This is a genomic window from Aliiroseovarius sediminis (genome assembly GCF_022678485.1).
GTDB classification, from domain to species: Bacteria; Pseudomonadota; Alphaproteobacteria; order Rhodobacterales; family Rhodobacteraceae; genus Aliiroseovarius; species Aliiroseovarius sediminis.
In genome coordinates this window covers 56,415-111,416 of record NZ_JALBYP010000021.1, presented here as the reverse complement: position 1 = coordinate 111,416, position 55,002 = coordinate 56,415, and the positions used below count along the sequence as shown (strand labels likewise).

Annotated in this window: 59 protein-coding genes and 1 tRNA gene (1 of these 60 cut by a window edge); 22 read left to right on the top strand and 38 right to left on the bottom strand. The window is 60.5% G+C overall.

Translation table 11 applies throughout. The annotated features are described in order from the left end of the window. From MN186_RS02970 to MN186_RS02865, 22 genes are all read right to left on the bottom strand, one after another. Positions 1 to 2,289, bottom strand: the 5' portion of a protein-coding gene (locus tag MN186_RS02970; RefSeq protein WP_242111405.1) for a baseplate multidomain protein megatron. 1,635 nt of this gene lie to the left of the window's left edge; 2,289 of the gene's 3,924 nt are visible here — the first part of the coding sequence; the start codon lies at positions 2,287 to 2,289; its stop codon lies beyond the left edge, outside the window. Beyond that, complete coding sequence (locus MN186_RS02965) at positions 2,289 to 2,735, bottom strand: NlpC/P60 family protein (RefSeq protein WP_242111404.1); 447 nt, start codon at positions 2,733 to 2,735, stop codon at positions 2,289 to 2,291. Before MN186_RS02965 ends, MN186_RS02970 begins: the two co-directional genes overlap by 1 nt. A 1-nt stretch (position 2,736) precedes the next feature. Then, positions 2,737 to 3,699 (bottom strand): DUF2163 domain-containing protein, encoded by a 963-nt coding sequence (locus MN186_RS02960; protein WP_242111402.1) that lies wholly within the window; start codon positions 3,697 to 3,699, stop codon positions 2,737 to 2,739. Beyond that, positions 3,699 to 4,331: a DUF2460 domain-containing protein gene (locus MN186_RS02955; protein ID WP_242111401.1), complete on the bottom strand. Its 633-nt coding sequence runs from the start codon at positions 4,329 to 4,331 to the stop codon at positions 3,699 to 3,701. The genes MN186_RS02960 and MN186_RS02955 overlap by 1 nt, the downstream gene beginning before the upstream one ends. A gap of 35 nt (positions 4,332 to 4,366) precedes the next feature. Further along, on the bottom strand, positions 4,367 to 5,029 hold the full coding sequence (locus tag MN186_RS02950) for a phage tail tape measure protein (protein WP_242111400.1): 663 nt from the start codon (positions 5,027 to 5,029) through the stop codon (positions 4,367 to 4,369). Then, a complete protein-coding gene (locus tag MN186_RS02945; RefSeq protein WP_242111399.1) occupies positions 5,029 to 5,247 on the bottom strand; it encodes a phage tail assembly chaperone in 219 nt (72 codons plus the stop codon). Before MN186_RS02945 ends, MN186_RS02950 begins: the two co-directional genes overlap by 1 nt. Further along, positions 5,244 to 5,576, bottom strand: a complete 333-nt coding sequence (locus tag MN186_RS02940; RefSeq protein ID WP_242111397.1) for a gene transfer agent family protein — start codon at positions 5,574 to 5,576, stop codon at positions 5,244 to 5,246. The genes MN186_RS02945 and MN186_RS02940 overlap by 4 nt, the downstream gene beginning before the upstream one ends. A gap of 2 nt (positions 5,577 to 5,578) precedes the next feature. Further along, the gene (locus tag MN186_RS02935) at positions 5,579 to 5,992 is read right to left on the bottom strand and encodes a phage major tail protein, TP901-1 family (RefSeq protein ID WP_242111396.1); all 414 of its coding nucleotides are present in this window, start codon (positions 5,990 to 5,992) and stop codon (positions 5,579 to 5,581) included. Positions 5,993 to 6,014: 22 nt separating this feature from the next. Next, a complete protein-coding gene (locus MN186_RS02930) occupies positions 6,015 to 6,425 on the bottom strand; it encodes a DUF3168 domain-containing protein (protein WP_242111395.1) in 411 nt (136 codons plus the stop codon). Continuing rightward, the gene (locus MN186_RS02925; protein ID WP_242111394.1) at positions 6,422 to 6,760 is read right to left on the bottom strand and encodes a phage head closure protein; all 339 of its coding nucleotides are present in this window, start codon (positions 6,758 to 6,760) and stop codon (positions 6,422 to 6,424) included. The genes MN186_RS02930 and MN186_RS02925 overlap by 4 nt, the downstream gene beginning before the upstream one ends. Next, complete coding sequence (locus MN186_RS02920; RefSeq protein WP_242111392.1) at positions 6,757 to 7,362, bottom strand: head-tail connector protein; 606 nt, start codon at positions 7,360 to 7,362, stop codon at positions 6,757 to 6,759. Before MN186_RS02920 ends, MN186_RS02925 begins: the two co-directional genes overlap by 4 nt. A 168-nt stretch (positions 7,363 to 7,530) precedes the next feature. Beyond that, positions 7,531 to 8,748: a phage major capsid protein gene (locus tag MN186_RS02915; protein WP_242111391.1), complete on the bottom strand. Its 1,218-nt coding sequence runs from the start codon at positions 8,746 to 8,748 to the stop codon at positions 7,531 to 7,533. 34 nt (positions 8,749 to 8,782) lie between these two features. After that, positions 8,783 to 9,355: an HK97 family phage prohead protease gene (locus tag MN186_RS02910; RefSeq protein WP_242111390.1), complete on the bottom strand. Its 573-nt coding sequence runs from the start codon at positions 9,353 to 9,355 to the stop codon at positions 8,783 to 8,785. Positions 9,356 to 9,371: 16 nt separating this feature from the next. Then, positions 9,372 to 10,565, bottom strand: a complete 1,194-nt coding sequence (locus tag MN186_RS02905; RefSeq protein WP_242111389.1) for a phage portal protein — start codon at positions 10,563 to 10,565, stop codon at positions 9,372 to 9,374. Between the two features lie 196 nt (positions 10,566 to 10,761). Then, positions 10,762 to 12,111 (bottom strand): DNA-packaging protein, encoded by a 1,350-nt coding sequence (locus MN186_RS02900; RefSeq protein ID WP_242111388.1) that lies wholly within the window; start codon positions 12,109 to 12,111, stop codon positions 10,762 to 10,764. Further along, the gene (locus MN186_RS02895) at positions 12,038 to 12,388 is read right to left on the bottom strand and encodes a permease (protein WP_242111385.1); all 351 of its coding nucleotides are present in this window, start codon (positions 12,386 to 12,388) and stop codon (positions 12,038 to 12,040) included. Before MN186_RS02895 ends, MN186_RS02900 begins: the two co-directional genes overlap by 74 nt. A 182-nt stretch (positions 12,389 to 12,570) precedes the next feature. Further along, positions 12,571 to 13,731: an endolytic transglycosylase MltG gene (gene mltG / locus MN186_RS02890; protein ID WP_242111384.1), complete on the bottom strand. Its 1,161-nt coding sequence runs from the start codon at positions 13,729 to 13,731 to the stop codon at positions 12,571 to 12,573. Then, positions 13,731 to 14,993 carry a beta-ketoacyl-ACP synthase II gene (fabF, locus tag MN186_RS02885; RefSeq protein WP_242112694.1) on the bottom strand — a complete coding sequence of 421 codons (1,263 nt, stop codon included), beginning with the start codon at positions 14,991 to 14,993 and terminating at the stop codon, positions 13,731 to 13,733. The genes mltG and fabF overlap by 1 nt, the downstream gene beginning before the upstream one ends. Before the next feature lie 219 nt (positions 14,994 to 15,212). Beyond that, complete coding sequence (locus MN186_RS02880; protein WP_242111383.1) at positions 15,213 to 15,446, bottom strand: acyl carrier protein; 234 nt, start codon at positions 15,444 to 15,446, stop codon at positions 15,213 to 15,215. 211 nt (positions 15,447 to 15,657) lie between these two features. Continuing rightward, on the bottom strand, positions 15,658 to 16,395 hold the full coding sequence (gene fabG / locus MN186_RS02875) for a 3-oxoacyl-[acyl-carrier-protein] reductase (RefSeq protein WP_242111381.1): 738 nt from the start codon (positions 16,393 to 16,395) through the stop codon (positions 15,658 to 15,660). 59 nt (positions 16,396 to 16,454) lie between these two features. Beyond that, positions 16,455 to 17,399, bottom strand: a complete 945-nt coding sequence (gene fabD, locus MN186_RS02870; protein WP_242111380.1) for an ACP S-malonyltransferase — start codon at positions 17,397 to 17,399, stop codon at positions 16,455 to 16,457. 137 nt (positions 17,400 to 17,536) lie between these two features. Further along, positions 17,537 to 18,181 (bottom strand): hypothetical protein, encoded by a 645-nt coding sequence (locus tag MN186_RS02865; protein WP_242111379.1) that lies wholly within the window; start codon positions 18,179 to 18,181, stop codon positions 17,537 to 17,539. A 308-nt stretch (positions 18,182 to 18,489) separates the two neighbouring features. Here MN186_RS02865 and rpsF point away from each other — a divergent pair, with 308 nt between their 5' ends. From rpsF to rplI, 3 genes are read left to right on the top strand one after another with little or no spacing between them, the layout of a single operon-like run. Next, positions 18,490 to 18,846, top strand: a complete 357-nt coding sequence (gene rpsF, locus MN186_RS02860) for a 30S ribosomal protein S6 (protein ID WP_242111377.1) — start codon at positions 18,490 to 18,492, stop codon at positions 18,844 to 18,846. A 19-nt stretch (positions 18,847 to 18,865) separates the two neighbouring features. Then, positions 18,866 to 19,093, top strand: a complete 228-nt coding sequence (rpsR, locus tag MN186_RS02855) for a 30S ribosomal protein S18 (protein WP_068246410.1) — start codon at positions 18,866 to 18,868, stop codon at positions 19,091 to 19,093. A 12-nt stretch (positions 19,094 to 19,105) separates the two neighbouring features. Then, a complete protein-coding gene (gene rplI, locus MN186_RS02850; protein WP_242111375.1) occupies positions 19,106 to 19,732 on the top strand; it encodes a 50S ribosomal protein L9 in 627 nt (208 codons plus the stop codon). An 84-nt stretch (positions 19,733 to 19,816) separates the two neighbouring features. Here rplI and MN186_RS02845 read toward each other — a convergent pair whose 3' ends face one another. Together MN186_RS02845 and MN186_RS02840 are read right to left on the bottom strand one after the other, a co-directional pair. Continuing rightward, a complete protein-coding gene (locus MN186_RS02845) occupies positions 19,817 to 20,632 on the bottom strand; it encodes a MauE/DoxX family redox-associated membrane protein (protein WP_338024980.1) in 816 nt (271 codons plus the stop codon). A 28-nt stretch (positions 20,633 to 20,660) separates the two neighbouring features. Further along, entirely contained in the window at positions 20,661 to 21,233 is a 573-nt protein-coding gene (locus MN186_RS02840) for a DUF305 domain-containing protein (RefSeq protein ID WP_242111374.1), read from the bottom strand. A gap of 145 nt (positions 21,234 to 21,378) precedes the next feature. Here MN186_RS02840 and MN186_RS02835 point away from each other — a divergent pair, with 145 nt between their 5' ends. Then, positions 21,379 to 21,864: a lytic transglycosylase domain-containing protein gene (locus MN186_RS02835; RefSeq protein ID WP_242111373.1), complete on the top strand. Its 486-nt coding sequence runs from the start codon at positions 21,379 to 21,381 to the stop codon at positions 21,862 to 21,864. A 68-nt stretch (positions 21,865 to 21,932) separates the two neighbouring features. On the opposite strand, the gene tig is transcribed toward MN186_RS02835, so the two are convergent. Beyond that, positions 21,933 to 23,267, bottom strand: a complete 1,335-nt coding sequence (gene tig / locus MN186_RS02830) for a trigger factor (RefSeq protein ID WP_242111372.1) — start codon at positions 23,265 to 23,267, stop codon at positions 21,933 to 21,935. 23 nt (positions 23,268 to 23,290) lie between these two features. Further along, positions 23,291 to 23,375, bottom strand: a tRNA-Leu gene (locus MN186_RS02825). 259 nt (positions 23,376 to 23,634) lie between these two features. Here MN186_RS02825 and MN186_RS02820 point away from each other — a divergent pair. Continuing rightward, a complete protein-coding gene (locus tag MN186_RS02820) occupies positions 23,635 to 24,156 on the top strand; it encodes a Hint domain-containing protein (RefSeq protein WP_242111370.1) in 522 nt (173 codons plus the stop codon). Here the strand turns inward: MN186_RS02820 and MN186_RS02815 are convergent. Beyond that, entirely contained in the window at positions 24,137 to 25,765 is a 1,629-nt protein-coding gene (locus tag MN186_RS02815) for an NAD(P)H-hydrate dehydratase (protein ID WP_242111369.1), read from the bottom strand. The genes MN186_RS02820 and MN186_RS02815 overlap by 20 nt on opposite strands. Before the next feature lie 167 nt (positions 25,766 to 25,932). Between MN186_RS02815 and MN186_RS02810 the strand changes: the two genes are divergently transcribed. Together MN186_RS02810 and glnA are read left to right on the top strand one after the other, a co-directional pair. Further along, entirely contained in the window at positions 25,933 to 26,271 is a 339-nt protein-coding gene (locus MN186_RS02810) for a P-II family nitrogen regulator (RefSeq protein WP_242111368.1), read from the top strand. A gap of 33 nt (positions 26,272 to 26,304) precedes the next feature. Continuing rightward, on the top strand, positions 26,305 to 27,711 hold the full coding sequence (gene glnA, locus MN186_RS02805) for a type I glutamate--ammonia ligase (protein WP_242111367.1): 1,407 nt from the start codon (positions 26,305 to 26,307) through the stop codon (positions 27,709 to 27,711). A gap of 99 nt (positions 27,712 to 27,810) precedes the next feature. Here glnA and MN186_RS02800 read toward each other — a convergent pair whose 3' ends face one another. The 3 genes from MN186_RS02800 to MN186_RS02790 form a co-directional block, all read right to left on the bottom strand. Then, positions 27,811 to 28,071, bottom strand: coding sequence for a hypothetical protein (locus MN186_RS02800; RefSeq protein ID WP_242111366.1), 261 nt, complete (start codon positions 28,069 to 28,071; stop codon positions 27,811 to 27,813). A 206-nt stretch (positions 28,072 to 28,277) separates the two neighbouring features. After that, on the bottom strand, positions 28,278 to 29,015 hold the full coding sequence (locus MN186_RS02795; RefSeq protein WP_242111365.1) for a heme-dependent oxidative N-demethylase family protein: 738 nt from the start codon (positions 29,013 to 29,015) through the stop codon (positions 28,278 to 28,280). 66 nt (positions 29,016 to 29,081) lie between these two features. Further along, complete coding sequence (locus tag MN186_RS02790) at positions 29,082 to 29,990, bottom strand: endonuclease/exonuclease/phosphatase family protein (protein ID WP_242111364.1); 909 nt, start codon at positions 29,988 to 29,990, stop codon at positions 29,082 to 29,084. A 127-nt stretch (positions 29,991 to 30,117) separates the two neighbouring features. Here MN186_RS02790 and MN186_RS02785 point away from each other — a divergent pair, with 127 nt between their 5' ends. The 12 genes from MN186_RS02785 to MN186_RS02730 all read left to right on the top strand — a co-directional run bounded on the left by MN186_RS02785 (position 30,118) and on the right by MN186_RS02730 (position 41,823). Beyond that, positions 30,118 to 31,332, top strand: a complete 1,215-nt coding sequence (locus tag MN186_RS02785; RefSeq protein WP_242111363.1) for a bifunctional alpha/beta hydrolase/OsmC family protein — start codon at positions 30,118 to 30,120, stop codon at positions 31,330 to 31,332. Positions 31,333 to 31,440: 108 nt separating this feature from the next. Next, positions 31,441 to 32,490 carry an alanine racemase gene (gene alr / locus MN186_RS02780; protein WP_242111362.1) on the top strand — a complete coding sequence of 350 codons (1,050 nt, stop codon included), beginning with the start codon at positions 31,441 to 31,443 and terminating at the stop codon, positions 32,488 to 32,490. After that, complete coding sequence (locus MN186_RS02775) at positions 32,487 to 33,272, top strand: MlaE family ABC transporter permease (RefSeq protein ID WP_242111360.1); 786 nt, start codon at positions 32,487 to 32,489, stop codon at positions 33,270 to 33,272. Before alr ends, MN186_RS02775 begins: the two co-directional genes overlap by 4 nt. Then, positions 33,269 to 34,015, top strand: a complete 747-nt coding sequence (locus MN186_RS02770; RefSeq protein WP_242111359.1) for an ABC transporter ATP-binding protein — start codon at positions 33,269 to 33,271, stop codon at positions 34,013 to 34,015. The genes MN186_RS02775 and MN186_RS02770 overlap by 4 nt, the downstream gene beginning before the upstream one ends. A 119-nt stretch (positions 34,016 to 34,134) precedes the next feature. Further along, positions 34,135 to 34,572, top strand: a complete 438-nt coding sequence (locus MN186_RS02765; RefSeq protein WP_242111357.1) for a paraquat-inducible protein A — start codon at positions 34,135 to 34,137, stop codon at positions 34,570 to 34,572. A gap of 53 nt (positions 34,573 to 34,625) precedes the next feature. Next, complete coding sequence (gene radA, locus MN186_RS02760; RefSeq protein WP_242111356.1) at positions 34,626 to 35,993, top strand: DNA repair protein RadA; 1,368 nt, start codon at positions 34,626 to 34,628, stop codon at positions 35,991 to 35,993. Positions 35,994 to 36,044: 51 nt separating this feature from the next. Continuing rightward, positions 36,045 to 36,623, top strand: a complete 579-nt coding sequence (locus MN186_RS02755) for a CvpA family protein (RefSeq protein ID WP_242111354.1) — start codon at positions 36,045 to 36,047, stop codon at positions 36,621 to 36,623. Positions 36,624 to 36,786: 163 nt separating this feature from the next. Next, the gene (purF, locus tag MN186_RS02750) at positions 36,787 to 38,241 is read left to right on the top strand and encodes an amidophosphoribosyltransferase (RefSeq protein WP_242112681.1); all 1,455 of its coding nucleotides are present in this window, start codon (positions 36,787 to 36,789) and stop codon (positions 38,239 to 38,241) included. A 64-nt stretch (positions 38,242 to 38,305) separates the two neighbouring features. After that, on the top strand, positions 38,306 to 38,959 hold the full coding sequence (locus tag MN186_RS02745) for an SDR family NAD(P)-dependent oxidoreductase (RefSeq protein WP_242111352.1): 654 nt from the start codon (positions 38,306 to 38,308) through the stop codon (positions 38,957 to 38,959). A 120-nt stretch (positions 38,960 to 39,079) separates the two neighbouring features. Further along, positions 39,080 to 39,877 (top strand): 5'/3'-nucleotidase SurE, encoded by a 798-nt coding sequence (gene surE / locus MN186_RS02740; protein ID WP_242111351.1) that lies wholly within the window; start codon positions 39,080 to 39,082, stop codon positions 39,875 to 39,877. Next, the gene (locus tag MN186_RS02735) at positions 39,874 to 40,527 is read left to right on the top strand and encodes a protein-L-isoaspartate(D-aspartate) O-methyltransferase (protein ID WP_242111350.1); all 654 of its coding nucleotides are present in this window, start codon (positions 39,874 to 39,876) and stop codon (positions 40,525 to 40,527) included. Before surE ends, MN186_RS02735 begins: the two co-directional genes overlap by 4 nt. A gap of 123 nt (positions 40,528 to 40,650) precedes the next feature. After that, positions 40,651 to 41,823, top strand: a complete 1,173-nt coding sequence (locus MN186_RS02730) for a M23 family metallopeptidase (protein WP_242111349.1) — start codon at positions 40,651 to 40,653, stop codon at positions 41,821 to 41,823. A gap of 56 nt (positions 41,824 to 41,879) precedes the next feature. On the opposite strand, the gene MN186_RS02725 is transcribed toward MN186_RS02730, so the two are convergent. From MN186_RS02725 to MN186_RS02705, 5 genes are all read right to left on the bottom strand, one after another. Further along, positions 41,880 to 43,838 carry a bifunctional 2',3'-cyclic-nucleotide 2'-phosphodiesterase/3'-nucleotidase gene (locus MN186_RS02725; RefSeq protein WP_242111348.1) on the bottom strand — a complete coding sequence of 653 codons (1,959 nt, stop codon included), beginning with the start codon at positions 43,836 to 43,838 and terminating at the stop codon, positions 41,880 to 41,882. A 163-nt stretch (positions 43,839 to 44,001) separates the two neighbouring features. Next, positions 44,002 to 45,459 carry a ribosome biogenesis GTPase Der gene (gene der / locus MN186_RS02720; RefSeq protein ID WP_242111347.1) on the bottom strand — a complete coding sequence of 486 codons (1,458 nt, stop codon included), beginning with the start codon at positions 45,457 to 45,459 and terminating at the stop codon, positions 44,002 to 44,004. Positions 45,460 to 45,506: 47 nt separating this feature from the next. Beyond that, positions 45,507 to 46,856 carry a PQQ-like beta-propeller repeat protein gene (locus MN186_RS02715; protein WP_476726580.1) on the bottom strand — a complete coding sequence of 450 codons (1,350 nt, stop codon included), beginning with the start codon at positions 46,854 to 46,856 and terminating at the stop codon, positions 45,507 to 45,509. Positions 46,857 to 46,933: 77 nt separating this feature from the next. Further along, positions 46,934 to 47,569, bottom strand: coding sequence for a hypothetical protein (locus MN186_RS02710; RefSeq protein WP_242111346.1), 636 nt, complete (start codon positions 47,567 to 47,569; stop codon positions 46,934 to 46,936). A gap of 230 nt (positions 47,570 to 47,799) precedes the next feature. After that, entirely contained in the window at positions 47,800 to 49,629 is a 1,830-nt protein-coding gene (locus MN186_RS02705) for an ABCB family ABC transporter ATP-binding protein/permease (protein WP_242111345.1), read from the bottom strand. Between the two features lie 86 nt (positions 49,630 to 49,715). Between MN186_RS02705 and MN186_RS02700 the strand changes: the two genes are divergently transcribed. Continuing rightward, a complete protein-coding gene (locus tag MN186_RS02700; RefSeq protein WP_242111343.1) occupies positions 49,716 to 50,084 on the top strand; it encodes an ArsR/SmtB family transcription factor in 369 nt (122 codons plus the stop codon). On the opposite strand, the gene MN186_RS02695 is transcribed toward MN186_RS02700, so the two are convergent. After that, positions 50,054 to 51,190 carry a LysM peptidoglycan-binding domain-containing protein gene (locus MN186_RS02695; protein WP_242111342.1) on the bottom strand — a complete coding sequence of 379 codons (1,137 nt, stop codon included), beginning with the start codon at positions 51,188 to 51,190 and terminating at the stop codon, positions 50,054 to 50,056. The genes MN186_RS02700 and MN186_RS02695 overlap by 31 nt on opposite strands. A 109-nt stretch (positions 51,191 to 51,299) precedes the next feature. On the opposite strand from MN186_RS02695, the gene MN186_RS02690 reads away from it, so the two are divergent. Further along, a complete protein-coding gene (locus MN186_RS02690) occupies positions 51,300 to 51,857 on the top strand; it encodes an LOG family protein (protein WP_242111341.1) in 558 nt (185 codons plus the stop codon). Here MN186_RS02690 and rarD read toward each other — a convergent pair. Next, complete coding sequence (gene rarD / locus MN186_RS02685; RefSeq protein WP_242111340.1) at positions 51,821 to 52,735, bottom strand: EamA family transporter RarD; 915 nt, start codon at positions 52,733 to 52,735, stop codon at positions 51,821 to 51,823. The genes MN186_RS02690 and rarD overlap by 37 nt on opposite strands. Positions 52,736 to 52,942: 207 nt before the next feature. On the opposite strand from rarD, the gene MN186_RS02680 reads away from it, so the two are divergent. Further along, a complete protein-coding gene (locus MN186_RS02680; RefSeq protein WP_242111339.1) occupies positions 52,943 to 54,310 on the top strand; it encodes a tryptophanase in 1,368 nt (455 codons plus the stop codon). 67 nt (positions 54,311 to 54,377) lie between these two features. On the opposite strand, the gene MN186_RS02675 is transcribed toward MN186_RS02680, so the two are convergent. Continuing rightward, a complete protein-coding gene (locus MN186_RS02675) occupies positions 54,378 to 54,977 on the bottom strand; it encodes a superoxide dismutase (protein ID WP_242111338.1) in 600 nt (199 codons plus the stop codon). Positions 54,978 to 55,002 lie beyond the last annotated feature (25 nt).

The window sequence follows — 55,002 nt, the reverse complement described above, 5'->3', positions numbered from 1 at the left end:
AACACGTCCGTTCAGCCAGTGCCCCTTGTCGTAATTGGCCCCGTCGCTCCACAACCCTTTACGGTTGGGAAACTGCGGGAAGGGTCGCGCGTCCCACGCCCAGACATGCGCGCGCGCCATATCCAGCATTTGCACGCCGGTTGCGCTGTGGATCGGGTTATTGTCGGGCTTTGCCCAATAATCATAGATCGCACGCAGGTATTGCGCCTGAATCAGATCATCCCGACGCCCGTTCGAATAGCGCGGCTTTGAACTTTCCGAGCTTTTCGGGTCCAGAAACTTGTTGGGCTGGTTGGTGCCCTTGTCAATCGCCGCACATCCGATTTCGGTGAACCAAAAGGGTTTCGAGCCGGGCAGCCAGCCGCTTGGGTCAGCGTCTCGCACGCCGCCAATGCGATTGTGGTGCGACCGCACCCACCAATTGCGCAGATCCTTGTAGCGATAGACCCACGGTTCGCCATGCGCGCCGTCGGTGATCGGGGTACGGATTTGCAGCTCGCGCGCGTCGGGGGTTTTGTAATACCAATCATACCCCTCGCCCCCTTCGATGTTGGACTGAAGATAGCCAAGGTCATAGATCGACCCGTGATGGGCGTCAGCATGGTCGAAACCGTCGCGCCAATCCGACAGCGGCATGTAGTTGTCAATGCCGATGAAGTCGATATCCGGGTGGCTCCAAAGTGGGTCGAGGTGGTAGAACACGTCGCCCGACCCGTCCTGCGGATGATAGCCGAAATATTCCGACCAGTCGGCAGCATAGGAAATCTTGGTCTCAGTTCCCAAGATCGTCCGCACGTCCTGCGCCAGCGCAATCAGGTGATCGACCACCGGAAAGCTGTTGCCGGGGCCGCGAATTTGGGTCAGTGCCCGCAACTCTGACCCGATCAGGAAGGCATCCACCCCACCCGCCGCCGCGCACAGATGGGCGTAGTGCAAGATGAACCGACGATATGAAAACCCGGCAGGGCCGGAATAGCTGACACCGTTTTCCGCGACCGTGAAATCGCCCGGTTGGGCGTCACCAAAGAACGCGTTTACCTGCGCCACGGCCCCCGGCGTGCCATCGGGCGAGGCCACATGGCCGGGCGCGTAAGAGGTCGTGATCCTTCCCCGCCACGGCAGCACCGCCTGCCCCAGATTGCCGGTCCAAGGGTCGGGCAGCGTGTTGCCTTTCATCTGCTCCATCAGGATAAACGGATAGAACGTCGCCTTGCGACCATTGGCGGACGCCAGCGCAAGCGCCTCCATCACCGCCTTGTCGGACGGTGTGCCGCCATAGACCGGACGGTCCTTGTCGTCCTTCGGCACAAGCCCCGCCTGCCCCCGGTTCAGGCCTGAAACGCTCCATGGCATGCTGTCGCCATCCACCTCGTGCTGCTCAACACGCGGGCGGATGCGACAGGTGCCGCAGCGCAGGTCGTCGCCAAACCATGACACCACCAATGCGGTGTTCCGGCAGTTGGGCATTTCCTGGCGCATCATGCGGTAGGACGTCTTGAAATCCGTACAGCCGGACGGCGTGTTCATGTTCGACCCTTCCACCGCGCCGGGCGCGCTTTTGTAAAAGACCGGACTTGTGGCCAGCGAATATTCACCCGTGCCGGGGATCAACGCGACGGCGCGCGTGCCGCGGGCGACCTCTTCGGGTTGGTTGCGCTGTTCGGGGCGCAGCACTTCGAAACTGAATTGCGGCACGCGGTTGCCGAATTGCGCGAGCGGCAGATCCTCGATCACCACATAGGCGACACCACGATAGGCGGGGGCCTTTCCAGAACCCTTGACCGCTTCGATCTTGGGATCGGGCAATTGGGTTTCCGACCCCGGATAGACGCGCATGGTCAGATCGTTGCGCGAAATCTCGTTGCCGTCGGCCCAGATGCGGCCGACGCGTGTGATCTCGCCCTCGCACAAGGCAATTGCAAGGCTGATCGAGTAACTGTAGCTCGTCACTTCCGGCTCGGGCGGCGAGGGCATCCCCTTGCCACCGCCACCGCCGCTCGTCGTGACGGATTCCTTGAAGCGGGTGGCCCAGATCACCTGCCCGCCGACCCGCGCACGGCCATAGATCATGGGGATCGTCGCGCCCTCGGACGCGCCGGTCAGACGCAGGCGGTCGACCTTTCCGGTTTCAACCGGCGCAGACCCTTCGCCCAGGATGCGATTGTCGATCACCTGGCCAATGGTCGCACCGATGGCCTTGCCGATCACGACGGATGACAGGCCCAGAACGCCGCCGCCAATGGAAGCACCGGCAGCCGCACCAACTGCGGATAATAGGATCGTTGCCATCAACTTGTCCTTTCAGGAAATGCAAAACACGCCACGATGCGCCGGGCCCACGGGGCCGACAGAGAGTTCTCGATAACGCCGTGGCCACAATAAGCGTGGATGAAGGCCGGGCTGTCGCCTTCACGGGTCAGAATGCCAAGATGTTTTGCGACCGCGCCGCCGCGCATCCGAAACAGCAGCACATCGCCCGGTCGGGCCTGGTCGATGGGGCGGGCCTGCATGTGGGCGCAGGCGGCCTGCCACAAGACCTCTTGTCCCCCGGCTTCTGACCAGTCGGCGGTATAGGGCGGCACCTGCACGGGTTCGGACCCGAGCACCGCGCGCCAACCCCCCCGGATCAGCCCAAGGCAGTCGCAGCCGCCATACTTGCACGACGCCTGATGCACATAAGGCGTGCCAAGCCAACCGCGCGCTTCGGCCACGATGTCTTGATGAAAACGATCCATGTCAGCCGCCCGACATCGGCGAGAAAGGGTTTTCATCGTCGCCCCCGAGAATGGACCAGTCGGGGATGTCGTTTGCCTCACGCGAATCCCCTCCGTCATGGGTGCCATGGCTCACGGGATAGGACATCAGCCAATCCTCGCCCGGCACATCGGGGAAACCGCGGAAGTTCAGAAAGTTGTTGAACTTCACCCGGCAGGTCGTCGGCAGCTTGTCGCAGCCGGCCTCAAGGCGCACCACGTCACCCGGCTCCATACGCTCACGTATGGCTTCCCACAGCTCGATCTCCCGCGCTCCATCAGCCAGCTTGCGATCATTCTTGATCAGCCCGGTCAGGTCTTTGGCTGCACCTGACAGCACGGTGAACCGACCCCGTTCGAACCAGCGGCTCGGATATTGCGCCATGCCCGTGAAGGCAAACTGCGTCTCGTCGCTGTTGTCATCAATGGGCAGGTCCAACCGATACCCCGTCTGGTCCAGCCTGAACTTGCAGGCGCCATCGCCCAGAACCGCCGAACATGGTGTCTGATAAGCCCGCCCCTGCGGCTTGTTCAGATCCTCGGCCAGCCCGTTCAACTCGGCACGAAACCCACCCGCCTCGCGCGCCAATTCGCCCACGGTGCCGCGAAAGCGCAGATAGCGCTGACCCGTGTCGGACCAGTTGACCAGCCAAGCTTCGACCTCGGCCCCGTCATAGCGGCCCGCACGGATATCCCGCTCGGTGATCGAGGCATCGTTCAGCACACCAAGCGCTTCGGTATTGTCCACGGACAAGCCGGTAGTCTGGCTCAGCGCACGGGCGGTCATGCCGGTATCGGCGCGATAGGTCACGCCGTCGATCACCAGATCAAGGTCATGGTCGGTAAACCCATGCACCACGCCATCGCGCCGCGTGACTTTCCAGCACCGCGCAATCGTGGTGACACCGCGGCCCAGATGGGCCTCAAGCTCTGTAGACAACCCCATCAGACCCGCACCTCTACCACTGGCACATTAGGGGCATCGCCCGCCTGAAACGATGCAACCGAAGTATGAATGCGGTCCGTGTCAAAGCGCACGGGCACATCAAACTCATAGCCCGCCGTGACCTCGGCCCCGGTTTCGGGGGCAGTCATGAAGGTGACACGCCCGGTGGTGTGATCAACGGTAAAATGCGTGCCTTCGCTCAGCGGATCACCCTTCAGGCCCAGTTTCACCGTGCCTTCGACCGGCTTCTGAATGGGGCGCGCATAGGTTTCCTCGCCCGACCGATAGGTCTTGATCAACGGAAATTCCACCGTTTCGCCATCCCCCCAAGCGATGATCTGATCCGTATATTCCGGGGGTTTCGACGGCAGGCTGCTTTTATAGTCCGACCAATCCTTCCAGCGAAACCCGACAAGCTGACCGCGCCGTGCCTCGAAGAACGAGATCAGCGTTTCCACATCATCAAGCGAGCGCATCCCGATCCCCGCGTCATAGCGGCGGCGCGAATGCTCCCACGGTGTGTTGCGTTCTTCAAACCCGTTGGCCAGCGTGACCACTTCGGTGCGCCGCTCTGGGCCACCGACGGACCCGAAACTCAGATTTGCCGGAAACCGGACCTCGTGAAATGACATGGGCGAAACCCTCCTAATGTCTTGAAATGCGCAGATCAGCGGTGACGTTGACCGCGCGACAGTGCGCGCGACATCTGCGCGGCGATCTGGCTTTGCGACCGCCGGAACCCCTCAACATCGGGGGTCGAGATGTTCATGGTGATGTTTACCGGGCGACCACCGCCGCCGGCCTGAACGCCCAGACGACCATCGGCCCCGCGCGCAAGCGGCATGATCGCCTCTGGCCCCGCCTCGCCCATCAGCCCGGTGGCGCCCCGCATCGGAAAAGTCGTCGGGCCGGACACCACACCACCCTTGGCAAAGGGCATCACGCGGCCCTGCGCAAATGCACCGCCATGTTCAAACGGCAGAAACGCGTTGGTCACAGCGCCCACCGCCTGCCCCAGAATGTCGCCAAAATGTCCGGTCACCGGTTTGATCGCCGCGTTATACGCCGCTTGCGACATCGACTGCGCCACATCTTTCAGGGCGTCGGACAGCTTCATACCGTCGAACACCAAGCCATCGAACGCCTTATGCAAGCCCGAGGAAATGCCCGAGGACAGCGTGTTCACATCCGCGCTCAGGTCAGACACGGTTGCGTGCATACCCTTGAGTTCGAACACGAACCCGGCCGTCATCGCCTGCGCGCCACCCAGCGCGGTTTCCAGCGCGTCGATCTGGTCGTCGAAACTGTCCAAGCCATCCAGTCCAGCCATCACATCTCTCCTTCACAGGGGCCCTTGTCCACATCGGGGAACGCGAGGGCCAATTCTTCCAGCCGCGACCGAAGGCACGGCGCGGGTTGGTGATCCAGTCCCGCCATCACGATCAGTTCGTACGGTGTCAGCGCCCAGAACTCTGCCGGGCGCAGACCAATCCGACCAATGCCCAGGCGCATCAGGCCCGGCCAGTCAAACGCCTGACCTTTGGTCATGCGCCCGGCCCGGCGCCGGCGGGTTGGGCGAAAGCGCGGCTCAGAAGCTGGCCCGCAGCCTGCGCGGCGCGCACCGGGCCACCTTCGATTTCGGCAGCCAACAGGTCCGCAGCACCGCCTTGCCATCCCGCACCGCGCAGACCTGCGACAATAAGCGCAAGAACGTCCCGACTTGAGAACGCACCACGTTCGAACCGCTCAACCAGACTGATGATCGTGTCCTCGCCCAGCTGCGCCTCCAACTCGGCCAATGCGCCCAGGGTCAGCTTCATGACCCGGGCAGTCCCGTCGATCACCAACACCACTTCGCCCGTCCATGGGTTTGCCATGATCAAAGCGCCGTAAAGCTAAGCGCACCGGCGGACGCCATCGACAGCTCATATGTCGCCTCGCCGTTATGCGACCCCGCATATTCGATCGAGGTGATCATGAACGCACCTTCGACCACCCCGAAATCCGGCACGATCACCTGAAAATTCGGCACTTCGTTGTCAAAGAATATCTGGCGCGCGCGCTCATCGGTCGTGGCATCCTTGAATACCCCCGACCCCGAGATCGAGGCCGACTTCACACCCGCGCCCCCCAGAAGTTCACGCCAGCCGCCCGTGCTTTCCAGACTGGTCACGTCGACGCTTTCTGCGTTGAAGCTCAGGCGCGTGGCCCGAAGGCCCGCAATGGTCTCGAACACGCCGGTATCGGTCATGTCGAGCTTGATCAAAAGGTCCTTGCCGTTTTGCGCAGCCATGGGATCACTCCGTTTGTTAGGGTTAGTCGTCTTGAACACGCGCGCGGAACTTCAGGTCGATCCTGCGCACATCGGCGTCCTCGACCCGTCGCGCCCGCGCACGATGGAAATTCAGGTAAACAAGGGTGCCGCGCTCCAAAGTCATAGGCGCATCGAGCAACGCATCGCTGACCGCCGCCGCAACACGCTTGGCGCCTTGAAAGCCAGCCGCATCGGTGATGACATTGATGGTGACTTCATGCACCGCACCGTGGCCGGTCATGTCGGACCGCTCGCGCACGTCCTCAGGGCCAAGGCTGACATATGTGCCGGTGATGATCCCGGCAGGCACCGCATCATAGATCGCCCCCGACACCAACGCGGACAGCTCCAAATCGGCCGTCAGCCGTTGATAGATCGCCTGCTGAAGCGCCGCAGATACGCCATAGCTCATGCCGATACCTCCTCTTGGGCAAAACAGGTCAGATAATGGGCGCTCGCGTCGGCCTCGGTCACCGCAAGGATGCGGAACAGGCGCGACCCTGCACGAAAGCGCTGATCGGGTTTGGGGCGCGAGGGTGCACCATCGGGGCTTGCGCGCACCGTGATGCGGAAGGTGATGGTGGACACCGTGGCAAACCCCGCGGCGCGCTCGCGCCCGGTGCGGGGGGCGATCTCGGCCCAAAGCTCTCCCAGCGCCTGCCAGCTTTGGGTGAAGCCCCCTGCGCCGTCAGGCGTGCGCACGGGCTCTTCCAGCGTCAGCTTGCGGTTCAGAACAGGTGAATTCATCGCGCACCCCCACCGCCAAACAGGCGAACGGTGCGATACCGCTGGATCAGCGCGGCGACTGCTGACGGCAGGTTCGCATGGCCCGATTGCACGTCCCCGACGCGGTCTTCGTAATAACTTGCCGCCAACATCATCACGGCCTGCGCAAGGTCTGCGGGCATGTCCGACCACGCGGCACCAAAGCCCGCTTCAAACTCGATCACGACCTGGCCGCCGACCGGGATCGCAGGCAGGCAAAGGCCGGTCGACACAAGGCGTGGACGGTGGGTGTCACGCTCCAGGACATAGCGGTTGGTCGCGATCACCTCTTCCCCGCCCAGACGATCAGTGATCGACAGGCGCGTGATCTGGTTGACTGGCGCCACAGGCAGCGCTTGCGTGGCCAGATCGCGCCACGCGGACAGGGTCCAGGTGAAGCTGCGGGACAGAAGGATCTTGCCGGTCTGCGCCTCGATGGCGGCCATGGCGGCCCTCAGACAGGTCTCCAGCACCGGATCCTGCACCCCGTCATCGGCAAACCCGGTGCCCAGCCGCAAGTGGTCCTTGAATTGGGCGACCGGAAGGACCGTGCCCGGCACTGTGGTCTGCTCGACTAACATCATGGATCATCTCCGAAATTCGGGCCCCTCACGTCAAAGGGATTGGGTGGGCGCGCACCATCCGCGTTGCTCGGACGGAGGGGGAGCAGCTAGACAACACGGGGGTGAGGTCGGCGCGCGCCCGGTCCCGCACGCGCCCGAAGGCATCGTGCGAGTCTCGGGGTCAGGCTCTTACGAGACCGCGAACTTCAGAAGCTTGATCGCCGCGAAGTCGCTGACATCGCCGCCGACGCGCTTGGTGGCATAGAACAGCACATGCGGCTTGGCCGAGAAGGGATCGCGCAGGATGCGAGTATCGGGACGTTCTGCGATGGTATAACCCGCCGCAAAATCCCCAAACGCGATCGAGAAGCTGTCGGGGGCCACGTCAGGCATATCCTCGACAACCAGCACGGGATAGCCGATCAGGCGGGCAGGTTCACCTGCCACGGTCGCATCCGACCACAGGAAACGGCCATCAGCATCCTTCAGCTTGCGCACGGCCCCCACGGTTTTCGAGTTCATCACGAACACCGCGTTCGCGCGGTAATCCGCACCCAGCGCATAGATCAGGTCAAAGATCGAATCCGCTGGCGTCGTGGCGTTGAAATCGCCCACTTCGCCCGTGGTCACGTATCCCAGATTGCCCCAGGTCCAGCTGTCGTTACTAACCGCAGTGTGGGTCAGGATGCCGACCGGCTTATCCAGCCCGTCGCCGGTGATGAACGCCCCGGATTCCGCGCGCGAGAACTTGTCGGCGATACGACCCGCCAGCCAGCCCTCGATATCGAACGCGCTGTCATCCAGCAGGCGCTGGGACACTTTCGGCAGGGCCGACAGCTCGTGCAGCGGGATCGAGATGCGGTCAATCTTGGGGGTGCCGGTTTCAACCGAATCCGCGGTTTCCGACGCCCAGCCTGTCACCAGGTCGCCCTGATCAATCAGAACGTCATAGGCTGTGCCTTCCACGTTGACCACATTGGCAACCGAGCGCAGCGACGCGGCGCTGTTCAGAACACCTTTGATGGTGTCGGCGGTCACCGGGTCAACCAGGTATCCACCATCGGCGGCCACGGCCGACGACATCGCCTTGCCTTCCAGCTCCAGCCCCCGCAGCGCATCGTCGTCGCCGCCGCGCACATAGGCTTCGAAAGCCTTCTGATGCGGTGCATCCAGATCGGCAGCTGCGGCCAAATGCGGGCGGCCCCCGGTGGACTTGGATGTGATTTGTGATTTGCGATCCAGCATGGTCAGTCGCTCTTCCTGTTGTTGAAGTTTGGTGGAAATATCGTCGTGAAACGCGTTGATGTCGCTCATGAAACCAGCCAGCGCGGTCTTCACCTCGGTGGTCGGGTTGAGGCCAGTGGGCGCGGCCGACTGGCCCTGAGCTTTCGTCTCGGTCTTGCTCATCAATGGGTCCTTCTCAGGGGGTCAGATCGCTGGCTCAGGATTTACGGGCCAGCATGAGGCGCGCGTCATTCAGCGACGCCGCCAGTTCACGCAGGATGGTGTCTGCGGCCATCGGCACATCGCCCTTGGCCCCCACCCGCGCCGTTGGAAGCATCGGAAAGGTCACAAGCGACACTTCCCAAAGCTCCAACTCGGTCAAAAGCCGTTGGCCCTTGTCGTTCTTTGTCGCCCGCTTGGTACGATAACCGATCGACAGCCCGTCAATCGCGCCAGCATCAATCAGGGCAGCGGCTTCGCGCCCCTTGGCGACATCGGTCAGAATGCGGCCTTTAACGTAAAGGCCACGGGCATCCTCGCGCACCTCGTCCCAGACGCCGATGGGCTGGGTCGGATCGTGTTGCCACAGCATCTTCACGCCACGATCCACCCCTTTCAGCGCCCGAAGCGATTTGCCATAGGCGCCGGGGGCCACGATGTCGCCGCCGGTGTCGCATTGGTCGAAGAAGCTGGCATAGCCTTCGATCAGAATGCCATCGTCGACCTGGGACGTGTCGCCCAGCTTGACGAATTTATGCTCAAGCCCCAGATCGGGCTGAAATTCACTCATGGCTTTTCCTCGATTGTTAAACGTCGTCAGAGGCGACAGGCGGCAGACCCAGAAGGCTGCGTTTCTCGGCATCAGACAGAAAGCTTGCCTCGGCCACGCGGCGCCATTGCTGGTCACGCTCGGCAGAGAGTGCCGGCACCTGATCCAGATCGGGCTTCAGGACCAGGTGTTCCCCCGAGTACCCCGCCAGCCAATGGCCGACACTGGCCGCCACGCGCGACACCAACGGCACCACGGTCAGGCGATAAAACGCCCGGCTGGCTTCCTGGTAATTCGCATAGGTCGCGTCACCCGGAATGCCGATCAGCATCGGTGGCACCCCGAAGGCCTGCGCGATCTCGCGCGCGGCGGCTTCCTTGGTTTTCTGGAACTCCATGTCCGAGGGGCTGAACCCCATCGGCTTCCAATCCAGACCACCTTCCAACAACATCGGACGTCCGGCATTGCGCGCACCAACATGGTGACTTTCCATCTCGGCCAGCAGGCGATCATACTGATCCGCGCTCAACTGGGCCTGACCATCCGCGCCGTTATAGACGATGGCGCCCGAGGGCCGCGCTGCATTGTCCAATAACGCCTTGGACCAACGACTGGCCGCATTATGTACGTCAATCGCGGTGGCAGCGGCCTGCAATGGCGACAGGCCATAGTGGTCATCCTGTGGATGAAACGCCTTCACATGACAGATCGGCGACAGCCCCTCACCCACATGGAACCGGTGTTTGCGCGCACCAACTGTATAGTCATAGGCCACCGGCCAACCATCTGGCCCCGGCACAAGGTTCATTCGATCTGAGCGCAGCACATGCAGCTCGGTCGGTGTGCCATCCTCGCCGGTCACTGCTTCGACATAGCCATTACCGGTCAGCAGCAGCTGCCCGAAAAAGGCTTCGAACAGTTCGGCCCGGCCCTGCGCATGGTTCGGTCGCGCCAAAAGCTCTAGCAGGGGGTGCGTGTCAAACCGTTGCTGGTCGTCTTGCAGCACCAGCGGCAGGGCGGCGGCGGCCTCGGCGATCAGCTTGACGGACCGAAAGCCGACCGGGTTTGCGGCAAAGCCGGTCCGGGTCAGGCTGACCACGTCGCGCGGGCTCCAGGCCACCCGGCCCGCACCGCCATAGGCGATGACCGGCCCGGTCGCGGACGCTTTGGTTTCGGTCGGCTGCGTGGCCATATGCGCTGCATCGCCACGCTTGAGAAAGTCGAATACCATCGGCTGGTGCTCCTCGCGTTCTGTCCAAGTCGGGGATGACCCCCGGCAAACCTCTCCCGTCCGGCGAAACGCGTGTCGCGCTACCGGTCGGTGAAAATTCTGTCTCGTTGATGTCAGGCGGGGCCCGTGGGCTGGTAGGGCTCAGGACCCCGCCTTTCGATATTTTGCACTCTGCCAGCCAAGGTTAAAAAACTGTTTAACCCAGCGAACGCACCTGCGGGCGGCGGTATTTTGCGGCAGGTTCCACGATCAATTCATGCAACGCCCAGACCAGTGCATCCACACGGTCAGGACTGCCTTTGCCCTCAAAGCCCTGCTGGGTCATGCGGCACATCTGGTCTTCCAGCGCGGGCATACCGCCCATATGGGCAACCCGCCCCTGTTCATACAGCGCCGCCACAGGCTCGGCCCGCGCAGACTTGCCGCGCGTGGCGCGCACCGCGCGAAACGGCACCACAGGGTCGATCTGCCGGATCACGCTTTCCACCAGATCACCGCCTTGGTTGACCTCGGCCACCAGACGGTCCGCCTTGTGACGACGCATCGCCTCCAAGGCAGCTTCGGCCCATTGCGAGGGGCTGGCAGCCGAAACACTGGCATCCTCCAACACCACCGCATGCCAATCGCCCGGGGCGCCCTGCGCGACGACACCCGCCACGATGATCCCACATTCGTCCGAGCCCTTGTGGCCTGTCACCGGCGGGTCCACCGCCACCACCACGCGGTCGAAACCCGGCAGGTCGCCGACGACACGGGCCTTGTCCAAGCCGGCCATCGTCCACAGCGCCCCCTCGGTATCCTCCAGCAAGACCCCGTCCAGTTCCTGCCGCCCAAGACGCGTGTCGGCATAACGCGCACGCACCTCCTCCAGAAAGCTCTGCGCCAGATAGGCCCGGTTGGCTTCCGTCGGCGCTTGTGTCGTCACGGTCGAGGGGTTTTTCAGAATCGCCTTCAGCACCCCCACATTGCGCGGCGTGGTGGTCACGCATTGCCGGGGATGGCTGCCCAGACGCAACCCGAACTGAAGCATGTCCCACGTATCCTCAGCCTTCTTCCACTTGGCCAATTCGTCCACCCAGGCCGCATCAAATTGCGGGCCGCGCAGGCTTTCCGGCTCATAAGCTGAAAAAACCTGCGCCACCGCACCATTGGGCCAGACAAGCCGACGCCGCCCCGCCTGCCACTCCGGGCGCCGATCGGGCGGCGAACACGCCAGAATGCCGCTTTCCCCAAAGATCATCACCTCGCGCACTTGGTCGATGGTTTCACCAACCAGCGCGACCCGGCGCGAACGGCCGGGATCAAGGGGGCCAGCCCCCTCAACCTCGGCGCGCACCCATTCAGACCCGGCGCGGGTTTTTCCCGCGCCACGCCCGCCCATGATAACCCATGTGCGCCAATCACCTGCCGGGGGCAGCTGATGATCCAGCGCCCAAAACTCGAACAGGTAAGGCAATGCCGCCAAGGCGCCATCACTCAGGCTGTTCAGGAACGCCCCCTGCTCGTCTGACGTCGCGCAGGCAAGCCAATCGGCGCCCGATTTCATCCCGGGCCTCAGCAAGGTCGAGTGCGACCGCTCCGGCCCCGCCAAAGGCGTTGCTTCCACTTTGTTCAAGACGTTTCCTTTCTTCAAATACCGTTTGCATGGCACGGCGCACCTCGGTCACGGCTTTCGCCAAGCCCGGTGTGGTCTCGCAATTGGCCAGTTCCGCCGCGCTCAACTGACGGTCCAGCTCTTTCAAAACACGCAAAAAAAACGTGTCCGCGATCTTCAGATACTCGTCCGAAGCCGCGTCCTTCCCCAAGGGCGTGATCATTGTCATTTTTTTATATGCCTCTCATGCTCGTCTCCGAACGAGCGACATGAAAAAACGGCCCCGGGCGGATGCCCAAGGCCGTTCGAGTCACGTCTTCTAGCGTATGTCAGAACCTACGGGCGACCGTGCGTTCTGTCAAACCGACCGGTCGCAACACCGCGTGGCAAGGTCATGGTTTATTTACGAAATCACTGGTTCGCGCGTTCGGCTTCAATCTCGCGCCACTTGGCGACGTTGCGATTGTGTTCGTCCAGCGTTTCGGCGAACGCATGTCCGCCGCTGCCGTCAGCCACGAAGAAAATGTAATCCGTCGTATCAGGGTTCAGCGCCGCCTCGATGGCTGCCTTGCCGGGGTTCGCAATCGGCGTGGGCGGCAGCCCGTCGATGACATAGGTGTTATAAGGTGTCTGCGAGCGCAACTCGCTTTGCCGCAACCCACGACCCAGCGCACCCTGCCCCTTGGTGACGCCATAGATCACCGTCGGGTCCGTTTGCAGGCGCATCCCTTGGTTCAGACGGTTCACGAAGACGCTGGCCACCTGACGCCGCTCCTCGGCCACGCCAGTTTCCTTTTCAACAATCGACGCCATGATCAACGCATCTTCCGGGCTGGCATAGGGCAGATCGGGCGCGCGCGCTTCCCAGGCATCTGCAAGAATCTTTGTCTGCGCAGCCGCCATGTCCGCCAGCAATGCGGCACGGTCGGCACCCGGTTTCACCTCGTAACTGTCTGGTGCCAACGTGCCTTCTGCAGGCACTTCGTTCACGTCACCGGCCAGAAAATCGGCACGGTTCAGACTGTCCACGATCTGCCAGCTGGTCACACCTTCGGCCAGCGCAATCCGATAACGCGTATCGCTTTCCTCGCGCATCTTAGTGTAAACCTCAGGTGCCGGACCATCCAGTTCCGCCGGGATGAACTCTGCCGTCACCTCGTATTCCTGCGTCGCCGGGTCCAGCTCACGCACCCGGACCTGCGCTGTCAGAACACCGATCCGATACACCACTTCCGTGCCACAGGTCGACGCACCGCCGCGTGTCACCACATCGACGATCTCCTGCATCGAGGCGCCTTCCTCGACCAGAAACGATCCGGCTTTCAAGGCAGACTTCTTGTCAGAATACTCCACCCCCAGCCGAAAAATCGTCCCGTTCGAGATCGCATTCTGATTGCTCAAATCTTCAGCAACTCGCGAGAAGTTCGACCCTTTTTCAACGCGAAGACAGATTGCCTGCGCCAAGGGTCCGGGATCAGTATATTGCTTCTTGCCCCATGCAATTGCACCCACCGCCACGATCATGACGACGATAAACAGACTCAGCGCGTTCGAGGCGATATTGCGCCACATCAGTCCGCAACCTTACCTATGACCAGGCTGGCATTGGTGCCGCCAAAACCAAAGCTGTTGGACAGAACCGTGTTGATTTCACGCGGTTCGGCCTTGTTGGCCGCAAGGCTCAGGCGCGGCTCGACCGCCGGATTGTCCAGGTTGATCGTCGGCGGTGCGACCTGATCGCGCAACGCAAGGATGCAGAAGATCGCCTCAACCGCACCAGCCGCCCCCAACAGGTGACCGATCGAGCTTTTGGTCGAACTCATCGTGGTTTTCTCTGCCGCATCGCCCAGCAGACGTTCAACCGCGCCCAATTCGATCGTGTCCGCCATCGTGGACGTGCCATGCGCATTGATGTAGTCAATCGCCGACGGCTCCAGCCCGGCCTTGCCAAGGGCCGCTTGCATCGCACGGAAACCGCCATCGCCATCCTCGGACGGCGCGGTGATGTGATAGGCATCGCCTGACAGGCCATAGCCTAGCACTTCGGCATAAATCTTGGCACCACGCGCCTTTGCGTGTTCGTATTCCTCGAGCACGACAACGCCCGCACCTTCGCCCATGACGAACCCATCGCGCTCGACGTCATAGGGGCGGCTTGCGGCTTGCGGATCATCCCCGCCTTTAGTGGAGAGGGCCTTGCACGCGTTGAACCCGGCAATACCCAGTTCGCAGATCGCGGCCTCAGCCCCGCCTGCAATCATCACGTCCGCATCGCCCGTCTGGATCAGGCGCGAGGCATCGCCAATCGCGTGTGCGCCCGTCGAACAGGCCGTGACGACCGCATGGTTTGGCCCCTTGAAGCCAAACTTGATCGACACCTGGCCCGAGATCAGGTTGATCAGCGACCCGGGAATGAAGAACGGCGACACCCGCCGCGGCCCGCGCTCGTGCAACAGGATCGAGGTTTCGGCAATCGTTGCCAGCCCGCCGATGCCCGACCCAATCATGACGCCGGTGCGCAACAGGCTTTCTTCGTCCTGCGGCATCCAGTCGGCATCTTTTACCGCCATCTCGGCTGCGGCCAGCCCGTACAGGATGAAATCATCCACTTTCCGGCGCTCTTTCGGCGCCATCCAGTCATCGGGATTGAACGTGCCATCCGTGCCATCGCCCAACGGAACTTCGCAAGCATATTTGGTCGCGACCCGCGACGCATCGAACTTGGTGATCGGACCAGCGCCCGATTGCCCGTCAAGAATACGTTTCCAGGTTTCCTCAACCCCGCACGCCAGAGGAGAAACCATGCCCAGACCTGTAACGACCACTCGACGCATAATGCTGCCCTTTCTCAGGAAGTCTTTCATCCCACGCTTGATAGCGCGGCGAAGGGTTTAGGGGCAAGAGGCGTTCGATCAAGACATTGCTGATCGGCAAAAAACCAATCCGATCAAAAATCCATCGCGGAACGCATCCTGTGAAACAGTCAAACTACGGGCCGAAAACGAAAAACGGCGCCTCGAAAGGCGCCGTTTTCCAAAATATCAACGAACGTCTTACACAGCGTCCGAGATGAATTTCACAGCGTCGCCGAAGGTCTGAATGGTCTCGGCAGCGTCATCCGGGATCTCGATCCCGAACTCTTCTTCGAAAGCCATGACCAGTTCAACGGTATCCAAGCTGTCTGCGCCCAAGTCGTCGATGAACGAGGCCGATTCCGTAACCTTGTCCTCTTCCACACCCAGGTGCTCAACAACGATTTTTTTCACGCGATCTGCGACGTCGCTCATGATAAATCCTCACGTTTATTCAGGCACATGGCCTTTTTCGATAGACCCAGGACGGGCCGTTGTGTTTTCAGCGCGTTACGCCGGGTTCCCCGACCCTTACAGGCGCGTTGGGGGAACACATGCGCCGCCTATAGCACATCGCATAAGATAGGCAAACGCTTTCGATCTTCAATCAGGCTGGTCGTCAGACGTGACCAACTGCCCAATTCTGCTACAACATTGCCATACCGCCATTCACGTGGATTGTGGCCCCGGTTGTGTAACCGGCGTCAGGCGACGCAAGATAAAGGACCGCGGCCGCGATTTCCTCGGGCGTGCCCATCCGGGCGGCTGGAATTTGGGTGTTGATCTTATCCTTCTGATCGTCAGTCAGCTTGTCGGTCATGGCTGTCGCAATAAAGCCGGGTGCGACACAGTTGGCGGTAATACCTCGGCTTGCGACCTCGTAGGCGATGGATTTGGTCAACCCGACCATACCCGCCTTGGACGCGGCATAGTTGACTTGCCCGGGATTGCCAGTTGCCCCCACGATCGAGCTGATGTTGATAATCCGACCCCAACGTGCCTTCATCATCGGGCGCATCACGCCGCGACACAGCCGCATGGTCGAGGTCAGATTGACATTGATGACACTGTCCCATTCTTCATCCGACATGCGCATAAAGATCTGGTCGCGCGTGATGCCCGCGTTATTGACCAGAATATCGACCGATCCCATTGCTTCGACAGCTTGCTTGGGCAGCGCGTCGACCGCCGCACCATCCGACAGATTGCAAGGCAGCACATGGGCCCGCTCGCCCAGCTCGGCCGCCAGCGCTTCAAGCGGCTCAACGCGTGTGCCTGACAGCGCGACAGTTGCGCCAGCCTTGTGTAAAACGCGCGCAATCTCGCCGCCAATTCCACCGGACGCCCCCGTCACCAGAGCGTTCTTTCCATTCAGATCAAACATCTGATCATCCTTCCTAAAGTTTTACGGCAACCGCACCGATTGGCAGCCACCCCATCCGATTATCCAGCGTTGATCGCTTCGGCAGCAGCGGCAACTTCCTCGGGCGTCCCAACCGTGCGCGTGGTGACATCTTTCGAAATGCGTCGGATCATGCCGGACAGCGCCTTGCCGGCGCCGATTTCCCACATTTCGGTCACACCCTGATCGGCCATCCACGCCACGCTTTCGCGCCAACGGACCGACCCGGTAACCTGCTCGACCAAAAGCGACCGGATCACAGTCGGATCTGAAATCGCCGAGGCCCGCACATTCGCGACCAGCGGCACGCGCGGGCGATCCATCTTGACATGCGACAGGGCTTCGGCCATCGCCTCGGCTGCCGGTTGCATCAGGGCGCAGTGGAATGGGGCGCTGACGGGCAGTAGCACTGCACGCCGGGCGCCTTTGGACTTGGCGATCTCCAGCGCACGTTCCACCGCTTCCTTATGGCCCGACACCACCACTTGGGCGGGGTCGTTGTCATTGGCGGCCTGACAGACTTGATCATGCGACGCCTCAAGCGCCACTTGCTGTGCAGTCTCAAAATCCAGCCCCAGCAAAGCAGCCATTGCCCCGACGCCGACTGGCACGGCCTCTTGCATCGCCTTGCCGCGGGCACGCAAAAGACGCGCCGTATCGGCAATCGAAAACGTGCCAGCTGCGGCCAGCGCGGAATATTCCCCCAACGAATGCCCGGCGACAAAGGACGCCGCGTCGATCGTGACGCCCTCGGCCTCAAGCGCCCGCATCGCGGCAAGCGAGGTCGCCATTAATGCAGGCTGCGCGTTCTGCGTCAGTGTCAGCGCCTCTTGCTCGCCGTCCCAAATTAGTGCTGAAAGTTGTTCACCAAGCGCGTCGTCCACCTCGTCAAAAACAGCCTTCGCGGTTGGGTATGCGTCGGCAAGGGCCTTGCCCATCCCGATGGTCTGGGCGCCCTGCCCGGGGAATACGAATGCGCGGCTCATGGGCTCTCCTGTCGCTATTTGGTTTTCCCAACGGCATACCCCGCAGTCGGCCTTGGCGCAATCCGCTTTGCCACAAATGCGAAACGGCGCCCGCCCGATAAGGCGCGCGCCGTGTGGCTCACATCGTCTTTCTGACCTTACTGCGTCATCAATCGAGCAAGGGAAACCGCATTCTCATTGACCCGCGAAATTCGACGGCCCGGCTGTCGTGGACGGCGCGCAGCGCTCAGATCCAGCATCATGCGTTGCTGAATGGGCTCCAGCGTCTCTTCATCACCTGCAATCACTTCATAGGCGTCCATGCCGCTACCGATCCGGGCATACAAAGCAGCCTCGCACTTATCGTCATTGGCTCGTAGGACAAGCAAAGAGCCGATATCGCAGAATGGCACACGCGTTTCCTGCCGAAACCGGTTCAATCCATCGCGATATCCGATCCGAAGTTCGCTTTTTTCGATATCAAACTGCGCCTCGATCTGACGCGCATCGCGGCCATACCAAAACAGTAGCCAACCAACCACAAACAGAAGCCCCGTCAGACCCAGTTTCATCGCCATCATCACAGGATCCGTAAATGCGTAAGCCGCAAAGGACCAAATACCCGCAATCACCAATAGCAAAACCAAACCGACGAACCGCCCCGCCGCATGAGTGATCCGCTTGAAACCGCTGTCACGCCCAGCCACACCAAGGCGATAGCCCCATGACGTTTCTGCCACCTTGGGGGCCGCACCGTTCGGGCTGCTCTGATCAACATTGTCACGCGGGATTTGGATTTGCATTGTCGTGTCACCTTCTTGTCTCGACGCTGTGACGGTTATCTTAACCTTAACCACTTGGCTCGCACGCAACTGTGACGGGAATACGGCGCGGGTCTGGTCATTCGCAGGCATTCTTCATCGCCCCCCCTGTCGCCCCAGTTCGCCCATGCCACAGACCACATGATACCACTTGCACGGCTATGCCAGACGTGTATAAGGCATCTTCCTTTCCGTGTGTTTATGAACCGCGTGGCCTCTCGTGGATGGGTGGCGGAAAGGCGTAAAGACCCATCCTTTGAAGCGCGCTTGAAAAAAGAACTGGAGTTCACATGCCGCTCTACGAGCATGTCTTCATCTCGCGTCAGGACTTGTCCAATTCGCAAGCTGAGAACCTCATCGAACATTTTGGCACCGTGCTGGCAGACAATGGCGGTAAAGTCGTTGATAGCGAGTATTGGGGCGTCAAAACGATGTCTTACAAGATCAACAAGAACCGCAAGGGTCACTATGCGTTCATGAGGACCGATGCACCCGCACCGGCCATTCAGGAAATGGAGCGTCTGATGCGCCTGCATGATGACGTGATGCGCACGCTGACGATCAAGGTTGACGAACACGCCGAAGGCCCGTCGATCCAAATGCAAAAGCGTGACGAACGCGGCGACCGCCGTGGCCGTGACCGCTAAGTTCGAAAGGATCTAAACCATGGCAGCCAAACCATTTTTCCGCCGTCGCAAAGTGTGCCCCTTCTCGGGCGACAACGCGCCGAAGATCGACTATAAAGACACGCGCCTTCTGCAGCGCTATATCTCCGAGCGCGGCAAGATCGTCCCCTCGCGGATCACCGCTGTGTCGGCCAAGAAGCAACGCGAACTGTCGCGCGCCATCAAACGCGCCCGCTTCCTCGCCCTGCTTCCCTACGCCGTGAAGTAAGGAGATCTGAACATGCAAGTTATCCTTTTGGAACGTGTGGCCAAGCTTGGCCAGATGGGCGACGTCGTTGACGTCAAGCCGGGCTTTGCCCGCAACTTCCTTTTGCCCCAAGGCAAGGCCCTGTCGGCATCAGACGCCAACATCGCATCCTTCGAAGCCCGCAAAGCGCAGCTTGAAGCGCGCAACCTGGAAACCAAAAAAGAAGCCGAAGCTCTGGCCGCAAAGCTGGACGGCGAACAATTCGTCGTGATTCGCTCGGCATCGGATTCTGGTGCACTCTACGGCTCGGTCACCCCGCGTGACGCATCGGATGTCGCCACCGAAGCCGGGTTCTCGATCGACAAGAAACAGGTCGCTCTGAAAGCTCCGATCAAATATTTGGGCCTGCACGTCGTTCATGTCGTCCTGCACCCCGAAGTTGAGGTCGAGATTGATCTGAACGTCGCCCGCTCGGCAGAAGAAGCCGAGCTGCAAGCCTCGGGTAAATCGATCCAGGAACTCGCCGCCGAAGCCGAGGCTGAAGCCGAGTTTGAAATCGCCGAGCTGTTCGACGACATCGGGGCCGCTGCATCGGAAGATGAAGATCTGGCCGAAGCTGTCGAAGAAGAAGCCGCCGAAGAGGACGAGAAAGAGGCTTGATCCCTTTCTCACCGCGTATACAAAAGGCCGCCCCCGGGGCGGCCTTTTTCGTTCTGCACCACCGGCCCGCCAGTGCCTGACGGCTTAGCCAGCCATCCACACGCCCAGCATCCAGACACCCATGCCCAGCATGACCAGGTTTTCAGTCAACGAAATCGCCCCCAACGGCACGTTCGATCCACCACCCACGCAAGCGCAGGTCAACTCGCGTTTGTCGACATACACAGCCTTGATCACGCTGATCGCGCCAATGGTCCCGATGAACATGCCCACCGGCGCCACCAAACAAATCAACGCGCTACCAGTGCCGATCAACCCCATCATGCCAACGCCGGTGTAAAGCTCGGCAAAAGGATAGGCGTAACCATAGGGCACATAACGGCGCGCCAACAGATCATAGCCCAGAAATCCGTTCACGAATGCCTCGACATCGCGCAGTTTCTGGATGGCCAGCGCCACCATCGAGGTTGCAAAGAACCACTTGAGCCACGTCAGAATGGGAAATCCATCGTAAAGGTTAAGAACAATCGCTAATGCCATCAGCGCCGTCGCCGCAAATATCGCGATAACGGGCTGATAGGACGTATCGTCTTCGCCCAGAACGCGATAGCCAAAATGCTCTTTCAGATCAGAATAGCCGCCAATCCGCTTGCCATCGATGAAAGCTTGCGGGGTTTCGTCTACATCATGCGCGGCTTGAAAAGCATCCACTTGTTCACGAGTCGTTAGCAGGTTGTCGTCGATGACATACCCTTTCCGCTCCAACAGCGATTTCGATTTCAAGCCGAAGGGGCAAAGATGCCCCGGCATCGCCATCCGGTAAACCGAGGCGCGAAGACCTGCGCCTTGCCTTTTGGCCCGTGCGATTTCCGGGCCGTCAATGTCTTGTGCAAGTGTCATGGCACCCTCCTTTATCAGGAACGCTGTATCAGTCGGCCTGCGTCTTGCGCGGCGTTCCCGCCGGCGCGTCTCCATTGGTCTCAATATCCGTTATATAGCGTTTCATTTCCTCGATTTCGGCCCGCTGTGCTTCGATGATAGCGTCCGCCAGCGCGCGCACCCTTGGGTCCGAGATATCGGCCCGCTCGCTGGTCAGAACCGCAATCGAGTGGTGCGGGATCATTGCCTTCATCCATACAACATCCCCGACCGTCGCCTGTGACCGCACCAGTGTCACGCCTAATCCAAACGCGATCACCGCGCCGATGAAAATGGCAATGTTGGCGGTCCGGTTCGTATACATGCCCAGCATGAAGGCCAGCATGACAATCGCCATCATGCCACCCATATAAAGTGCCATCCACATCCGGGTCTGCGAGAAGAAAACATGGTCCATAGCGTAGGTGTTAAGATACATCAGCCCGAACATCGCAACTGTCGAGGTGGCGATCATCGCCAGAAACCGGCCATAGCCACCCTTCATCCCGCCGCCGTTATGTGATGGGTCTTGTTTGGCGCGGAATTGGGGTTCGTTTTGTTTAGTGTCCGCTTGATCAACCATCACTGGCCTCCTTTGATGTTCTTCAACTCAACGCAAACGCAGCCCGATGGTTCCATGCAACACGGCCACGCGAAATCAGCACGCCATCGCCGATCATCGATGATCGCTCTATCTCATGACCGGTTCGGCACCTATAAGCTAAGCTATGAAACAGTTATCTCGGCGCGCCGTTCTGGCCTTTCTGCCCTCATTGACCTTGGCTGCCTGCTCGCGCGGCAAAACGTCAACCACCAAAGCGCGCGGCGGAGAAAACCCGCCTCTTTACCCCAATGAAACGCCCCAACTGCGTATTTTGATCAACAAATGGGCCGATCATTACCAGATCCCGCGCGAGTTGGTGCACCGGCAGGCGGTGCGCGAAAGCACGCACCGACCATGGGCGCGTAACGGACCATATTGGGGGCTTCTGCAAATCCTGCCGCAGACCGCCCGCACGATGGGCCATCGCGGCCCCGCGTCCGAGCTTCTGGACCCGGATATCAACCTGAAATACGCGGGCAAGTATTTGCGTGGGGCCTATATCGTATCTGGCGGCAGCATTAAGGACGCGATGAAATGGTATGCGAGGGGGTATTATTACGAGGCCAAGCGCATGGGCCTGCTGGTCGAAACCGGATTGCGCCCCGGCTAAGGCATTCACCAACAAAAGAAAAAGGCCGCCCAATCAGGCGGCCTTTTCTTTGAACGACAGCGTCGTTCTTATTCTTCTTCTTCCAGCGCCTCAACAGCCTTCTGAAGATCGTCTTTCGACACTTCTTTTTCCGACACTTCCGCCAGCTCAAAGATATAGTCGATTACTTTGTCTTCAAACAGCGGCGCCTGAATTTGCTGACGCATCTGCGGGTTTTGCTGAACGAATTCAAAGAACTGACGTTCCTGACCCGGATACTGACGCGCTTGGTTCATGACCGCTTGGGTCATCTCGGCATCCGTCACTTCGATCTCGGCTGTCTGGCCCAGTTCCGCCAACAGCAGACCAAGGCGTACACGGCGACCCGCCAGTTTGTTGTGCTCGTCCGTCGGCTCGATCTCAGGGTGATCGTGACCTTCCACGTCCGGGTTTTCCTCGTGCCACAGCTGATGCGCGATCTGCTTGGCTTCGGCGTCCAGCAGCGACGGCGGCAGATCGAAATCAACCAGCTTGTCCATCTCGTCCAGCAGGCCGCGTTTCATCACAGCACGCGCCGCACCCGAGAATTCGGCTTCCAGACGTTCTGCAACCTGTGCTTTAAGCGCCTCAAGATCGTCGGCTCCGAATTTCTTGGCCAGTTCGTCGTTCAACTCGGCGGCAACAGGTTCCTTGACCTCTTTCACCTTGCATTCAAAGACCGCATCCTTGCCGGCCAGGTTCTCGGCACCATACTCCGCTGGGAACGTCACGGTGACGTCAAGCTCGTCACCGGCTTTTGCCCCCACCAGCTGCTCCTCAAAGCCCGGAATGAACGATCCTGACCCCAACACCAGCGGGTAATCTTCCGCCGCACCACCGTCGAAGGGCTCGCCATCTACCTTGCCCAGGAAGTCGATCACAACCTGATCGCCGTCCTTGGCTTTCGAACCTTTCTTGCGGTCCTTGAAGTCCTGCGCGGTTTCGGCAAGGCTGTTCAGCGCTTCGTCGACATCAGCATCTGCCGCCTTGACGACCAGCTTTTCCAACTTGATGCCTTTCAGATTGACCTCGGGAATGTCGGGCAGCGCCTCATAGGTCATTTCGACCTCGACATCGTCGCCTTCTTTCCACTCTTCATTGGTCATTTTCACGTCGGGCTGCATGGCCGGACGGTCACCGCTGTCTTCGAAGTGCTTACTCATCGCGCCATCGACAGCTTCCTGCATGGCTTCGCCCATCAGGCGCTGGCCAAACTGCTTTTTCAGAAGCGCCAGGGGCACCTTGCCCTTGCGAAAGCCCTTCATTTCCACTTCGGGCTGTGCTTCGACCAGCTTATCGTTGACTTTTGCGTCCAGATCAGCGGCCGGAACCACAATCTTATAGCCGCGTTTCAGACCTTCATTCAGGGTCTCGGTGACCTGCATCATTTCGTCCTTTTTTTCGTCTTTGGTGCGGGTGGAGGGACTTGAACCCCCACGCCTCGCGGCGCCAGAACCTAAATCTGGTGCGTCTACCAATTCCGCCACACCCGCAAAAACCGTGGGCAGCCCGCACCGGTTTCGCAGGGGCCGCCCAAATTCGCGCCCTTCTAACACCAGTATTGATGGGATGCGAGAGGAAAAACGCGCGGTTTCACCACAGATCGGCATCATTTCGCGACGAAATAGCCACAGTGTTTGCAACGATGGGACGCTCGAAGCGGGAAACAGGTGCGTTCTCGCGCTTTGGCGTTAGCCTGCGCCATACAACCAGAGCTCGAAAACAGGGCCACAGACGAAGGCAGGACGACAAATGACACCCAACCCTTTTCACGGGGATGTGGTGGCTGGGCAGGCGCGTGGCGCAGGTCCAACCGCTGGCATTGGCCCCGGCGCATTGGTGCGCACATTGCACGGCGACCGCGCGGTCGAAACCCTTGGCCCCGGCGACCAAATCATCACCTCAGACGGTCGCAAAGCCCGCCTTGACGCCATCACTTGCCATATTGCGCCGGCCCGTATGCTGTGCCGTATTTCTCCCAAAACCCAGACCAACGCACGCGCCCACGCCGGTCCGGTCATTCTGTCCAACCACCAGCATGTGATGGTCGAAGGTTGGATGGCGCGGGCGATGTTTGGCCGCGACCAGGCGCTTGTGCCCGTATCCGCCATCGCCGACGGAGAGCTGATCCGCCGCATGGATCTGGACGCCGAACTGCCGCTGTTCCAACTGCATTTTTATGCGCCCCAATTGGTCTGCGTCGGAGGGCTAACCGTCCTTGCCACGCCTGCGCGCCAGCCCGCGACCGTAGCCGCTAGATATCCAGCTTCCTGAACACCTCAGGCAGGGCCTCTGGCAAATCTTCGGCAATCAATCCCGGCCCGAAACTCAGCGCGCATTCCACATGCAGCCAAGCTGCGCTCTCAGCCGCTTTCATCGGGTTGAAACCACGGGCGAGCAGCCCAGTGATGAACCCTGCCAACACGTCACCGGAGCCCGCCGTCGCGAGCCAAGGCGCGGACCGCTCGTAAGCGGCAGAGTTGATCGAGCAACGCCCATCGGGTGCAGCAATCACCGTATCCGGCCCCTTGAACAGCACCACACAGCCTGCACGGGCAGCAGCCTCGCGCGTCGCGTCGACCTTGGAATAGGCAGGCCCTTTCGTGGCGGGGGCGTTCAGTTTATCGGCGATATCCGGGAACAACCGCACAAACTCGCCAGCATGAGGCGTCAGCACGCAGGTTTCATGCAGCATGCCGAATAGCTCGGCGGGATTACTCGCGTACGCCGTCAACGCATCCGCGTCCAGAACCGTCGCCCGTTTGGCGGCGAGCGCCACCGGCACCAGTTCCCGCGCCCGCTCTTGCCCCAGTCCGGGTCCAATGCACAGCGCATTGAGCCTCTCGTCCGCCAAAACGGTTTCGAGTGTCGGGGCATCACCAACGGGCGATAGCATGATCGCATCCAACCGCGCCGCGTTCTCTTGGAGGGCGCCGGGTGTCGGGGCGACGGTGACAAGCCCTGCCCCGATCCGTAGCGCCCCACGGGCCGTCAGTCGCGCAGCACCGCCTTTGCCGGGCGGGCCAGACAGGATGAGTGCGTGGCCGTAGGAGTATTTATGATCTTTCCCCAGTTTATCCAACCAGTTGGGTTGGTCGACCAATTTGACGATCTCGCCCGGCGGCACCGCCGGGCAGTCCTCGGCCGCCCCCCCGGGCGGGGACTTCATCCCCACCCGCGGCCGACGACTGCCCTCTAGACCAATGGATTTGACAACACATTTTCCAGCATTCTCAGAACCATCGCCGAGATAGTGACCTGGCTTTCCACTATGGAATGAGACAGAAAGATGGGCGTGCGCAGAAAAACGTGTCCAATGCTCTTCATTCGGAAATTCTTTTCCGCTATCCGAACAGACACCGCTGGGTATGTCGATGGCGACAATCGCTGGACGCCCTCGCTTGTGCCCCCACTCAATTTCAAAACAATCCACCATGTCGCCCATATTCCAAAACAGGTCACCTAATGGCTTTATACCTCTGGTTAGACCTGTTCCGAACAAGGCGTCGATCAGCAAATCACAGCCCCACCCTTTACTTGCTTGGTATGTAAGCACGTCACCAACATGCCCCTCCCACCGCTCATAATTCACCCGCGCATCCGGCGGCAGCTTCTCGGCATCCCCATACAGGAACACCTCGACCTCCCAGCCCCACTCCTTCAACAGGCGCGCCACAACAAACCCATCGCCACCATTGTTTCCCGGTCCACACAACACCACAGCCTTATGAGAGGTCTTCGCAAGCTCCGGCCATTCCTCGAAAATCGCCTCGACCACGCCCTTGCCCGCACGCTCCATCAGCTCAAGCCCGGTGACCTCACCTGAGTCGATTGCGGCTTGCTCTATCGCCCTCATCTGGGCCGCTGTCAGCAGTTCGGTCATGGGTCACCTTTCGTCACATGCTCAATTCTTGAACCAACTGCCTAAATTTTGTGCAGTTGCCCGGAAATCGGTCAGATGGGACCGCCCTGCGTCAGCCTATCCAATTGTCCCGCCCATGGGAAAGTGGTCTTTGGGTCGCAACACGCATGAGCCACATGGGGATGCAGATGAAAAAGATCGAAGCCATCATCAAGCCGTTCAAACTGGATGAAGTCAAAGAAGCGCTTCAGGACATCGGGGTGCAAGGCCTGTCGGTGATCGAAGTGAAGGGTTTCGGCCGCCAAAAGGGCCATACTGAACTTTACCGTGGCGCGGAGTATGTCGTCGATTTCCTGCCCAAAGTGAAAATCGAAGTCGTCCTGCCCGCCGATCAAGTTGACGAGGCCATCGAGGCCATCGTTGACGCGGCGAAGACGGACAAGATCGGGGACGGCAAGATTTTCGTTACCCCCGTTGAACAAGCAATCCGCATCCGAACCGGCGAAACCGGTCTCGACGCGATTTAACGACCCATCAGATACGAACCAAGGAAAACTGACATGAGCGTTCAGGACGTACTTAACCAGATCAAGGACGACGACATTGCCTATGTCGATATCCGCTTCACCGATGTGCGCGGCACCCTGCAACACGTCACCGTGGACTGCGACCTCGTCGACGAAGACTTTCTTGAAGAGGGATTCATGTTCGACGGCTCGTCCATTGGCGGCTGGAAGTCCATCGAAAACTCCGACATGAAACTGATGCCGGACCTCGATTCCACCTATATCGACCCGTTTTATGCAGAGAAAACCCTGTGTGTTCACTGTTCAGTCGTTGAACCGGACACGGGTGAAGCCTATGGTCGCGACCCGCGCGGGACAGCGCAGAAGGCCGAGTCTTACCTGAAAGCCTCGGGCATTGGCGACGTGGCCTTCATGGGGCCGGAAGCCGAATTCTTCCTGTTTGACGATGTGCGTTTCTCAAACACCATCAACAAAGTCTCGTTTGAAGTGGACGCTGTCGATGCGTCGTGGAATTCCGACACTGAATATGAAATGGGTAACACCGGCCATCGTCCCGGCCTGAAAGGCGGCTATTTCCCCGTGAACCCGATTGACGACGCGCAGGATCTGCGCTCGGAAATGCTGACCACGATGAAACAGCTTGGCATGAAAACCGACAAGCATCACCACGAGGTCGCATCGTGCCAGCACGAGCTTGGGCTAATCTTCGACAGCCTGACCAAACAGGCGGACGAACTGCAAAAATACAAGTACATCATCCACAACGTCGCCCACGCCTACGGTAAATCGGCAACCTTCATGCCCAAGCCGATTGCAGGGGACAACGGGACCGGAATGCACGTTAATATGTCAATCTGGAAAGACGGGAAGCCGCTGTTTGCAGGCGACAAATACGCGGACCTCAGCCAAGAGGCGATCTGGTTCATCGGTGGCATCCTGAAACATGCCAAGACCCTGAACGCTTTCACCAACCCCACAACCAATAGTTACAAGCGCCTTATTCCGGGGTTCGAGGCCCCTGTTCTGCGCGCATATTCGGCGCAAAACCGGTCGGGCTGCGTGCGTATTCCGTGGACCGAAAGCCCGAAAGCCAAACGGGTCGAAGCCCGCTTCCCTGACCCCGCCGCCAACCCCTATCTGTGTTTTGCAGCACTTCTGATGGCTGGCCTTGACGGCATCAAGAACAAGATCGACCCCGGCCCCGCGCAGGACAAGAACCTCTATGACCTCCCGCCCGAAGAACTGGAAGGCCTCGACACCGTCTGCACATCGCTGCGCGAGGCACTGGACAGTCTGGACACCGATCACGATTTCCTTCTGGCCGGTGACGTATTCACCAAAGACCAGATCGACGGATATCTGGCCCTGAAATGGGAAGAGGTTCACGCTTACGAACAAACCCCGCATCCGATCGAGTACCAAATGTATTACAGCTGCTAAGACACCTTAAAGATAGGCCGAAAACACGAAAGGGCGCCGCAATAGGCGCCCTTTTTTAGTCAAACATGCCGCCCGTTTGCGCGACACAGAAGCACGCTTCTACTTGGTGCCACCTTGCGCACGATAGGCTTTCAATTGTTCAGCACCGCGAACAATACAGACCGCGTCCGCTTCACGTTGGGACATGGCGTCAGGCTTTGCAATCGCCTCGTCCCATTGCACACGCTCGGGAGAATAAAGTTGGCAGGTAACCTTACCCTTAGGGGTGTTCACCTCGACCGGCGTGCTCTCATAGCCACCGCGCACGCAACCCGACAACACCACCGCCATCGTCAGCATCATAACTCCGCTTCGCATCATATTTGAAACCTTTCATACCAAGTTCACTATTCAACGGCGCGCGGGTTCGCCGCGACTGCCACATATCATTTTGGCTATTGGCGACACATATCGTCGGGTGACAAGATGAAAACGCACCTGATGCCCACATCCAAGCCTTCGTTATTCAGCTGAAATATCGAAGCCACCTCTTTGTTAATAATAACTGATTCTACGGGCTGAAACAGTCAGGAATTTCGCACCACATAGGTATGGATTGAAAATACCACGGCATCCGTCTCCGGCAGACGGCGCATCCCCTGACGTTCAACACGCGTCCATGTCAGCCCATCCCGGCAGGCGCTGCGCCGCTGGTATTCCCGGCATGGTTGATGAAGCTCGGGGTCATCATAAGTCAGGCAGTTTGCACGCCACATGGGCCGCCCGACCTTGATCCCATCAAAAAGCCGTTGAACCCGCCGCGCGATATCATCGGTATAGCTTGGGATCGGTTTGTGAATGCGGATCAGGGGTCTCATGAACTTCTCGTCCAGCGACCAACTGGCGGGAAAGCACAGAATTGCGCCAGTCAACACATGCTCATCCGCTTGTTTTTGCATCAAAACAAGGTCTTCCTGCACCAACGCACCACAGGTTAGCAACGGCGCGGCACGGTCAATCCGCACGCGGCGCCCATCGGGGCAAATGACGTGGGCTGTTGCCACCTCGAACCCTTCTATCGTGGCCAATTCGTCCAGGACGGTTTCCAAAAGTTCATCCGCCGCAGGCCGCGCGGCATGGCTAAGCTTGTGAACGACCTCGGCCCGATCACGGATCAGCGCGACCCGATGCGCCATTTGTGGGCCATAGACATCATCCTGCAGCAGCCATTCACCCGGTTCCATTGGCAAAAGGCCCGGCAACCGGGTCAGGCGATCATCCGCCCATGGATGGATCGGAAGGCTTTTTTGACAGATTTCAACCATGCATGACCCCGCCTTATTCTGTTCAGCTTCCGCCCCAAACGCGATCTTGGCAAGGCGTCTTGCGACCTAGCCGGGAAACGGAAGCGAAAACCGCGCGAGCAGACCGAAATGATCCGACCCCAGACGCGGAAGCCGCTGAACGCTGCCCGCCCCACCCGAGATCATCACGTGGTCAATCGGCACCCGCATCCAGCCGCCCGCCTTGGTCAGCGTCACATGGGGCGGCCCGATCAACTGGGTCGCACTGGCATTTTCGATGCGCTCAACCGCTGCGCTCCACGGCACCATGTTGAAATCTCCGCCAATGACCATCGGCGTGCCTGTTTCATCTTGCGCAAGCCGTTCAAGGATCGGCAACAGCCGCGCGATATGGGCGGGCTGGCTTTTGGGCCAAGGCCAGTGCAGATGAACGGACACCGCCCAGACCGGTCCGCGCGGCGTTATCACCTTCATTGCCGCCAGCCCATCGGCCTTGGCACAAAAGCCCGTGCCCGGCACAATGGGCCAACGCGACGCCACGGCCACCCCGCCCACCGTTTCGAAGGGGCAAAATTGGCGGTATTGATAGACACTGTCCAATGGATCGAACACCGCCATGTTTGCCCCGCTGACTTCTTGCAACGTCAGAAAATCGGGGCGCCTGATCAGGACGTCATCGGCCAGCAGGCCGGGATCCTCGACCAGAAATCGCATGTTCTTTTGATAAAGGCTCAGGTTTGTGTCATTTGGTAAGGTGGCCCAAGGTCCGGCCCCAAAGATCGGCACCAGCGGCGCAGCCGCCATTATTACCCCGAATACCGCCCAAAGATGCGCGCGCAACACCCACAAAAGCGCCGACAACGCCAACGCAACAACGGCGATCTGCGGCCGGAACACCGCAAAACTGTCGCCCGCCGGGTGATACTTACCCAAATACCCTGCGCCCAGCGCCAAAAGCACCAACACCAAAAGGTTTCTAAGACCGCGTTTCACCATGCGCCCGTATTATCCTCGTTGCGTGCGGTGGCACTAATCAATCACCCTTGCGTGAGCAACCCTCCGCTGATCTTGTGAGCTAGCCGCGTGATGGCCAATGTGCAAGCATGCAGGATAGGAGGCATTGATGAAAACCGAGAAATTCAGCTTCACCGGCCACGCGGGCGACGAATTGGCAGCGCGGCTTGATCTGCCGGCCGGGCCGCAACTGGCCACCGCCCTTTTCGCGCATTGCTTTACCTGCAGCAAGGACACCATCGCTGCGCGTCGCATCGCGGCCCGGCTGGCCGGGCTGGGCATCGCCGTCCTACGGTTTGATTTCACCGGGCTTGGCCAGTCCGAAGGTTCTTTCGAAACCACGCATTTTTCGTCGAATGTCGAAGATATTTTGCTGGCAGCACAGGCGCTGGATGATCGGGGCATGTCACCCGGCCTGCTGATTGGGCATTCTTTGGGCGGGGCAGCGATCCTGAAGGCCGCCAGCACCCTGCCCGACACCAAGGCCGTGGTCACGATCAATGCTCCCGCCGACCCAGCCCATGTAATCGGCGCTTTTCGCGAAGACCTGCCGCGCATCCGTTCCGAAGGCTCGGCGCAGGTGTGTCTGGGCGGTCGTCCCTTCACCGTCAGCAAGGATTTCATCGAAGACTTGCGGGGCATTGACCTGCCCGGCGTGTTGAAAGACCTTAAACCCGCGCTTCTGGTCCTGCACGCCCCGCGCGACGAGGTTGTGTCGATCGACAACGCCTCGCGAATCTTCCTCGCCGCAAAACATCCTAAAAGCTTCGTGACACTGGATGACGCCAACCATCTGATTTCACGCAGCGATGATGCCGAATATGTCGCCGAGGTGATCGCGGCCTGGGTCGGCAGATACGTCGAACTGACGCCCCCCGCCCCACCGCCGGGCGCGCCCGAAGGCATCGTCCGCGCGACCGAGGCCGACCCAGACGGCTTCTTGCAAGACATCCAGTCCGGACCGAACCATCATATGTTTGCCGATGAACCGCTGGCCTATGGCGGCACGAACAAGGGCATGTCGCCTTATGGGTTTCTGGCCGCCGGGCTGGCGGCCTGCACCTCGATGACGATCCGCATGTATGCACGGCGCAAGGAATGGCCGTTAGATGATGTGCGCGTCGATGTCAGCCACGACAAGGTTCACGCACAGGACGCTGAAACCGGCGCCCGCGACAAGATCGACCGTTTCCAGCGCGAGATTCATTTAACGGGCGACCTCGACGGCGACCAGCGCGCACGACTTCTGGAGATCGCCGACCGCTGCCCGGTGCACCGCACGCTTGAAGCCACAAGCCAGATCGAAACGAAGCTGGCAGGTTGAGGCGCCACCGGGCCTTTTTTCACGCACCCCACGGGGAAAACCGCGTGGGGTCGATCAGGATCGGCTTTTGGTCTTGACCTAAGCCACAGGCACGTCAAAAACCCCCCTATGAGTACAGGCAGACTTACCATTGATCTGGATGCAGTGGCCGCGAACTGGCGGGCGCTGGATGAAAAAAGCGACCAAGGCGTGCAGACAGCCGCCGTGGTCAAAGCCGATGCCTATGGGCTTGGGGTTGGCAAGGTCGCCCGGGCGCTCGCGGCCGCAGGCGCGCGGCGGTTTTTCGTCGCCGTAGCCGAAGAAGGTGCGGCCCTGCGCGAAGCTCTTGGGCCGGGGCCGGAAATCAGCGTCTTTGCTGGCCACATGCCCGGCGACACTGACATGATCCACGATCTTGGCCTTGTGCCGATGCTGAACTCGGTCGACCAACTGACCCGCCATTTCGAGGCCCTGCCGGGCCATCCCTTCGGCATCCAGTTGGACACCGGCATGAACCGACTGGGGATGGAGCCGCCCGAATGGGCCGCCCTGCGCGATCTGGTGCTGGCCCAGAATCCGCGCCTGATCATGAGCCATCTGGCCTGCGCCGATGAGCCCACCCACCTGATGAACCGCCAGCAGCTTGATACCTTTCACGAAATGACTGAAGGCTTAGACGTGCCGCGCAGCCTTGCCGCCACCGGGGGTATCCTGATGGGGCCGGATTATCACTTCGACCTGACCCGCCCCGGCATCGGGCTTTATGGCGGTTTGCCTTTTGACAATGCCAAACCCGCCGTCACGTTGGACTTGCCGGTTGTTCAGGTCCGCGACGTCGCGGCGGGCGAAAGTGTGGGCTATTCCAACACATGGGTCGCTGAACACCCGACACGCGTGGCAACCGTCAGCGGGGGGTATGCGGACGGGATCACGCGCCATATCTCGAACAAAGCGGTGATGTTCCACCAAGACACCCCCTGCCCGATCCTGGGCCGTGTGTCGATGGACCTTATCACGGTCGATGTCGGCCATCTGAGCGAAGAACCCAAAGCGCTAACCATGCTAGGCGATCATCAGACCGTGGATGATCTGGCTGACGTGGCCGGCACAATCGGCTATGAAGTCCTGACGCAACTTGGCGCGCGCTACGCCCGCTATTACGCAAGAGGTCGCGGATGAAGCCGCTCACGTCCCCCTTGGCCGCCCTTGGCCGCGCCACGCTTGGCTTTCTGGCCATGGTCGGGCGCGTGGCGATCTTCGCAGGCCAATCGCTGAGCCATATCTTTCGCCCGCCCTTCTATCCGCGCGAATTGCTGAACGCCTTGTTGAATATCGGTTATTTCAGCCTGCCCGTTGTGGGCCTGACCGCGATCTTCACCGGCGCGGCCCTTGCACTGCAAATCTATTCCGGCGGGCAGCGTTTTTCGGCCGAAGCCGTGGTGCCGCAGATTGTTGCCATCGGCATGGTGCGTGAACTTGGCCCCGTGCTGGTTGGCCTGATGATCGCGGCCCGCGTCACCTCGTCAATCGCGGCGGAAATCGCCACCATGAAAGTGACCGAGCAGATTGACGCCCTCGTCACCCTGTCAACTCACCCGATGAAATACCTGACCGCGCCCCGCGTGTTGGCCGCAATCCTCGTTGTGCCTGCCCTTGTGGGCATCGGCGACATCATCGGCATCATGGGCGGCTATATCGTCGGCACCAAGCAGTTGGGCTTTGCGCCCGGCGCCTATATCAACAACACGTGGAACTTCCTTGAAACCGCTGACATCGTGTCGTCCCTTGTTAAGGGCGCGGTTTTCGGGTTCATTGCCGCTGTGATGGGCTGCTATCACGGCATGAATTCCGGTCGCGGCGCACAGGGTGTGGGCCGTGCCACCAAAACCTCGGTCGAGGCAGCTGCGATCTTGATCCTTGCCGCCAACTTCCTTCTCACCAGCTTCTTCTTTACCTCATGATTGAACTGACAGACGTCCATAAAAGCTTCGGCCCCAAAAAGGTGCTGGCAGGTGTGAACCTGACCATTCCGCGTGGCGAAAGCATGGTGGTGATCGGCGGCTCGGGCACCGGAAAATCCGTGCTTCTGAAATGCATCCTTGGCCTGATGACACAAGACAGCGGCACGATCACGCTGGATGGCGAAGACACACTGAGAGCCGAACGCGACGCGTTTCTGGCCCGCTTCGGGATGCTGTTCCAAGGCGGCGCGCTGTTTGACAGTCTGCCCGTCTGGCAAAACGTCGCCTTCCGCCTGCTGCGCGGATCACTAGCCCGTCCGTGGCCCGAAGCGCGCGAGATTGCGGTCGAGAAACTGCGCCGCGTCGGCCTGACCGCGGATGTGGCCGATCTGTTCCCCGCCGAGCTGTCCGGCGGCATGCAAAAACGCGTGGGCCTTGCCCGCGCCATCGCCGCCGAGCCCGAAATCATCTTCTTCGACGAACCCACAACCGGCCTTGACCCCATCATGTCCGGCGTCATCAACGACCTGATCCGCGAAATCGTGGTCGAAATGGGCGCCACCGCGATGACCATCACCCACGACATGTCATCCGTGCGCGTGATCGCAGACAAGGTGGCGATGATACACGGCGGAAAGGTGCAGTGGACGGGACCGGTCGCGGACATGGATGCCTCGGGCGATCCCTACCTGACGCAGTTTATCTCGGGCAGCGCTGAGGGGCCGATTGAGGCGGTGCGGTAACCACCCCTTCGCCCGACCGCCCCTATGGGCGGGCGCTTCACTTTCGCCCGCCATAAGCCCCAGCCCTCATCTCTTTCTCATGGACGTTGCAATAACGTAACGAGGTTCTAGTTTTCCCCATGCTCAAATACCTCAACCTCACCCTCCTCATCGCCTTCCCGATTGCGTGGTTCGCCCCCCTCATGCGGGCGGGTATCAACCTGCCGCTCTTTGGCCTGAAAGAAGTCAGCGTGATCTCAGGCCTGCAAGCCCTGTGGGACACTGACGTGATCCTTGCCCTGCTCGTCACCTTCTTTGCAGTCTTTGCTCCAATCATGAAGGTCTTGGGCCTCGCCCTGATTCAATTCGGCATGATGCGGCGTAAAATGCTGCCAGTCTTCAACATCCTCGGCAAACTGGCGATGGCCGACATCTTCCTGATCGCGCTTTATATCGTGATCGTGAAGGGCGTCGGCATGGCGAGGATTGAGACCGGATGGGGCCTGTATCTGTTCACCGCCTGCGTTCTGGCCTCCATCGCGATCAGCTTTGCAACGGCCAAGCGACAAAGGGTCTGAAACGACGCCTCGTCGCCTCTTGCACACCCCCGCACCGTCAGGCAGAAAGCCCCATGGCAAAAGCTCAAAAAACCTTCACTTGTAACGCCTGCGGCGCGTCCTCGTCCAAATGGTCAGGCCGATGCGAGGCGTGTGGAGAGTGGAACTCCATCGTTGAAGAGGTGCCGCTAAGCTCTGGCCCTGCCTCGAAATCCTTGGGTGGCAAGCGCGGGTCGACGATCAAACTAACTGACTTGTCGACCGAAGAAACCCCGCCACCGCGCACCGAATGCGGCATGGGTGAATTGGACCGCGTATTGGGGGGCGGGTTGGTGCCCGGATCGGCGATCCTTGTAGGCGGCGACCCCGGCATCGGGAAGTCCACCCTGCTTTTGCAAGCCGCCGCGAAATTCGCGCAGTCTGGCCTGCCCACGATCTATGTCTCGGGCGAGGAAGCGTCAGCGCAAGTGCGGATGCGCGCACAGCGTCTGGGTCTGACCGATGCCCCGGTTCGGCTGGCCGCCGAGACCAACCTGCGCGACATCATGACGACGCTGGACACTGAACGCCCGGCGCTGGCGATCATTGATTCCATCCAGACCATGTGGGCCGACCATGTCGACAGCGCGCCGGGGTCTGTCAGCCAGGTGCGCACCGCCGCCCATGAGCTAACCACCTTCGCCAAGAAACGCGGCATTTCGGTCGTTCTGGTTGGACACGTCACCAAGGATGGCCAGATCGCTGGCCCCCGCGTGGTCGAACATATGGTCGACACGGTGCTGTATTTCGAAGGCGAACGCGGCCACCAATTCCGCATCCTGCGCGCGGTCAAAAACCGCTTTGGCCCCGCTGACGAAATCGGCGTGTTCGAGATGACGGGTAAAGGGCTGGCTGAGGTTCTGAACCCCTCGGCCCTGTTTCTGTCCGACCGCGAAGACCCCGCCCCCGGTTCTGTCGTGTTTGCAGGCATCGAAGGCACGCGCCCGGTGTTGGTCGAGTTTCAGGCGCTGGTCGCACCCTCCTCGCTCAGCCAACCACGTCGGTCGGTTCTAGGCTGGGACAGCGGGCGTTTGGCAATGATTTTGGCGGTCCTTGAATCCCGCTGCGGCATCCCGTTTGCCGGGCTGGATGTCTATCTTAACGTCGCTGGCGGCATGAAGATTTCCGAACCCGCCGCCGACCTTGCTGTGGCGGCGGCGCTACTTTCCGCGCGCGAGGACGCTGCAATTCCGAAAGAGACTGTGGTTTTTGGCGAAATCAGTCTATCAGGGGCGTTGCGCCCTGTGGGACAGACCGAAAATCGGTTGAAAGAAGCGCAAAAACTTGGTTTCACAGCCGCAATTGCGCCCACGCGCAGCAAGATCGGCTCGGGCTCCGGGCTGAAGATACAAAAAATGGCGGACCTGACCGGGTTCGTTGGTGAGATTTTCGGGGCCGGTTAGCCCCACGAACAAAGGCGGTCACGGATGTTTTTCGGACCGAAGTGAGACGACATGGAAGGCTTCACCTTGATTGACGGGATCGTTGCGGCGGTTATCCTGATTTCGGCCATTCTGGCTTATTCGCGCGGCTTCGTGCGCGAAGGCATGTCCATCCTTGGGTGGATCGCGGCGGCCATTCTGGCCTATATCTTTGCCCCCCGCGCCCTGCCGTTGGTCAAGGAAATCCCGGTCCTGAAGGACTTCATCGCCGACAGTTGCGAATTGTCGATGATCGCCGCCTTTGCCGGTGTCTTTGCCTTGGCGCTGGTGATCGTGTCGATCTTCACGCCTTTGTTTTCGTCCGCCGTGCAGCGATCAGCACTTGGCGGAGTGGATCAGGCGCTTGGGTTTATTTTCGGTGTTGCGCGCGGCCTGCTGCTGGTTGCCATCGCGCTGGTTGTCTATGATCGCATCGTGACCACGGACACGATCCCGATGGTCGATGACAGCCGCACCGCCAAGATCTTTGCGCGCACGCAAGACAAGATCAATGAACAGATCCCGGAAGACGCTCCGGGCTGGATCGTCCAGAAATATGAGGACTTGGTCGGCACCTGCAGCTCGCCAATCCAACAAGCTCCTACAGAGTGACATGACGACGCGCCCCTCGGGGCGCGTTTTCTTTTCCGGGCACGCGGAGGCGATCAAAGATCGCGTCGTGACATACCCGGACGGGTCCAGTAAGACAGGGCCAACGCCACGGAATCGGAGCCCGCTGCCCATGTCCGACACCATGTCTTCCGCCTTCAAGGCTATGCCCCACGCGCATCCTTTCGACGACGACAAGTTGAAAGAGGAATGCGGCGTGTTCGGCGCCATAGGTCTGGCGGATGCCGCCAATTTCGTCGCCTTGGGGCTGCACGCCCTGCAACATCGTGGGCAAGAGGCTGGGGGCATCGTCTGCCACGATCCCGACTACGGCTTCAACTCGGTCCGCCGCTTTGGCTATGTGCGCGACAATTTCACCAAGACCAGCGTGATGGAAACCCTGCCCGGCCCAGTCGCCATCGGTCACGTGCGCTATTCCACCGCGGGCTCGAAGGGCGCGGCCATTCGCGACGTGCAGCCCTTCTTTGGCGAATTTGCCATGGGCGGGGCTGCGATTGCGCATAACGGCAACATCACCAACGCCTTGGCCCTGCGCCGCGAACTGGTCGAGCGTGGCTCGATCTTCCAAAGCTCGTCAGACAGCGAGTGCATCATTCACCTGATGGCCCGTTCGCTACAGCGCAACATCCCCGAACGGATGGAGGACGCGCTGCGTCGTGTCGAAGGCGCTTTTTCGGTCGTTGCCATGACCCGCACCAAGCTGATCGGCGTGCGCGACCCACATGGTGTGCGTCCGTTGGTGCTGGGCCGCTTGGGCGACGGCTGGGTTCTGGCGTCGGAAACCTGTGCGCTGGACATCATGAACGCCGAATTTATCCGCGAGATCGAACCCGGCGAAATGGTCGTGATCAGCGCGGATGGCGTCGACAGCCGCTTTCCTTTCCGCCCGAAACCCTCGAAATTCTGCATTTTCGAGCATGTTTATTTCTCGCGTCCCGATAGCATTTATGGCGGTCGGTCCGTCTATGAAACCCGCCGCCAGATTGGTGTCGAACTGGCCCGCGAAAACCCGGTGGACGCCGACATCGTCTGCCCCGTCCCCGACAGCGGCACGCCCGCGGCCATTGGTTACAGTCAAGAAAGCGGCATTCCCTATGCGATGGGGATTATCCGCAACCAATATATGGGCCGCACCTTCATTGAACCGACCGAACAGATCCGCAACATGGGCGTGCGCCTGAAGCTGAACGTGAACCGCGCCCTGATCAAGGGCAAGCGCGTGGTGCTGGTCGATGACAGCGTCGTGCGCGGCACGACCACGCGCAAGGTCAAGGACATGATGCTGGACGCCGGCGCCGCCGAGGTGCATTTCCGCATCGCCTCCCCCCCGACCGCATGGCCCTGTTTCTACGGCGTGGACACGCCCGAACGCGAAAAGCTGCTGGCGGCCACAATGAGCGAAGACGAGATGCGCGAGCATCTGAAGGTGAACAGTCTGAAATTCATCTCGCTCGACGGTCTTTACCGCGCGGTCGGCGAAGCCGCAGGGCGCAAGAAAGACTGCCCGCAATATTGCGACGCGTGTTTTTCGGGGGAATACCCGGTCACGCCATCCGACAAGGTCGAAAGCGGATTCAAACTGCAACAAGCGGCAGAATGACGCCCCCGGTCGGGCGGTCTGCTTTGGCCTTGCCCTTGGCGTTTGGGAATGAAAAGACGGCACCATGACAGAGACACAGAAAATCGCATTGGTCACAGGCGCCTCGCGCGGATTGGGTGCGGCCCTCGCACTTGAGCTATCCAGGACTCACCACGTTGTTGCCGTTGCCCGCACCACCGGCGCGCTGGAAGAATTGGACGACAAGATCAAGACCCAGGGCGGCGTGGCGACACTGGCGCCGATGGATGTCACCAACCGGGACGCGATGGCGCATCTGTGCCGCTCGATCCACGATCGTTGGGGGCCGATCGACGTCTGGGCGCACACCGCGATCTATGGCCCCGCGCTGATGCCAACGCCAGACCTTGACGACAAGGGCTGGACGCAAGCCCTGAACACCAATGTGGAAGCCACGCGCGCACTGATCATGATGGTTAACGCGCTGATGACCGACGACAGCACCGCATTGTTCTTTGCCGATGATCATGCCGGGCAGAAGTTCTTTGCAGGTTACGGCGCGACCAAGGCGGCCCAAATGGCGCTGGTGCGCAGTTGGGCTGCTGAAAACGCCAAGATCGGACCGCGCATCGTCATCGCCGAACCCAAACCGCTGGCAACCTCCATGCGGGCCCGGTTTTTCCCCGGCGAGGATCGCAGCAAACTGGCCGCCGTCGACACCGAGGCGCTGCGCATCCTGTCCGAGGCGGGGCTGGCCTGAGCCGAGTTACCCGATTGGACCCGCAACAGCGACGCACGCACCTGCCGTGCTTGCCGCGCGCGCCAAGCTGTTTTATTGAGGGTCAAGAACCGCAACACAGGCTAGGCCGAAGGGCAAAACATGCGCATTCTCATCACCAATGACGACGGTATACACGCGCCCGGTCTGGAGGTGGCAGAAGCCATCGCCCAAGACATCGCCCGCGATATAGCCGGTTCTAAAGCCGAGGTCTGGACCGTCGCCCCCGCGTTCGAACAATCCGGCGTCGGGCACTGCATTTCCTACACACATCCCTTCATGATTGCCGAACATGCCCCGCGCCGCTTTGCCGCCGAAGGCAGCCCCGCCGATTGCGTGATCGCCGCGATCTATGACGTGATGCCCGAACGGCCCGACCTTGTGATTTCGGGTGTGAACCGGGGCAACAACTCGGCCGAGAACGCTCTCTACTCCGGCACGCTTGGCGCCGCGATGGAGGCCGCGTTGCAAGGCATTCCCGCCATCGCCTTGTCGCAATATATGGGCAACGGCACCAAGGGTTTGGACAACATCTTCGAAGCTGCCGCCACATGCGGTCGCGATGTCGTGCGCAGGTTGCTGGCGGATGCGCCTTGGGAACACGGGGCGGATTACCGGCTGTTTTACAACGTGAACTTTCCCCCCGTTTCCGCCGATCTGGTCAAGGGCATCAAGGCCGCGCCGCAAGGCTGGCGTCGGGATGCGTTTTTCGGGCTGGACGCACAGAACAGCCCGTCGGGGCGGAAATTCTTGTGGATCAAGGGCGGGCCACAAGGCACCCCGTCCGCCCCCGGAATGGATGTGACGCTGAATCTTGACGGCTATATCTCGGTCACACCGATGCGGGCCGATCTGACAGCCCATGATCAACTGGACGCGTTGGGGACGCTGTTTGAATGAACCAATCCAACGCGACGGACGCCGAACGCAAGATGCAGTTCCTGTTCGCCCTTCGCTCGAAGGGGGTAACGAACCCGCGCGTCCTGACCGCGATGGAGGAAATCGACCGCGGCCTTTTTGTGCGCGGCCTGTTCGCAGAACGCGCGTACGAGGACATGCCGCTGCCCATCGCTTGCGGGCAGACAATCTCGCAACCCTCGGTGGTCGGGCTGATGACGCAGGCCGCGCAGATCAACCCGCGCGACAAGGTTTTGGAGGTCGGCACCGGATCGGGCTATCAGGCGGCGATCCTGTCGCGGCTGGCACGCCGGGTCTATACGATCGACCGCCATCAACGATTGGTGCGTGAGGCGCGCGAACTGTTTGCGTCGATGGACCTGCACAACATTACCGCAATCATTGGCGACGGGTCACGCGGCCTGCCCGATCAGGCACCTTTCGACCGCATTATCGTGACCGCCGCCGCCGAGGACCCGCCCGGTCCCCTCTTGGCGCAGCTTGCCATAGGCGGTATCATGATCGTGCCGGTGGGTCAGTCCGATGCCGTCCAGAGCCTGATAAAGGTGACACGGACGGAAGACGGGTTTGACTATGACGAACTCCTGCCGGTGCGGTTCGTCCCCCTTCTGGAAGGGCTGGGGCAGGACTGAGGCCAGAACAACACGCCGGGCGACCGGACTCGTGGGACGAACGTCCCGCAATTCAGTAAAAGGCCCGCAAAGGGTCGCAACCAGAGCCTGACAACAGGCCAATGGATCGAGGAAGAACGAGCAATGCCACACTCAAGCACGACCGACCCGCGTGCGCCCCGTCCCGTGCGGCGGCGCCATATCCGCTCTGCGTCCCTGTTGGGGCTGCTGGTGGGACTGACGGCCTGTGACGGAAATTTTGACATGGACATGCGCAGGTTTGCGCCCGGCGGGTTATCTACGACCGCAGCCGCTGAAGGTGCCACGACCGCCGCCCGCCCCAAGGCGGATGCGCGCGGGGTGATTTCCTATCCCGGCTATCAGGTCGCTGTCGCCCGGCGCGGCGACACGGTGGCGCAGGTTGCAAGCCGCATCGGCATGGCCCCGACAGAATTGGGGCGCTATAACGGCATCTCGGTCGAGGCCCGGCTGCGCGAAGGCGAGGTATTGGCCTTGCCGCGGCGCGTGGCCGAATCCGCATCGGGCGTCATTCAGCCCAACGATAACATCGACATCACCACGCTGGCGGGCGACGCGATTGATCGTTCAAGCAACTCGGCTGCCCAACCAGCTGCGCCCAGCTCGGGCGAACAACCGACGCGTCACCAGGTAAAACGCGGCGAAACAGCTTATTCGATCGCGCGCAAATATGGTGTGTCGGTTCGGGCGCTGGCCGACTGGAACGGGTTGGGCGCCAGCCTGGACGTGCGCGAAGGTCAATATCTGATGATCCCTGTCAAGGTTGCCGCGCCTGTGCAAACAGCCAGCGTCAGCACGCCCGGCCAGGGTTCTGCCACACCGACCCCGCCATCGGCGACCACGCCTTTACCCAAGGACGAAAAAGCGCCGAAAAAGGCGTCGGCACCAACCTCGCCCAAGCTTGAAGAAACCCGCACCACCGCCAGCACCGCACGTATGTCGCTGCCTGTGCCGGGCAAGGTGACAAGCCTGTTTGACGCTGAAAAAGCCGGTTATATTCTTGTGTCGGCAAAGCCCGGTACCGCCGTCAAGGCCGCCGCCAGCGGCACTGTCCGGTTGGTCTCCAAGGATGTCGAGGGCGAAGAGATCGTGGTCATCGACCACGGCGACGGCACCCAAAGCGCCTATAGCTTCGTTGAAGGTATCAAGGTCAAGAAGGGCCAGAAAGTGAAACGCGGTCAGCAGATCGCGTCGGCATCCAAGAACCAATATAACGCGATCCAGTTCCTTGTGTTCAAAGGCACCGAGCCGGTTGACCCGATGCCTTACCTGAACTGATCGGTAACGATATCAAAGCGGGGCGGCCAATCGGTCGCCCCTTTTTCGTTGCAAGATCACAAAGTGATGCGGAACAGGGCAAATCCGCTGTCGGACATCCCTGCTTCTTCGATGGTAACGCCGGGCACGGATGCGGCGTGTTTAGCAGCGGCAGGCCCGGTTTCGAACAGAACGCTGGTGTTTTCCATTGGTGCAAAGGTCCAGTTTCCGTCCGCCTTCGGATTGATCGTGCCTTTCTCGACGATATAGCGCACGATCACGTCGCGGTTGGTATCCGGCCCCTCAAAGATCGTCGTATCGCCACCAGCGCCGGGGAAACTGCCCCCGCCGCCCGCGCGGTAATTGTTAGTTGCGATGATGAATTCCTGTTCTTCGTCAATTTCTTTTCCGTCGAACTTCAAGTTGACGATCCGGTGCGCACCCGGTGCGACCACCTCGCCGTCCTTGTTGTATCGGGCCGGTTGGCTCAGGTCGATCTGATAGCTCACACCGTCCATCACATCATAATTGTAAGATGGCATCTCGGGGTTCAGAAGCACCGCATCATCAGCCCCCGGTTCAATCTGGTTGAACATGCCTGCCGAGCGTTCCAACCACTCGCGCACTGTTGCACCATTGATCCGCACCGCCCGCACCGTGTTGGGATAGAGGTACAGATCGGCCACGTTCTTGATTGCCACGTCGCCTACATCAACATCCGTGTAGTAATCCGGCCCCCCGCGTCCACCAGCCTTGAAGGGTGCCGCGGCAGACAGGATCGGCAGCCCTTCATGTACGGTCCCTTTCATCATCTGTTCGATATACCAAGTCTGCGCGTTCGACACGATCTGCACAGACGGGTCGTCAGCAACCAGCGCGAAATAGGAATGCAGCGGGGCTTCGGTCTTACCCACTGCCCGGCGCACGTATTCCAGTGTCTCGTCATGCTCTTTCTGGACCGACGCCAACACCTCGGCGTTGCTTTCCACCAGCGGTGCGACCGACCGATCCTCGCCCCGCTCATAGATCGGGCGCGCCTCGGACGTATGCGACACCACACGCCACGCGCCACCATCATGTTCCAGCATTAGATCAATCAAACCCATATGCGAGCCCCAGAAACCGCCCATCACCGCGGGAATGCCCATTAAGGTGCCCGCATCAACATCGGCGCCCGCGAAGTCGGCATAGGTCGAGGACGGGAACACAAGGTGCGAATGGCCCGTCAACACGGCGTCAATCCCCTCAACCGCCGCCAGCGGGATCGAGGCATTTTCCATTCCGTCGCTATGCTCGGCCGCACCAATGCCGGAATGAGACAGGGCGATGACCAAATCGGCGCCTTCTTCGCGCATCTGCGGGACGTATGCGCGCGCAGCTTCGACAATGTCCCGCGCCATTACGTTGCCTTCCAGATGTTGCCGATCCCAGTTCATGATCTGGGGCGGTACAAAGCCGATGAAGCCGATCCGAATGGGCTGGACAGTGCCGCCGCCGTTGGTGATTTCGCGATCGACGATCACATAGGGCGGCAGAAGGGTGTCATCCTCGCGCGGTGTGGCGCCCAGCTTCTTGGCCACATTGGCGCAGACAACGGGAAACCCTGCCCCCGACAGAGATTTCATCATGAAATCCAGGCCATAGTTGAATTCATGGTTGCCCAAGGTCGACGCATCAAAACCCAACGTGTTCATGGCAGTAATAATGGGGTGCGCGTCGCCCTCCTTCATACCCCGCTCATACGCGATGTAATCGCCCATCGGATTGCCTTGCAGGAAATCGCCGTTGTCCAGAAGCAGCGAGTTCGTCGCCTCGGCCCTGATATCGCCGATCAGGGACGCGGTGCGGGCCAGACCGACCGTATCAACCTCGCGATCCGCATAATAGTCATAGGGGAAGACGTGAACGTGCAAATCCGTTGTCTCCATTATCCGCAGATGCGCCTGGTTGGGCGATGCGCGGAGCGAGAAGGGATGAAGCGCAATAAAGCCAGCGGTACCAGCCAGAAAGCCGCGACGCGATAGGGTAAGGGACATGGGGCACCTCCGGTGCAGACGGTTGGGAAACTGGATCAACCTTCATCATGGCAGCGAAAGGGCCGGTTTGGCAAATTCAAACAGGCGAAAACGGCAGCGCCCCGCCGATCGTGATGATCATCGGGGCGCTGATTCTTTAATGTTTACATCTACTTAATTGAGGTTAGTCGTCTGCACGCCCCTTGCCCAAGTGCTTGCGCAACCGCGATGGTGTCGATTTTTTTCGGTTTTTATAGGGGTTCTGATCCCCCTGCCCGCGCATCATCAGGCGGATGGGCGTACCGGGCATGTCGAAATCCTCGCGCAGTCCGTTGATCAGATATCGGCTATAGCTGTCGGGCAGTTTTTCGGGATGGGAACACATCACCACGAAGCCCGGCGGGCGCGTTTTAACCTGCGTCATATAGCGCAGCTTGATCCGCCGACCGCCCGGCGCAGGGGGTGGATGGGCTGCAATCATTTCAGCCAGCCAGCCGTTCAACTGGGCAGTTTTCACGCGGCGGTTCCAGATGTCATGCGCCCGCATGACAGCGGCATGCAAGCGATCCAACCCTCGCCCCGTCTTGGCCGATATTGTTACCAGCGGCGCGCCGCGCAGTTGCGGAAGCAGACGGTCAAATGCCTCTTTCAGATCTTTCAACTTGGTCTGTTTTTCGGTTTCGACATCCCATTTGTTGACCGCGACAACCACGGCCCGCCCTTCACGCTCAGCCAGATCCGCGATGCGCAAATCCTGTTGTTCAAAGGGAATAGCAGCATCCAGCAGGACCACCACGACCTCGGCAAATTTTACCGCCCGCAGCCCGTCTGAAACAGAGAGTTTTTCGATCTTTTCCTGCACCTTGGCACGTTTGCGCATCCCTGCGGTGTCGAAAATGCGCGTGGGCACCCCGCCCCAGTCAAAGCGCAATGAAATTGCGTCGCGGGTGATCCCGGCCTCTGGCCCGGTCAGCAGACGTTCTTCGCCGACCAGCTTGTTGATCAGCGTCGATTTGCCCGCGTTTGGCCGGCCAATCACGGCGACCTGCAAAGGTTTGTCCTGCGTGGGAACGCGCGGGCCGTCGTCTGCGTCCTCGTCAACATCTACGTCCGTTTCCGGTGCCGTGGCAGCGGTGCGTTCCTCGAATTCCTCCGAGATCGGGCGCAGTACATCCATCAATTCGCCCATCCCCTCGCCATGTTCGGCCGACAGGCGGATCGGCTCGCCCAGTCCCAGCGAGAAGGCCTCCAAATACCCGGCCTCGCCGGCTTTGCCTTCGGACTTGTTGGCGGCCAGAATCACGTGGGCGTTCTTGCGGCGCAAAATGTCGGCGAACACCTCATCTGAAGGCAGGATACCGGCGCGGGCATCGACCAAAAACAGGCAGGCATCTGCCATTTCGACTGCGCGTTCAGTCAACCGCCGCATCCGGCCCTGAAGGCTGTCGTCGGTGGCTTCTTCCAACCCGGCGCTGTCGATCACGGTAAAGCGCAGATCGCCCAACCGCGCGTCGCCTTCACGCAGGTCACGGGTCACGCCGGGCTGGTCATCGACCAAGGCCAGACGTTTGCCGACCAACCGGTTGAACAGGGTGGATTTGCCCACATTGGGGCGTCCCACAATGGCAAGGGTGAAGGTCATATCGGTCTCCGGGTCACGTCAAGCGCCCCGCATACACGGTTTACGGGTCAGCGCAAAGCCAGAAGTTTGCCGTTGCGCGCCACCAGATAAGCGGTGCCGTTCACGACCACGGGACGGGTTGCCGCGCCGCCAGGAATGGCCACTTGGCTGACCAGCGCGCCGTTCACCGGATTAAAACCGCGCATCACACCGTCGGACGAGGCAACCCAAAGCCTGCCGCCCGCCAGAACCGGGCCAAGGTTGGCGTAAATCGCCTTGCGCTTACGCTTTTTCGCCTTGGTGTAATGCGGCAACGGAACGCCCCAGATGCGTTCGCCGGTCTTGGCATTCAACCGCACCAACTGCGCCTCGTCCGAGACCAGAAAGACCGACCCTCCGGTGACCCAGACAGGGCTGACCGCGCCTTCTTTGGCGGTCCACAGCCGTTCGCCGGACATATCCATCGCGACCGTACGCCCAACCGGGTTGCCGGTATAAACCACGCCGTCTTTGACGACAGGTTCGCCCGTGATATCCGTGACCAGCGAATAAGCGCGCCCCGCCCGTTCGCCCGCCAGCAGGCTGGACCATGTACGCGCACCGCCTTTTTTCAAAGCCGCCACCACCTCTCCCGAGGCGAAAGGAAGCAGCACCAACCGGTCCGTCACAGCCGGCGAAGAAACACCCACGATGCCTTCCTGACTGGGTGTGCCGGACAGGCGCCACTTCACGCGACCGTTAGCCGCGTCAATCGCCCACGCGCTGTTATCGCGGCTAACCACATAAACCAGCCCGCCCGATACGGACGGCGCGCCCGATCCGGGGGCATCCATCTTCTGTTGCCATTTGACCTTGCCGGTCGCGGCATCCAGCGCGCTGACCAAGCCAAAGCCCGAGGTCACAAAAACCGTGCCATTCGCATAGGCCAGACCGCCGCCCGATGCATCATCCGACCGGTCCGATGGCGGCGTAAGGTCACGTGACCACACGGTCGCGCCCGAGGTTGCTGTCGCCACCACTTGCGCGCGGCTATCCAACGTGAAAATGCGTCCGCCTGCGACCACAGGTTCTGCTGTGATGCGGTGCTTGCGGTCATTGCCCTGCCCGATCGACGCCGCGAACAACAGTTTTGGCGCGGGCGACAGGGCGGGGTGCTGTACTTGGTGGGTCAAGCTGCCACCCAGATGGGTCCAGCTTGCGTGATTGATCGTACGCGGCAAGGAAATCGGGCGCGGTCCATCCTGGCGTCCTGCCCCTTCAACCGCGGCAGCGGTTTGCGATACGGCCTCGGCCCCAAGGGTCTGCGGGTTCGGGCTGCGCAGGTCTTCGCGTTCGCCCGGCAGGATGTATTCCTGCTGCGAACAGGCGGCCAAAAGGCTTAAGGAAACCAAAATTCCGGCGCTTTGTTTCAACTTCACGTTATGCCCCCCGGGATACCCAAATAATGACGTCTGACGCGGCAATGTGACCCGCGCGACGATGGTCAGGACGTTGATCAGGATGTCTCGGCAACCCCGCCCAGCGCTACAATCAACTGAGATGCCCTGCGGCGCAAGGGGCCAGACGCCCCGTCATCCTGCAAAAGCGCCTTAAGGCGTGCGATGGCAGCGTCGGTCTGGCCTTCTTCGACCTCGACCAGCGCCAGTTGTTCTTCGGCCAACGTGCGAAACGGCGCGCCGGCCACGGCCAACGATTCAAGTCGCGCGCGCCGTTCGGTCAGATCAAGGCTCGCGCCCGGCATCGAAACCAGTTTTAACTGAGCCAGATCGCGGTAAAGCGGATCAAGGTCGGGATTGTCGGCCAAACCGCGAAGCGCCTCGGCGGCGTCTGCGCCTTCGGTCGCCGACAACATGGCGACCACGGCGGCAGCGTCGCCCTGGGCGTTAATTTCAGCCAACGCAGCGGTGCGGCTTTTAGGGTCGGTCTGCTCCTCGGCCGCCAGAATGGCATCGCCCAGCGCCTGCGCTTGGGTCCGTTCGCTGGCCTTACGCCATTCGTTGAACGCAGCGCCGCCCACCAAAAGCAAGACCAGCGCGATGGCGATCCAGCCGTATTTGCGCATCAAGGCATACAGTTTGTCGCGGCGAACCTCTTCGCTGACTTCATCAATGAAAGTGTCGGTTTCGCTCACGGTTGGGCCTCCGGGTTCAGAACTTTCCCCCTTTTGCCCCAACCCAGCGCAGATGCCAAGGGGGCGCATGGCCCTGATGTCTTACGGCGGCGGTAACGCGGCGGATTGGACTTTGCCAGTTTGGACAGAAAGGCGCATATGAACATGGTGGACCGCACGAAAAGCCCTGGCATATGCGCCCACGGAAGATGCCCCCCACCACCGCACGCTAAGGAGAGCAACGGCGCGGATCAGGCTGCTGCGATATCCGTTGCGTCATCCTCGCTGGCTTGACGTGCCCACATCGAAGCATAGCGCCCACCTTTTTCCAGCAAGCTTTCGTGACTGCCACGCTCGACCACTTCGCCAGCTTCCAGTACCACGATCTCGTCGGCGTCGACGATGGTGGACAGGCGGTGCGCAATGGTAATCACGGTGCGACCCTGCCCCATCTCGCGCAGACTTTCCTGAATGTCGCGCTCGGTCTGGGTGTCCAGCGCCGATGTCGCCTCGTCCAGCAGTAGGATCGGCGGGTTCTTCAAAAGCGTGCGCGCAATGCCGACGCGCTGTTTCTCGCCGCCGGACAGCTTCAGGCCGCGTTCGCCCACCTGCGTGTCATATCCGTCGGGCAGGCTTTGGATGAAATCGTGGATTCTGGCGGCCTTGGCTGCGGCTTCGACCTCGGCGCGGGTGGCGTCGGGACGGCCATAGGCGATATTGTAATAAACGCTGTCGTTGAACAGAACCGTGTCCTGCGGCACCACACCGACGACACCGTGCAGGCTGTCCTGGGTCACGTCACGCACATCCTGCCCGTCAATCGACAGGCTGCCGCCATTCACGTCATAGAACCGAAACAGCAGCCGCCCGATGGTCGATTTTCCCGACCCCGACGGGCCGACGATCGCAACGCTCTTGCCCGCCGGTACGTCAATGGACACGCCCTTCAGGATGGGTCTTTTGGGGTTATAGCCAAAACGCAGATCGTCCAGCTTCAAAGCCCCGCCGTTGACCTTGATCTCGGGTGCGCCGGGCTTGTCTTTCACCTCTGCCGGCTGTTCCAACAGGTCAAACATCTCTCCCATATCGACAAGAGACTGACGAATTTCGCGATAGACGGTGCCAAGAAAGTTCAGCGGCATGGTGATCTGGATCATATAGGCATTGACCATGACAAAATCGCCCACAGTCAGATCGCCCCGCTGCACCCCGACCGCCGCCAGCACCATGACCCCGATCAGACCCAGCGTGATCAGCAGCACCTGCCCGAAATTCAGAAGCGCCAGCGAGTACGAGGTTTTGAGCGCCGCGCGTTCGTAACCCGCCATCGCCATGTCATAGCGCGAGGCTTCGCGCGCCTCGGCCCCGAAATATTTGACGGTTTCAAAGTTCAGCAGGCTGTCGATGGCTTTTTGGTTGGCGTCCGTGTCCTGATCGTTCATTTCCTTGCGGATGCGGACGCGCCATTCCGTCACCTTGAAGGTAAACCAGACATAGACCGCAATGGTCAGGGCCACGACCGCCAGATACCAAACGTCGAAGGCGAAAAACAGGATGGCGGCGACCATCGCAAGTTCAAGCACGAGCGGGCCGACCGAGAACAGCATGAAGCGCAGCAGAAACTCCACGCCCTTCACGCCACGTTCGATGATCCGCGACAAGCCACCCGTCTTGCGCGTGATGTGATAACGCATCGACAGGCGGTGAATATGAGTGAAGGTCTCAAGCGCCAGTTGGCGCAGGGCGCGCTGACCGACGCGGGCAAACACCGCATCGCGCAGTTGCTGGAACCCGTTGGTCATGATCCGCGCCATGCCATATGCGACGGTCAGTCCGATGGCGCCAAGGCCCAGCGTCCACGCTTCGCTGGTTGCCTCTCCCCCCAGCGTATCGACCGCCCCTTTATAGATCACCGGCACCAGAACGGATATGACCTTGGACGCGACCAGAAGCGCCATCGCAATCACCACCCTGCGCTTCACCCAAGGATGTTCCTGCGGCCAAAGATAGGGGGCGACGCGTTTGATCGTGCGCCAACCGTTTTCTGGCCCGTCCGACGACGTAATGCGAGAGGGTGCCATGCGAAACCTTCTACTGACTGGAAAGCCCCGCCGTCTAATCGACGCGGGGGCTTGTGTTATTTCAATATTTCACCGATAATTGAAATATGGAACAGAGTCGAGTCCTCAAATCCCTGTCCGCAATGGCCCATGATACCCGGCTGGAAATCGTGCGTCTGCTTGTGGCTCGCGGCGATGATGGCCTGGCTGCAGGCGCCATTTCCGAGGCGCTTGGCGTGTCCGCCTCGGGCCTGTCGTTCCACCTGTCACAACTGGAACAGGCGGGACTTCTCAAGTCGCGCAAGGCGTCCCGGCATGTGATTTATACGGCCAACCGCGCCGCCCTGGGCGGTGTCATTGCTTATTTGCTGAACGATTGCTGCGCCCGCCATCCCGACATTTGCGCCTGCACCGATGACATCAACGCCAAGGACCGCGCGGGCGTTTATTCTTCCCCCGGTATCGCAAAAACCTGACCAGGATAGATCAGGTCAGGGTCGCGGATCTGGTCGCGGTTCGCCGCAAAGACCCGGACATAAAGCGGCCCCTCGCCCAAATGCTCGCGGGCGATGGCCCACAGGGTCGATCCGGGTTGGACCGTCACCGCCTCGGCCCGCGCCTTGGGGGCGGCCGACCCGGCACTAGCGACCGCCGCCAGTTGGGCGGGTTCTTCACGCTTGAACGGCGTCTCTACGCGTGACGTGACCGTTCCATCCGGCGCCAGTTCGTCCACACGCAACGTATAGACGCCACCATCAACCTTGGGCAAAGGGACGCGCCATTGCCCGCCCACAGTCACTTCGCCCGCGCTGATTGGTTTGTTGTCCAGATAAACCCGCAGATCGGCCCCGCTCTGCGCGCGGCCCGACAAGGCGACATCGCCCGCGTCATCATAAGTGATCGCGTCAATCACGATATTGTCCACCTTGGGGCTGCCACTGCCGTCTTGCATAACCGACACGCCACCTTCGTCGGCCAGCACCACCTGAGGCGCTGCACCGGTCGGTGCGGCCTCGTCGTCGGGCGACGATGTGGGGGCTTCGACCTCGGACGATGCGGCATCTGTCGCCATAGGCGGCGTAGTTACCGGCGCGATCAGAACGGTTTGCGGTGTCGCGCCCGTGACCTGCCCGCCATCATCCAACGTCTGGAAACCAAGCGCACCGGGGGTTTCCACAGGCAAATCCAGAAGCGCAACGAAATTGCCATCCGCCCCAACCGTCACATCTTCCAGCGTGTCACCGTTCAGGGTCAGTTGAATCGTGCTGCCGGGCCTTGCGTGACCCGCCACAACTGCGCTGCCATCCGGCTCCACGCGGACCACGTCGAAACCCGACGATGCCGCTGGGAATTGCTGTTTATCAGTATTGTGCGAGGCATCGGGCGCGGCAGCTTGTTCCTCCGGCTCGGTGGTAATGTCGAGCTTGGTCGTATCTTGCGCCGGAGACTGCGCCTCTTGCGCGCTTGTCGGTTTTTCCTGCGTCCAGAAAAACCAAGCTACCACGCCGAGCGCCACAAGCCCGACACCTGCGGCGACCAAAAGCCCTGTCGCCTTTCTGGCGCCGCTCGTCTTCTCTGTCATATGCGCTCCCTGAATGGCCGCTCTTTGCGTCGCGCCTTCTTGTTGAACTCTAGCAATACCGCTAACACCGGTCAAAAGATCATTCAGCGGACAGAAGTAGGGGACAACCATGATACATCACAAGGCATCGGTCTGCGTTTATTGCGGCGCGCGGTTCGGCGACAAACCGGCTTTTCGCAAAGCCGCCGCCGCCCTTGGAGCCGCCTTCGCGGACAATAGCTGGCGGCTGGTCTACGGCGCAGGCGATGTGGGGATGATGGGCGCGGTGGCCAACGCGGCGCAGCGTGCCGGCGCGCCCACCCTTGGCGTCGTGCCCTCGCACCTGATGCACCGCGAGGTCAGGAAACACGACCTGACGACCCTGATCGTGACCGAAAACATGCACGAACGGAAGAAGGTCATGTTCATGAACTCGGACGCCGTGGTGGTCATGCCGGGCGGCGCCGGATCGCTGGACGAGTTTTTCGAAGTGCTGACATGGCGCCAGCTGGGCCTACACCAAAAGCCGATCCTGCTTTTGAACATCGAAGGGTTCTGGGACCCGCTGATTGGACTGCTGGACCATGTGATTGATCAGGGCTTTGCCGAAGATACTCTGCGCGGGTTCGTCACCGTGGTGACAGATGTGGATCAGGCGATCACAGCCCTGCGCGACGCCCTGTCCTGACGGAAGGCTTCCGCTGAATAAATGGCGAGCGCCAGCCAGATCAGCGGGAAGGCGATCATGTGCCAGACAGTAACCGTTTCACCCAAAACGGAAACGGCGAAGGTGAACTGTAAGCTGGGGTTCAGGTATTGCACCAACCCCACGGTGGACAGGGCCAACCGGCGCGACGCATAGCTGAACAACACCAACGGGACCGCCGTGATCAGACCCGATGCAACCAGCAGCATGCTGTCCCAAAGGTCGGTGCCAAAGACCGCTCCATTCCGGCCCACGATCCCTTCCCAGCCCGCGAAATGCGTACCAAGAAGCCAGATCACCGCAAGCGGCGCCAATATCAAAACCTCGGTCGTGACGGACACGATAGGGCCCGCGATGACGGTTTTCTTGATCACGCCATAAGTGGCAAAGGTACCGCCCAGCAGAAATGACAGCCACGGCGCCACACCAAGCCCAAGCGTCAGCGTTGTGACCGCAACCGTGGCAAGCGCCAACGCGGTCGCCTTGCCGGTGGTGATCAGCTCGCCAAAAAACAGCCGTCCAAAAACCACCATGAGCAGCGGGAAGATGAAATAGCCAAGGCTGGCTTCGACCACCATGCCGATCTGGACAGACAAGATGAACCCGCCCCAATTGATCGAAATCACCAACGCCGCAAGTGCAACCAAAAACGCCGTGCGCCCCCGAAGCAGCGCCCCCACCTGCCCCAGCCGCCCTTGCAGCGACAACAGCACGCCGAAGATGGCCAACGACCACAGCGTGCGATGGCACAGCAATTCCAGCGGCGGCACATGTTCAAGCAATTTATAGTAAAGCGGTGACGAGCCCCAGACAAGGCAGGCGCAAATGATGGCACATACGCCTTTTATTGTGTCACCCATCCCGTCTGCCCCAGATTTACACATCATCCCCGGTCAGACTGCGCCGTAAGTCTTGACGGGTGCAAGCCCCCTGTGACAGAAATCACGAGCAATCTGAAGGGCGCTGAGCGCGGTTCGTCATCGGCGAGCAACCGTGGCGCTGGGGTCCCTTTCGCGTTGTCAGGTTGCCGCGATATTCAAGGGCCCCGTCAAGGAAAGGCCCTGCCCATGAAAACCATCATCGAACCCTTCCGCATCAAATCGGTCGAACCGATCCGCATGACCACGCGGCCCGAGCGCGAGGCACTGATCCGGGATTGCCATTACAACCTGTTTGCGCTGGATGCCGACGACGTCCTGATCGACCTTCTTACCGACAGCGGCACTGGTGCGATGTCGTCCGAACAATGGGCCGCGATCATGCGCGGCGACGAAAGCTATGCGGGATCGCCCAGTTTTCACCGATTCCGCGATGCGGTCACGGCGCTCATGCCCTTTCGCCACATCATCCCCACCCACCAAGGACGCGCCGCCGAGGCCATTTTGTTCTCGATGTTTGGCGGCAAGGGGCGCGTAATCCCGTCAAACACCCATTTCGACACCACCCGCGGCAATATCGAAGCCTCGGGCGCGCAGGCGGTCGATCTGGTCATCGACGAAGGCAAAGACCCCGCATCTGAGCATCCATTCAAAGGCAACATGAACATCGACAAGCTGGAGGCTTGTCTGAACGAGCATGGCGACGCGGTGCCTTGCGTGATGCTGACCATCACCAACAACGCAGGCGGCGGCCAGCCCGTCAGCCTTGAGAATATCCAGGCTGTCGCCCGCACCGCCCGCGCGCATGGCAAACCCTTTTTCATAGACGGTTGCCGGTTCGCCGAAAACGCATGGTTCATCAAGTGCCGCGAACCGGGACAGCAGGACCGTTCAATCCCGGATATCGTGCGCGATTGCTTCGCGCCCGCCGATGGCATGACCATGTCCGCCAAGAAGGATGCGTTCGGCAATATCGGCGGCTGGCTCGCCCTGAACGATGACACGTTGGCCGACACCGCCCGCGCCCACCTGATCCGGACCGAGGGCTTTCCCACCTATGGCGGATTGGCCGGGCGCGATCTGGACGCGCTGGCCCAAGGCCTGAGCGAGATCGTGGACGAGGATTACCTGCGCTACCGCATCCGCACCAACGAATACATCATCGAAAGGCTCGATGCGTTGGGCGTGCCGGTGGTCAAGCCCGCAGGCGGCCACGCGGTGTTTGTCGATGCGCGCAGTTGGCTGTCCCATATTCCGCCGACCGAATACCCCGGTCAGGCGTTGGCCGTCGCGCTTTACGAAATCGCGGGTGTGCGCAGTTGCGAAATCGGCACGGTGATGTTCGGCCGCCAACCCGACGGATCGGAACAGCCCGCCGCGATGGACCTTGTGCGGCTGGCTTTTCCCCGCCGCACCTATACCCAAAGCCACGCGGATTATATCATCGAGGCTTTTGGCGAACTGGCCGAAATGCGCGACAGCCTGACCGGGTATCGCATAGCGTGGGAGCCCAAGCTGATGCGCCACTTCACCTGCAGGTTTGAACCGCTGAGCTAACCCACCGTCCGAAACAAATGCGCCCACCCGTTACCGGATGGGCGCAAAACATGAGAGGTGATAGGGCTTACAGGCGCGAGGCCACGTTTTCCCAGTTCACAAGGTTGTTCATGAAGTTGTCCAGATAGGCCGGACGCTTGTTGCGGAAGTCGATGTAATATGAATGCTCCCACACATCGCAGCCCAGAAGCGCGGTTTGACCAAAGCACAACGGGTTCACACCGTTCTCGGTCTTGGTGACTTTCAGGCTGCCATCGGTATCCTTGACCAGCCAAGCCCAGCCCGACCCGAACTGACCAGCACCGGCGGCAGCAAACTGCGATTTGAACTCGTCGACCGAGCCAAAGCTGTCTTTGATCGCCTTCTCAAGCTCGCCGGGCATCGCGGTCTTGCCGGGGCCCATCATTTCCCAAAACTGGTTGTGGTTCCACAATTGGCTGATGTTATTGAAGATACCATTCTGGGCGACAGCGTTCTTGTCATAAGTGCCGGTGATAATCTCTTCCAGCGACTTGTTTTCCCACTCGGTTCCGGCAATCGCTTTGTTGCCATTGTCCACATAAGCCTTGTGGTGCAGGTCGTGGTGGTATTCCAGCGTCTCTGCGGACATGCCATGTTCGGCCAGCGCATCATGTGCGTAAGGAAGATCGGGAAGTTCAAAAGCCATATCGGGCCCCCTGTTCATGCGTGTT

What these genes read in the sequence shown, in the direction of transcription:
- purF (WP_242112681.1), top strand. Translation starts at nt 36,787, where the DNA reads ATGCCCCACGCGCATCCTTTCGACGACGACAAGTTGAAAGAGGAATGC.
- MN186_RS02675 (WP_242111338.1), bottom strand. Translation starts at nt 54,977, where the DNA reads ATGGCTTTTGAACTTCCCGATCTTCCTTACGCACATGATGCGCTGGCC.
- radA (WP_242111356.1), top strand. Translation starts at nt 34,626, where the DNA reads ATGGCAAAAGCTCAAAAAACCTTCACTTGTAACGCCTGCGGCGCGTCC.
- MN186_RS02795 (WP_242111365.1), bottom strand. Translation starts at nt 29,015, where the DNA reads ATGGTTGAAATCTGTCAAAAAAGCCTTCCGATCCATCCATGGGCGGAT.
- MN186_RS02835 (WP_242111373.1), top strand. Translation starts at nt 21,379, where the DNA reads ATGAAACAGTTATCTCGGCGCGCCGTTCTGGCCTTTCTGCCCTCATTG.
- glnA (WP_242111367.1), top strand. Translation starts at nt 26,305, where the DNA reads ATGAGCGTTCAGGACGTACTTAACCAGATCAAGGACGACGACATTGCC.
- MN186_RS02895 (WP_242111385.1), bottom strand. Translation starts at nt 12,388, where the DNA reads ATGACAATGATCACGCCCTTGGGGAAGGACGCGGCTTCGGACGAGTAT.
- MN186_RS02695 (WP_242111342.1), bottom strand. Translation starts at nt 51,190, where the DNA reads ATGACAGAGAAGACGAGCGGCGCCAGAAAGGCGACAGGGCTTTTGGTC.
- tig (WP_242111372.1), bottom strand. Translation starts at nt 23,267, where the DNA reads ATGCAGGTCACCGAGACCCTGAATGAAGGTCTGAAACGCGGCTATAAG.
- alr (WP_242111362.1), top strand. Translation starts at nt 31,441, where the DNA reads ATGAGTACAGGCAGACTTACCATTGATCTGGATGCAGTGGCCGCGAAC.
- MN186_RS02680 (WP_242111339.1), top strand. Translation starts at nt 52,943, where the DNA reads ATGAAAACCATCATCGAACCCTTCCGCATCAAATCGGTCGAACCGATC.
- mltG (WP_242111384.1), bottom strand. Translation starts at nt 13,731, where the DNA reads ATGTGGCGCAATATCGCCTCGAACGCGCTGAGTCTGTTTATCGTCGTC.
- MN186_RS02930 (WP_242111395.1), bottom strand. Translation starts at nt 6,425, where the DNA reads ATGAGCTATGGCGTATCTGCGGCGCTTCAGCAGGCGATCTATCAACGG.
- MN186_RS02960 (WP_242111402.1), bottom strand. Translation starts at nt 3,699, where the DNA reads ATGGGGTTGTCTACAGAGCTTGAGGCCCATCTGGGCCGCGGTGTCACC.
- MN186_RS02765 (WP_242111357.1), top strand. Translation starts at nt 34,135, where the DNA reads ATGCTCAAATACCTCAACCTCACCCTCCTCATCGCCTTCCCGATTGCG.
- MN186_RS02775 (WP_242111360.1), top strand. Translation starts at nt 32,487, where the DNA reads ATGAAGCCGCTCACGTCCCCCTTGGCCGCCCTTGGCCGCGCCACGCTT.
- MN186_RS02725 (WP_242111348.1), bottom strand. Translation starts at nt 43,838, where the DNA reads ATGTCCCTTACCCTATCGCGTCGCGGCTTTCTGGCTGGTACCGCTGGC.
- MN186_RS02940 (WP_242111397.1), bottom strand. Translation starts at nt 5,576, where the DNA reads ATGGCAAACCCATGGACGGGCGAAGTGGTGTTGGTGATCGACGGGACT.
- MN186_RS02730 (WP_242111349.1), top strand. Translation starts at nt 40,651, where the DNA reads ATGCCACACTCAAGCACGACCGACCCGCGTGCGCCCCGTCCCGTGCGG.
- MN186_RS02965 (WP_242111404.1), bottom strand. Translation starts at nt 2,735, where the DNA reads ATGGATCGTTTTCATCAAGACATCGTGGCCGAAGCGCGCGGTTGGCTT.
- MN186_RS02935 (WP_242111396.1), bottom strand. Translation starts at nt 5,992, where the DNA reads ATGGCTGCGCAAAACGGCAAGGACCTTTTGATCAAGCTCGACATGACC.
- fabG (WP_242111381.1), bottom strand. Translation starts at nt 16,395, where the DNA reads ATGTTTGATCTGAATGGAAAGAACGCTCTGGTGACGGGGGCGTCCGGT.
- MN186_RS02820 (WP_242111370.1), top strand. Translation starts at nt 23,635, where the DNA reads ATGACACCCAACCCTTTTCACGGGGATGTGGTGGCTGGGCAGGCGCGT.
- MN186_RS02910 (WP_242111390.1), bottom strand. Translation starts at nt 9,355, where the DNA reads ATGAGTGAATTTCAGCCCGATCTGGGGCTTGAGCATAAATTCGTCAAG.
- MN186_RS02945 (WP_242111399.1), bottom strand. Translation starts at nt 5,247, where the DNA reads ATGACCAAAGGTCAGGCGTTTGACTGGCCGGGCCTGATGCGCCTGGGC.
- MN186_RS02900 (WP_242111388.1), bottom strand. Translation starts at nt 12,111, where the DNA reads ATGAAATCGGGCGCCGATTGGCTTGCCTGCGCGACGTCAGACGAGCAG.
- MN186_RS02705 (WP_242111345.1), bottom strand. Translation starts at nt 49,629, where the DNA reads ATGGCACCCTCTCGCATTACGTCGTCGGACGGGCCAGAAAACGGTTGG.
- fabF (WP_242112694.1), bottom strand. Translation starts at nt 14,993, where the DNA reads ATGCGTCGAGTGGTCGTTACAGGTCTGGGCATGGTTTCTCCTCTGGCG.
- MN186_RS02790 (WP_242111364.1), bottom strand. Translation starts at nt 29,990, where the DNA reads ATGGTGAAACGCGGTCTTAGAAACCTTTTGGTGTTGGTGCTTTTGGCG.
- rarD (WP_242111340.1), bottom strand. Translation starts at nt 52,735, where the DNA reads ATGGGTGACACAATAAAAGGCGTATGTGCCATCATTTGCGCCTGCCTT.
- MN186_RS02905 (WP_242111389.1), bottom strand. Translation starts at nt 10,565, where the DNA reads ATGGTATTCGACTTTCTCAAGCGTGGCGATGCAGCGCATATGGCCACG.
- MN186_RS02880 (WP_242111383.1), bottom strand. Translation starts at nt 15,446, where the DNA reads ATGAGCGACGTCGCAGATCGCGTGAAAAAAATCGTTGTTGAGCACCTG.
- MN186_RS02950 (WP_242111400.1), bottom strand. Translation starts at nt 5,029, where the DNA reads ATGGCTGGACTGGATGGCTTGGACAGTTTCGACGACCAGATCGACGCG.
- rplI (WP_242111375.1), top strand. Translation starts at nt 19,106, where the DNA reads ATGCAAGTTATCCTTTTGGAACGTGTGGCCAAGCTTGGCCAGATGGGC.
- MN186_RS02840 (WP_242111374.1), bottom strand. Translation starts at nt 21,233, where the DNA reads ATGGTTGATCAAGCGGACACTAAACAAAACGAACCCCAATTCCGCGCC.
- MN186_RS02920 (WP_242111392.1), bottom strand. Translation starts at nt 7,362, where the DNA reads ATGATGTTAGTCGAGCAGACCACAGTGCCGGGCACGGTCCTTCCGGTC.
- MN186_RS02925 (WP_242111394.1), bottom strand. Translation starts at nt 6,760, where the DNA reads ATGAATTCACCTGTTCTGAACCGCAAGCTGACGCTGGAAGAGCCCGTG.
- MN186_RS02785 (WP_242111363.1), top strand. Translation starts at nt 30,118, where the DNA reads ATGAAAACCGAGAAATTCAGCTTCACCGGCCACGCGGGCGACGAATTG.
- surE (WP_242111351.1), top strand. Translation starts at nt 39,080, where the DNA reads ATGCGCATTCTCATCACCAATGACGACGGTATACACGCGCCCGGTCTG.
- rpsF (WP_242111377.1), top strand. Translation starts at nt 18,490, where the DNA reads ATGCCGCTCTACGAGCATGTCTTCATCTCGCGTCAGGACTTGTCCAAT.
- der (WP_242111347.1), bottom strand. Translation starts at nt 45,459, where the DNA reads ATGACCTTCACCCTTGCCATTGTGGGACGCCCCAATGTGGGCAAATCC.
- MN186_RS02745 (WP_242111352.1), top strand. Translation starts at nt 38,306, where the DNA reads ATGACAGAGACACAGAAAATCGCATTGGTCACAGGCGCCTCGCGCGGA.
- MN186_RS02800 (WP_242111366.1), bottom strand. Translation starts at nt 28,071, where the DNA reads ATGATGCGAAGCGGAGTTATGATGCTGACGATGGCGGTGGTGTTGTCG.
- rpsR (WP_068246410.1), top strand. Translation starts at nt 18,866, where the DNA reads ATGGCAGCCAAACCATTTTTCCGCCGTCGCAAAGTGTGCCCCTTCTCG.
- MN186_RS02700 (WP_242111343.1), top strand. Translation starts at nt 49,716, where the DNA reads ATGGAACAGAGTCGAGTCCTCAAATCCCTGTCCGCAATGGCCCATGAT.
- MN186_RS02845 (WP_338024980.1), bottom strand. Translation starts at nt 20,632, where the DNA reads ATGACACTTGCACAAGACATTGACGGCCCGGAAATCGCACGGGCCAAA.
- MN186_RS02690 (WP_242111341.1), top strand. Translation starts at nt 51,300, where the DNA reads ATGATACATCACAAGGCATCGGTCTGCGTTTATTGCGGCGCGCGGTTC.
- MN186_RS02755 (WP_242111354.1), top strand. Translation starts at nt 36,045, where the DNA reads ATGGAAGGCTTCACCTTGATTGACGGGATCGTTGCGGCGGTTATCCTG.
- fabD (WP_242111380.1), bottom strand. Translation starts at nt 17,399, where the DNA reads ATGAGCCGCGCATTCGTATTCCCCGGGCAGGGCGCCCAGACCATCGGG.
- MN186_RS02735 (WP_242111350.1), top strand. Translation starts at nt 39,874, where the DNA reads ATGAACCAATCCAACGCGACGGACGCCGAACGCAAGATGCAGTTCCTG.
- MN186_RS02865 (WP_242111379.1), bottom strand. Translation starts at nt 18,181, where the DNA reads ATGCAAATCCAAATCCCGCGTGACAATGTTGATCAGAGCAGCCCGAAC.
- MN186_RS02770 (WP_242111359.1), top strand. Translation starts at nt 33,269, where the DNA reads ATGATTGAACTGACAGACGTCCATAAAAGCTTCGGCCCCAAAAAGGTG.
- MN186_RS02815 (WP_242111369.1), bottom strand. Translation starts at nt 25,765, where the DNA reads ATGACCGAACTGCTGACAGCGGCCCAGATGAGGGCGATAGAGCAAGCC.
- MN186_RS02915 (WP_242111391.1), bottom strand. Translation starts at nt 8,748, where the DNA reads ATGAGCAAGACCGAGACGAAAGCTCAGGGCCAGTCGGCCGCGCCCACT.
- MN186_RS02810 (WP_242111368.1), top strand. Translation starts at nt 25,933, where the DNA reads ATGAAAAAGATCGAAGCCATCATCAAGCCGTTCAAACTGGATGAAGTC.
- MN186_RS02955 (WP_242111401.1), bottom strand. Translation starts at nt 4,331, where the DNA reads ATGTCATTTCACGAGGTCCGGTTTCCGGCAAATCTGAGTTTCGGGTCC.